General features: G+C 73.1%; 50 protein-coding genes (2 of these 50 cut by a window edge). 22 read left to right on the top strand and 28 right to left on the bottom strand.

The features are described 5' to 3' along the window. The 4 genes from AMK27_RS30325 to AMK27_RS30340 form a co-directional block, all read right to left on the bottom strand. Nucleotides 1–234, bottom strand: the start of a protein-coding gene (locus tag AMK27_RS30325; RefSeq protein ID WP_073915256.1) for a TetR/AcrR family transcriptional regulator. Its footprint begins 396 nt before the window's first position; only the first 234 of its 630 coding nucleotides appear in the window; its start codon is at nt 232–234; the stop codon falls past the left edge of the window. Nucleotides 235–483: 249 nt separating this feature from the next. Then, entirely contained in the window at nt 484–1,833 is a 1,350-nt protein-coding gene (locus tag AMK27_RS30330) for a hypothetical protein (protein ID WP_241847646.1), read from the bottom strand. After that, complete coding sequence (locus tag AMK27_RS30335; protein WP_073915259.1) at nt 1,830–2,642, bottom strand: hypothetical protein; 813 nt, start codon at nt 2,640–2,642, stop codon at nt 1,830–1,832. Before AMK27_RS30335 ends, AMK27_RS30330 begins: the two co-directional genes overlap by 4 nt. Then, nucleotides 2,639–5,029: a right-handed parallel beta-helix repeat-containing protein gene (locus AMK27_RS30340; protein WP_241847647.1), complete on the bottom strand. Its 2,391-nt coding sequence runs from the start codon at nt 5,027–5,029 to the stop codon at nt 2,639–2,641. Before AMK27_RS30340 ends, AMK27_RS30335 begins: the two co-directional genes overlap by 4 nt. A 245-nt stretch (nt 5,030–5,274) precedes the next feature. On the opposite strand from AMK27_RS30340, the gene hmgA reads away from it, so the two are divergent. From hmgA to AMK27_RS30355, 3 genes are all read left to right on the top strand, one after another. Further along, entirely contained in the window at nt 5,275–6,606 is a 1,332-nt protein-coding gene (gene hmgA, locus AMK27_RS30345; RefSeq protein WP_073915262.1) for a homogentisate 1,2-dioxygenase, read from the top strand. Nucleotides 6,607–6,646: 40 nt separating this feature from the next. Beyond that, on the top strand, nt 6,647–7,396 hold the full coding sequence (locus tag AMK27_RS30350) for a GntR family transcriptional regulator (RefSeq protein WP_073915265.1): 750 nt from the start codon (nt 6,647–6,649) through the stop codon (nt 7,394–7,396). Between the two features lie 211 nt (nt 7,397–7,607). After that, nucleotides 7,608–8,882, top strand: coding sequence for a type ISP restriction/modification enzyme (locus AMK27_RS30355; protein ID WP_158076935.1), 1,275 nt, complete (start codon nt 7,608–7,610; stop codon nt 8,880–8,882). Here the strand turns inward: AMK27_RS30355 and AMK27_RS30360 are convergent. Beyond that, nucleotides 8,869–9,606 carry a TetR/AcrR family transcriptional regulator gene (locus tag AMK27_RS30360; protein ID WP_073915268.1) on the bottom strand — a complete coding sequence of 246 codons (738 nt, stop codon included), beginning with the start codon at nt 9,604–9,606 and terminating at the stop codon, nt 8,869–8,871. The two genes, AMK27_RS30355 and AMK27_RS30360, sit on opposite strands and share 14 nt — an antisense overlap. Nucleotides 9,607–9,668: 62 nt before the next feature. Between AMK27_RS30360 and AMK27_RS30365 the strand changes: the two genes are divergently transcribed. The 3 genes from AMK27_RS30365 to AMK27_RS30375 all read left to right on the top strand — a co-directional run bounded on the left by AMK27_RS30365 (nt 9,669) and on the right by AMK27_RS30375 (nt 12,744). After that, entirely contained in the window at nt 9,669–10,607 is a 939-nt protein-coding gene (locus tag AMK27_RS30365; RefSeq protein WP_073915271.1) for an ATP-binding cassette domain-containing protein, read from the top strand. Next, the gene (locus AMK27_RS30370; RefSeq protein ID WP_073915274.1) at nt 10,604–11,422 is read left to right on the top strand and encodes an ABC transporter permease; all 819 of its coding nucleotides are present in this window, start codon (nt 10,604–10,606) and stop codon (nt 11,420–11,422) included. Before AMK27_RS30365 ends, AMK27_RS30370 begins: the two co-directional genes overlap by 4 nt. Nucleotides 11,423–11,547: 125 nt before the next feature. Further along, a complete protein-coding gene (locus AMK27_RS30375; RefSeq protein ID WP_143204888.1) occupies nt 11,548–12,744 on the top strand; it encodes a CaiB/BaiF CoA transferase family protein in 1,197 nt (398 codons plus the stop codon). A gap of 231 nt (nt 12,745–12,975) precedes the next feature. Here the strand turns inward: AMK27_RS30375 and AMK27_RS30380 are convergent, their stop codons facing one another. Continuing rightward, nucleotides 12,976–13,248 carry a hypothetical protein gene (locus tag AMK27_RS30380; protein WP_073915280.1) on the bottom strand — a complete coding sequence of 91 codons (273 nt, stop codon included), beginning with the start codon at nt 13,246–13,248 and terminating at the stop codon, nt 12,976–12,978. 335 nt (nt 13,249–13,583) lie between these two features. On the opposite strand from AMK27_RS30380, the gene AMK27_RS30385 reads away from it, so the two are divergent. Next, the gene (locus AMK27_RS30385; protein WP_073915499.1) at nt 13,584–14,675 is read left to right on the top strand and encodes a protein kinase domain-containing protein; all 1,092 of its coding nucleotides are present in this window, start codon (nt 13,584–13,586) and stop codon (nt 14,673–14,675) included. Here AMK27_RS30385 and AMK27_RS30390 read toward each other — a convergent pair. Continuing rightward, complete coding sequence (locus AMK27_RS30390; RefSeq protein WP_073915283.1) at nt 14,659–15,465, bottom strand: SGNH/GDSL hydrolase family protein; 807 nt, start codon at nt 15,463–15,465, stop codon at nt 14,659–14,661. The genes AMK27_RS30385 and AMK27_RS30390 overlap by 17 nt on opposite strands. Nucleotides 15,466–16,133: 668 nt before the next feature. On the opposite strand from AMK27_RS30390, the gene AMK27_RS30395 reads away from it, so the two are divergent. The 4 genes from AMK27_RS30395 (at nt 16,134) to AMK27_RS30410 (ending at nt 20,162) form a co-directional block, all read left to right on the top strand. Continuing rightward, nucleotides 16,134–16,964, top strand: coding sequence for a glycosyltransferase family 2 protein (locus tag AMK27_RS30395; protein WP_073915286.1), 831 nt, complete (start codon nt 16,134–16,136; stop codon nt 16,962–16,964). After that, nucleotides 16,961–18,079 carry a glycosyltransferase family 2 protein gene (locus AMK27_RS30400; RefSeq protein ID WP_073915289.1) on the top strand — a complete coding sequence of 373 codons (1,119 nt, stop codon included), beginning with the start codon at nt 16,961–16,963 and terminating at the stop codon, nt 18,077–18,079. Before AMK27_RS30395 ends, AMK27_RS30400 begins: the two co-directional genes overlap by 4 nt. 116 nt (nt 18,080–18,195) lie before the next feature. Continuing rightward, nucleotides 18,196–18,960 (top strand): polysaccharide deacetylase family protein, encoded by a 765-nt coding sequence (locus AMK27_RS30405; protein ID WP_073915502.1) that lies wholly within the window; start codon nt 18,196–18,198, stop codon nt 18,958–18,960. Between the two features lie 92 nt (nt 18,961–19,052). Then, nucleotides 19,053–20,162 carry a DUF5925 domain-containing protein gene (locus AMK27_RS30410; RefSeq protein ID WP_073915292.1) on the top strand — a complete coding sequence of 370 codons (1,110 nt, stop codon included), beginning with the start codon at nt 19,053–19,055 and terminating at the stop codon, nt 20,160–20,162. A gap of 76 nt (nt 20,163–20,238) precedes the next feature. Here the strand turns inward: AMK27_RS30410 and AMK27_RS30415 are convergent, their stop codons facing one another. Continuing rightward, the gene (locus AMK27_RS30415) at nt 20,239–20,613 is read right to left on the bottom strand and encodes a GntR family transcriptional regulator (protein WP_055599231.1); all 375 of its coding nucleotides are present in this window, start codon (nt 20,611–20,613) and stop codon (nt 20,239–20,241) included. Nucleotides 20,614–20,687: 74 nt separating this feature from the next. On the opposite strand from AMK27_RS30415, the gene AMK27_RS30420 reads away from it, so the two are divergent. Together AMK27_RS30420 and AMK27_RS30425 are read left to right on the top strand one after the other, a co-directional pair. Continuing rightward, nucleotides 20,688–21,611, top strand: coding sequence for a GNAT family N-acetyltransferase (locus AMK27_RS30420; protein WP_073915295.1), 924 nt, complete (start codon nt 20,688–20,690; stop codon nt 21,609–21,611). After that, nucleotides 21,592–22,071, top strand: a complete 480-nt coding sequence (locus AMK27_RS30425; protein ID WP_073915298.1) for a DUF402 domain-containing protein — start codon at nt 21,592–21,594, stop codon at nt 22,069–22,071. Before AMK27_RS30420 ends, AMK27_RS30425 begins: the two co-directional genes overlap by 20 nt. A 132-nt stretch (nt 22,072–22,203) precedes the next feature. Here the strand turns inward: AMK27_RS30425 and AMK27_RS30430 are convergent, their stop codons facing one another. The 5 genes from AMK27_RS30430 to AMK27_RS30450 form a co-directional block, all read right to left on the bottom strand. Next, the gene (locus AMK27_RS30430) at nt 22,204–22,761 is read right to left on the bottom strand and encodes a DUF6299 family protein (RefSeq protein WP_073915301.1); all 558 of its coding nucleotides are present in this window, start codon (nt 22,759–22,761) and stop codon (nt 22,204–22,206) included. 76 nt (nt 22,762–22,837) lie between these two features. Beyond that, on the bottom strand, nt 22,838–23,299 hold the full coding sequence (locus AMK27_RS30435; protein ID WP_073915304.1) for a GNAT family N-acetyltransferase: 462 nt from the start codon (nt 23,297–23,299) through the stop codon (nt 22,838–22,840). Continuing rightward, nucleotides 23,296–24,792, bottom strand: coding sequence for a tripartite tricarboxylate transporter permease (locus AMK27_RS30440; RefSeq protein ID WP_073915307.1), 1,497 nt, complete (start codon nt 24,790–24,792; stop codon nt 23,296–23,298). Before AMK27_RS30440 ends, AMK27_RS30435 begins: the two co-directional genes overlap by 4 nt. 3 nt (nt 24,793–24,795) lie before the next feature. Next, entirely contained in the window at nt 24,796–25,341 is a 546-nt protein-coding gene (locus tag AMK27_RS30445) for a tripartite tricarboxylate transporter TctB family protein (protein WP_073915310.1), read from the bottom strand. Continuing rightward, entirely contained in the window at nt 25,338–26,321 is a 984-nt protein-coding gene (locus AMK27_RS30450) for a Bug family tripartite tricarboxylate transporter substrate binding protein (protein WP_073915313.1), read from the bottom strand. The genes AMK27_RS30445 and AMK27_RS30450 overlap by 4 nt, the downstream gene beginning before the upstream one ends. 135 nt (nt 26,322–26,456) lie before the next feature. Between AMK27_RS30450 and AMK27_RS30455 the strand changes: the two genes are divergently transcribed. Further along, a complete protein-coding gene (locus AMK27_RS30455; protein ID WP_030315770.1) occupies nt 26,457–27,125 on the top strand; it encodes a response regulator in 669 nt (222 codons plus the stop codon). A gap of 159 nt (nt 27,126–27,284) precedes the next feature. Then, nucleotides 27,285–28,304 (top strand): lytic polysaccharide monooxygenase, encoded by a 1,020-nt coding sequence (locus tag AMK27_RS30460; RefSeq protein ID WP_073915316.1) that lies wholly within the window; start codon nt 27,285–27,287, stop codon nt 28,302–28,304. Nucleotides 28,305–28,309: 5 nt separating this feature from the next. On the opposite strand, the gene AMK27_RS30465 is transcribed toward AMK27_RS30460, so the two are convergent. Together AMK27_RS30465 and AMK27_RS30470 are read right to left on the bottom strand one after the other, a co-directional pair. Further along, complete coding sequence (locus AMK27_RS30465; protein WP_073915319.1) at nt 28,310–29,188, bottom strand: esterase/lipase family protein; 879 nt, start codon at nt 29,186–29,188, stop codon at nt 28,310–28,312. Nucleotides 29,189–29,368: 180 nt separating this feature from the next. Further along, complete coding sequence (locus AMK27_RS30470) at nt 29,369–30,391, bottom strand: DNA polymerase Y family protein (protein ID WP_241847648.1); 1,023 nt, start codon at nt 30,389–30,391, stop codon at nt 29,369–29,371. Nucleotides 30,392–30,551: 160 nt separating this feature from the next. Here AMK27_RS30470 and AMK27_RS30475 point away from each other — a divergent pair, with 160 nt between their 5' ends. Together AMK27_RS30475 and AMK27_RS30480 are read left to right on the top strand one after the other, a co-directional pair. Then, nucleotides 30,552–30,761 carry a helix-turn-helix domain-containing protein gene (locus tag AMK27_RS30475; protein ID WP_030315760.1) on the top strand — a complete coding sequence of 70 codons (210 nt, stop codon included), beginning with the start codon at nt 30,552–30,554 and terminating at the stop codon, nt 30,759–30,761. Then, entirely contained in the window at nt 30,761–31,315 is a 555-nt protein-coding gene (locus tag AMK27_RS30480; RefSeq protein ID WP_073915325.1) for a Clp protease N-terminal domain-containing protein, read from the top strand. Before AMK27_RS30475 ends, AMK27_RS30480 begins: the two co-directional genes overlap by 1 nt. Nucleotides 31,316–31,334: 19 nt before the next feature. Here the strand turns inward: AMK27_RS30480 and AMK27_RS30485 are convergent, their stop codons facing one another. Continuing rightward, nucleotides 31,335–34,910, bottom strand: coding sequence for a DNA polymerase III subunit alpha (locus tag AMK27_RS30485; protein ID WP_073915328.1), 3,576 nt, complete (start codon nt 34,908–34,910; stop codon nt 31,335–31,337). A 170-nt stretch (nt 34,911–35,080) separates the two neighbouring features. Between AMK27_RS30485 and AMK27_RS30490 the strand changes: the two genes are divergently transcribed. Then, nucleotides 35,081–36,130, top strand: a complete 1,050-nt coding sequence (locus AMK27_RS30490) for a DUF3533 domain-containing protein (RefSeq protein WP_073915331.1) — start codon at nt 35,081–35,083, stop codon at nt 36,128–36,130. Between the two features lie 105 nt (nt 36,131–36,235). After that, nucleotides 36,236–37,216, top strand: coding sequence for a GNAT family N-acetyltransferase (locus AMK27_RS30495; RefSeq protein WP_073915334.1), 981 nt, complete (start codon nt 36,236–36,238; stop codon nt 37,214–37,216). A 158-nt stretch (nt 37,217–37,374) separates the two neighbouring features. Here AMK27_RS30495 and adhE read toward each other — a convergent pair whose 3' ends face one another. From adhE to AMK27_RS30545, 10 genes are all read right to left on the bottom strand, one after another. After that, nucleotides 37,375–39,969 carry a bifunctional acetaldehyde-CoA/alcohol dehydrogenase gene (gene adhE, locus AMK27_RS30500; protein ID WP_073915337.1) on the bottom strand — a complete coding sequence of 865 codons (2,595 nt, stop codon included), beginning with the start codon at nt 39,967–39,969 and terminating at the stop codon, nt 37,375–37,377. Nucleotides 39,970–40,125: 156 nt separating this feature from the next. Further along, nucleotides 40,126–41,034, bottom strand: coding sequence for a S1 family peptidase (locus tag AMK27_RS30505; RefSeq protein ID WP_073915341.1), 909 nt, complete (start codon nt 41,032–41,034; stop codon nt 40,126–40,128). Nucleotides 41,035–41,220: 186 nt separating this feature from the next. Further along, nucleotides 41,221–42,045 (bottom strand): DUF1684 domain-containing protein, encoded by an 825-nt coding sequence (locus AMK27_RS30510; RefSeq protein WP_073915344.1) that lies wholly within the window; start codon nt 42,043–42,045, stop codon nt 41,221–41,223. Between the two features lie 5 nt (nt 42,046–42,050). Next, nucleotides 42,051–43,358 carry an NtaA/DmoA family FMN-dependent monooxygenase gene (locus AMK27_RS30515; protein ID WP_073915347.1) on the bottom strand — a complete coding sequence of 436 codons (1,308 nt, stop codon included), beginning with the start codon at nt 43,356–43,358 and terminating at the stop codon, nt 42,051–42,053. Continuing rightward, nucleotides 43,355–44,425, bottom strand: coding sequence for an LLM class flavin-dependent oxidoreductase (locus AMK27_RS30520; protein WP_073915350.1), 1,071 nt, complete (start codon nt 44,423–44,425; stop codon nt 43,355–43,357). The genes AMK27_RS30515 and AMK27_RS30520 overlap by 4 nt, the downstream gene beginning before the upstream one ends. Before the next feature lie 45 nt (nt 44,426–44,470). After that, on the bottom strand, nt 44,471–45,448 hold the full coding sequence (locus tag AMK27_RS30525) for an ABC transporter substrate-binding protein (protein ID WP_073915353.1): 978 nt from the start codon (nt 45,446–45,448) through the stop codon (nt 44,471–44,473). 77 nt (nt 45,449–45,525) lie between these two features. After that, entirely contained in the window at nt 45,526–46,332 is an 807-nt protein-coding gene (locus tag AMK27_RS30530; RefSeq protein WP_073915356.1) for an amino acid ABC transporter ATP-binding protein, read from the bottom strand. Continuing rightward, nucleotides 46,329–47,213 (bottom strand): amino acid ABC transporter permease, encoded by an 885-nt coding sequence (locus AMK27_RS30535; RefSeq protein WP_073915359.1) that lies wholly within the window; start codon nt 47,211–47,213, stop codon nt 46,329–46,331. The genes AMK27_RS30530 and AMK27_RS30535 overlap by 4 nt, the downstream gene beginning before the upstream one ends. A gap of 49 nt (nt 47,214–47,262) precedes the next feature. After that, a complete protein-coding gene (locus AMK27_RS30540; RefSeq protein WP_073915362.1) occupies nt 47,263–49,065 on the bottom strand; it encodes an FAD/NAD(P)-binding protein in 1,803 nt (600 codons plus the stop codon). Next, nucleotides 49,062–49,910, bottom strand: coding sequence for an amino acid ABC transporter permease (locus tag AMK27_RS30545; RefSeq protein WP_073915365.1), 849 nt, complete (start codon nt 49,908–49,910; stop codon nt 49,062–49,064). The genes AMK27_RS30540 and AMK27_RS30545 overlap by 4 nt, the downstream gene beginning before the upstream one ends. Before the next feature lie 444 nt (nt 49,911–50,354). Between AMK27_RS30545 and AMK27_RS30550 the strand changes: the two genes are divergently transcribed. Together AMK27_RS30550 and AMK27_RS30555 are read left to right on the top strand one after the other, a co-directional pair. Next, a complete protein-coding gene (locus tag AMK27_RS30550) occupies nt 50,355–50,834 on the top strand; it encodes a GNAT family N-acetyltransferase (RefSeq protein WP_073915368.1) in 480 nt (159 codons plus the stop codon). Further along, nucleotides 50,831–51,808 carry an ABC transporter substrate-binding protein gene (locus AMK27_RS30555; RefSeq protein WP_073915371.1) on the top strand — a complete coding sequence of 326 codons (978 nt, stop codon included), beginning with the start codon at nt 50,831–50,833 and terminating at the stop codon, nt 51,806–51,808. The genes AMK27_RS30550 and AMK27_RS30555 overlap by 4 nt, the downstream gene beginning before the upstream one ends. 70 nt (nt 51,809–51,878) lie before the next feature. Here the strand turns inward: AMK27_RS30555 and AMK27_RS30560 are convergent, their stop codons facing one another. Next, nucleotides 51,879–53,177, bottom strand: a complete 1,299-nt coding sequence (locus AMK27_RS30560; protein ID WP_198955962.1) for a DUF5685 family protein — start codon at nt 53,175–53,177, stop codon at nt 51,879–51,881. Nucleotides 53,178–53,500: 323 nt separating this feature from the next. Between AMK27_RS30560 and AMK27_RS30565 the strand changes: the two genes are divergently transcribed. Next, the gene (locus AMK27_RS30565; RefSeq protein ID WP_030315727.1) at nt 53,501–53,935 is read left to right on the top strand and encodes a cell division protein SepF; all 435 of its coding nucleotides are present in this window, start codon (nt 53,501–53,503) and stop codon (nt 53,933–53,935) included. A 40-nt stretch (nt 53,936–53,975) separates the two neighbouring features. Here AMK27_RS30565 and AMK27_RS30570 read toward each other — a convergent pair whose 3' ends face one another. Continuing rightward, nucleotides 53,976–55,401, bottom strand: the 3' portion of a protein-coding gene (locus tag AMK27_RS30570; protein WP_073915374.1) for an MFS transporter. 377 nt of this gene lie beyond the right edge of the window; 1,426 of the gene's 1,803 nt are visible here — the last part of the coding sequence; its start codon lies off the right edge, out of view; it ends in the stop codon at nt 53,976–53,978.

Genomic DNA, 55,401 nt, shown 5'->3' on the forward strand with positions numbered 1-55,401 from the left:
GGCGAGCGCGGAGACCATGGCCCGCTTGTTGTCGAAGAAGCGGTAGACGGAGCCGATGGGGACTCCGGCACGGGCTGCGACGGCACGGGTGCTCAGCTGCTCGTAGCCGGTCTCGTCGAGCAGGTCGGCGCACGTGTCGAGGATCCGGGCGAGCCGCTCGGCACTCCGCTGCTGCACGGGGGCCCGGCGCAGCGTGGACGGGGTCTGGGCGTGGGACTGGGGCACGGAGTCCATGATGCCGCTCCCCGGGCGGGTTCCACGGCCCGGGCGACCGCGAAAGCGGCCGGGCGGCGGCCCGTCGACGGGCCGAACCGCCCCTGGAACCGGCCAGGACGGCGCCGAGGCCCCGCCCACACCTGCCGCGGGCCTGCCTCCCGATCCACCGCGGGCGCCCCTTGCCCGAGGGGCGAAGGGAGCACGGGCGGACGCCCCGGGCCGCGGCGGGGACGGCGAAGACGGCGAAGACGGCGAGGACGCGCCTGGTCAGGCGATCAGCAGGCCGATTCCGCCGAGGGTGTACGCGATCATGAGCGCGAACAGCGGGAGTTGGCCGGCGACCGCGCGGTCGGGCGGGAAGAGGCGTACGGACCGGTCGTGGGCGGCGACGACACCGAGGACGTGGCCGGTGACGATAGCGGTGACCTGAAGGGTCGCGAGGCCGCCGGGGCCCAGGAACGGGGCGGGTGCGAGGGCGTTGTCAGTGCCCCCTGCCATCATGACTGTACGTAGTCCTTCGGTGACGAAGAGCGAGAAGTAGTGGGCGGTGAGGTAGCCGAGGGCGATGGGCAGGAGCGAGTGGGCGAAGGAGGTGAGCGGGGTGGTGAGGGTGCGGTTCATCAGGCGGAGGGCGCCCGCGCAGAGTCCGTAGCAGGCGGCGACGAGGGCGACGGCGGCGAGCAGGCCGAGTGTGGCGGTGGGGACGGGGCCGAGGGGTGAGGTCTGGAGGGTGGTGATCCAGCGGGGGCTGTCGGAGAGGCCGTCGTAGGCGGTGGAGCCGAGGAGGACACAGACGGCGGCGACGAGACCGGGGGTCTGCGGGGTGGAGTCGAGGCCGTGGAAGGGGGAGCGGAGGACGAGTCGGCCGTCGACGCGGCGGCCGAGCGGGGAGAGCCGGGCGAGAAGGGAGGAGTACACCTCGAAGGGGTCGGCGTGGGCGAACCACCGGTCGCCGTAGCGGGCGGCGCCGCCGAGCTGGACGGCGGCGTGGAGGGCGAAGGCCGCCAGGAGGGTGGTGGTGGAGGTGTTGTCGGGGGCGACGAGTTCGAGCCAGGTGAAGAGGAGGAGCCCGAGGGCGGCCGGGCGGATGCCGACGGCGGCGGGCAGCGGACGGGGTTTCCGCGGCGGGTGCAGGGAGTGGGCGGCGCGCAGGGGGTTGAGGAGGCGCCAGACGGGGCCGAGGAGGAGGGAGGCGGGGACGAGGCCGACCCAGAGCAGGACGTAGACGGCGCCGGGCGCGGGGTTGCGGTCGGGGTCGTCGGGCCCGAGAAGGAGGTGGAGGAGGAACACGAGGGCGGCGACGGCGCCGAGGAACCGGAGGGCGGTACGGGTGGCGGGGGCGTCGGCGACCCGCTGGAGGGCCGCGGGGAGCGGGCGTCCCGACAGGTCGCCGCGGAAGCGGGAGGAGGACCAGAGCAGCCCGAGGGCGAGGAAGGAGACGAGCAGCGCGGTGAACGCGCCGGCGTAGGCGTAGAAGGGCGAGAGGGGGAGGTCGTGCCGGGAGCCCACGCCGTGGGCGAGCGGAAGGCCGAGACCGGGGCCGGGCTCGGGGGTGAGGGCATGGACCTGGGCGTGGGCCTGGGCGAGTGGGGCGGTCTGGGTGAGCGTGCCGGTCATCGGACGACGAGTTGGGTCAGCAGGAGTCCGGACTCGTGGGTCTCGACCTCGAAGAGGCCGGTGCGGTCGGCGGTGAGGGTGAGGGTGGCGGGCGTGCCGGGAGAGAGGGGGAGTTCGCGGTCGTAGCCGTGCACATGGAGGGTGTCGGCTCGGTCGCTGGTGACACGGAGGGTGAGGCGCTCGCCCTTCTTCAACTCGACGCGGGAGGGCAGCGGCTGGACGGTCGATCCGGAGACGGTGATGTCGACGGTGCGTCCGGTGGCGGTCGGCGGGGGTTTCGGTGCCGGGCTGCTCGGGGGCGCGGCGCCGTCCAGGCGGACTGTCGCCTGCACGGGGGCGCCCGCGACGGCCCAGGCGGTGTGGTCGTCGGCATGCAGGCGGACGGTGAGGGTACGGGTGCCGGCCGGTACGTATCCCCACGGGCTGTAGAGGCGGCCGGCCTCGCGGCCGTCGACCAGGAGGCGGGCGTGGCCGCGGCCCGGGAGGGCCGCGCCGCCGGTGCTGTCGGGGGTGAAGCGGAACCTCTCCACCGTGAGGTGGACGTTCCAGCCGCCCTCGGCGTCGGGGCGGGTCTCGACGCGGACGGTGGGCGCTTCCGCCGCGGGGAGCTCCCGGAGCCGGTGCCCGCTCTCATCCCGGGCGGTGAGCAGGGTGCCGGTGCCGCCGGTGGCCTCCTCGTGGCTGGTGCCGGGCTTGTGGTGGGTGGTGGCCCGGCCGCCGCAGCCGGTCAGGAGCAGGGCGGCGGCCAGGAGTGCGGCCAGGGCCGCGACGAGGGGCGGGCGGGTGACGCCGCCGACGGGCCGCCTCATGCCGTGGCCTCGCCGTGCGGCCGGGGCTCGGCCGGGGTGCCGCCCGCGCCGGGGGCCGCGCCGGGATTCGAGCCGGGGGCGGCGCCGGATGCCCCGCCGGGGGTCGCCGCCCCGGACGCCGTGCCGGGGGCGGCACTCGGGCCCGTCCCTGCCCGTGGGCCCGCCCCGGGGTCGGGGGCCGGTGTCGCGCCCGCCTGGGCGTGGGCCGGGGCCGGGTCCGAGGCCGCGTCCGGCTGGGCGTGGGCAGAGGCCGGGTCCGATGCCGCGTCCGCCTGGGCGTGGGCCAGAGCCGGGTCCGATGCCGCGTCCGCCTGGGCCGGGTCCTGGGCGTGGGCCGGGGCCGACGTCCCGTCCGCCGGGGCCACGTCCGGATCCGTCGGGGCCGGGCCGCGGGATCCTGCGGCTACGACCGCCCACAGCACCCAGATGACGCCCAGGAGCAGGCGGAGCCAGGCGGGGCTGAGGGGGATGCCGGGGACCATGAGGATCGCCTTGTCGAAGGCGTCGAGGAGGGTGAGGGCGCCGAGGACCACGGTGGTCCAGGCCAGGACGGGGCGGGTGGGGCGCAGGGCGAGGCCGAGGAGGGTCCACCAGACGCCGGTGAGGAGCAGCGCGAGGGCCGGGACGGCGGTCGGCGTGAGGGCGAGGGTCGAGCCGGCGACGTCGAGGGCGAGGCCCGCGAGGCCGATGAGGGTGGCGACGCCCGCGAGGCGGTTGCCGCGCAGTCGGCGCCACCAGAGGGCGAAGCCGGCGAGGGCGAGGACGAGGGAGCTGCCGAGGGCGAGTTGGGTCTCGACGCGCTGGAGGCCGCGGGCGCCGTACCAGTCGCAGCCTGCCGGGAGGCGGCGCGCCTGGACGTTGTAGTCGGCGCAGACGAGGAGTTGGGCGAGTTTGACGGGTTCGCCGACGAGCCGGTCGGTGCCGCCGGAGACGTCGCCGCGGCGCGCCCCGCAGTGAGGCAGGGCGCCGGGGCTGGCGGCGCCGGTGTCGGGCTGCCAGCAGTTGCCGCTGCCCTGGCCGTCCCACCAGACGTCGGTGCGGTTGGGGCGGGCCGTGCCGGACTTGTCGACGCCGAGGTGGTTGTCGGCGTAGCGGTTGTGGTGGGAGGTGTCGGCCTGCTTGCCCCAGGCGGACTCGCCGCGGATGAAGGCGGGGACGGCGTTGAGGTAGAAGGCGGCGCGCTGGTGGCCGTAGACCCAGTTGTTCTCGTAGAGGTTCCAGTTGCCGCCGGCGGTGATGATGCCGGTGCCGGGGGGCATGGAGATCTGGGGGCAGACGACGCCCTGTTCGTAGCCGCGCTCGACGGGCGGTTTGGCGCAGGTGCCGTCGGCGACGTACGGGTAGTAGTTCTCGTTGTTGTCGTGGATCAGGTTGCGTTCGAAGCGGGCGTGGTTCTGCGGCAGTCCGGGGTGGCCGGGGAAGGCGGAGTCCATGGAGGCGCCGCCCATGTTGTGGTCGAACTCGTTGTCGTGGACCCAGACGGAGTCTCCGGCGGTGCCGGAGTAGCCGACCATGTTGTGGTGGCTGCGGCAGCCGGTGATCTCGATGGAGTAGCGGGGGACGTCGTAGCCCCGGCCGTCGTTGATGTTGGATGCCGAGCCGGGGTAGATGCCGGAGTCGCCGTTGCCGTAGGACTCGCAGTTCTTGTAGAGCCCGTGGTCGGAGGCGAAGGTGAGGAAGCCGTACTCGTCGTTCCAGCGGGTGAGGACGTCGTCGATGACGAAGCCGTCGGCGGCGAGGACGTACAGCGAGTTGAACGTGGTGCGCTGGGCGGTGAAGTTGCGGAAGTAGACGCCGTCGCTGCCGTCGGCCCGCAGTGCGTTGAGCTTCCGGTACTTGGCGTCGATGACGACGTCGAGGCGGGATGCTCCGGTGCCCTCGATCTGCAGGTTCTTCTTGCCGAGGATCGCGACGAGGTTCTGGTTGTGCGGGCACTGCCGCTGCTGCTCGTAGCTGAGGATCTGGTAGCCGAGCGAGGACTTGGGCGCGTCGAGGGTGGCGCAGGCTCCGGTGGGCGAGGGCAGGGAGGGCTCCTCCTCGTACAGGCCGGGGAGGATCGCGATGGTCAGGCCGGGCCGGTCGACGGCGTCGACGGCCTGCTGGAGGTGGCGGTAGCCCTCGCGGGCGCAGCGCTCGTAGAGGGTGCGGTTGCGGGTCTTGAGGGTCTCCGGGAACCGGGAAATCCGGCTTTCGAACGCGGTCCGGTCGGTCTTGCAGACGAGGAGGTCGGGTTCTCCGGTGCGGAGCTTCGGCACGGTGCCGGAGCCGTCGGGGAAGGTGACGGGCCGCTCCTCGTGGGCCTGGGCCCCGGGGGCGGTGAGCAGGGCCGCGGCGAGCGTCGCCAGCACGGCCGAGAGCGCGAGGACGAACCTTCGGGTCCAGGACATGCGCGTGAGAGTAGAGGATTGTTCATCTTTTTGGACCCCCTCGCGCAGCACCTGATTTCCGGGGCCGCTACCGCCCGCGCCCCGACGCCGGAAGCCGGGCCGCCGCCCCGATTCGGTCGCCGGCCCCCGGCACAGCCCCCGACGCGACCCCCGCCGCCCCGTTGACGTGAGCCGCGCGGAATCCTACGGTCATGCATAGGATTCCCTTGTGGGCTTCCCTTGTGGGCTCAGGACAGGAGCGGGCGATGACCACGGAGCAGGCCGAGAAGCGCGAGCAGGCCAGGAAGACGGCCGAGACGCTCGGCTACAGCACCGGTTTCGGCAACGAGCACAGCTCGGAGGCGATCCCCGGCGCACTGCCGCACGGCCGCAACTCGCCGCAGCGGGCACCCCTCGGCCTGTACGCCGAGCAGCTCAGCGGCAGTGCGTTCACCGAGCCGCGGGCGCACAACCGCCGCTCCTGGCTCTACCGGATCCGCCCCTCCGCGGCGCACCCGCCGTTCACCCGGATCGACAACGGCGCCGTGCGCTCCGCGCCCTTCGACCAGACCGTGCCCGACCCGAACCGGCTGCGCTGGAACCCGCTGCCCGACCCGGCCCCCGGCACCGACTGGCTGGCCGGACTGTGGACCCTCGGCGGCAACGGCGACGCGACCCAGCGAAGCGGCATGGCCGTGCACCTGTACCACGCGAACGCCTCCATGGAACGGGTCTTCGGCAACGCGGACGGCGAGCTGCTGATCGTGCCGGAGCGCGGCGGCCTCCTCCTCCGCACCGAGCTGGGCCTGCTCGCCGTCCACCCCGGCGAGACGGCGCTGATCCCGCGCGGGGTCCGCTTCCGCGTGGACCTGCTGGAGGAGACCGCCCGGGGATACGTCTGCGAGAACTACGGGGCGCCTTTCCAGCTCCCCGACCTCGGCCCGATCGGCGCCAACGGCCTCGCCAACGCCCGGGACTTCCGGGCGCCCGTCGCCGCCTACGAGGACGTCGAGGGCCCGGTCGAGGTGGTCAACAAGTACTGCGGCAACCTCTGGTCGGCGACGTACGGCCACTCGCCGCTCGATGTCGTCGCCTGGCACGGCAACCACACCCCGTACGTCTACGACCTGCACCGCTTCAACGTCATCGGGACGATCTCGTACGACCACCCCGACCCGTCGATCTTCACGGTCCTCACCTCGCCCTCCGACACCCCGGGGCTCGCGAGCGTGGACTTCGTCGTCTTCGCCCCGCGCTGGCTGGTCGGCGAGGACACCTTCCGGCCGCCGTACTTCCACCGCAACGTGATGAGCGAGTACATGGGCCTCATCGAGGGCGCGTACGACGCGAAGGCGGAGGGCTTCGTGCCGGGCGGCGGCTCGCTGCACAACATGATGTCCGCGCACGGCCCCGACCGTGAGACCTTCGACCGGGCGAGCGCCGCCGAGCTGAAGCCGCAGAAGATCGACGACGGTCTTGCCTTCATGTTCGAGACCCGCTGGCCGGTGACCGCGACCCCGCAGGCCGCGGGCGCCGACCACCTGCAGAAGGGCTACGACGACGTATGGCAGGGTCTGGAGCGCCACTTTCGGCCGTAGTGTCTCGGCCGTAAGCCCGTAGCCTTCGTACGGAGAACCCGTGACCGCCTTCGCACCCGACTCGCTGGTCCTGAACCGCAAGCTGCCGCTCTGGTATCAGGTCTCGCAGTCGCTGCGCGCCTCGATACTGGGCCGCGCGCCCGACGCCTCGCTGCGGCTGCCCACCGAGGAGCAGCTCGCGGCGCACTACGGCGTCAGCGTGCTCACCATGCGCCAGGCCCTCAAGGAACTCGAGGAGGAGGGCCTGATCAGCCGGCACCGGCGGCGCGGGACCTTCATCGAGCCCGGCGCCCGGCGTTCCACCCCGCGCCGGCTGCTCGGCTCGATCGACGCGATCGTGGCCCAGCAGTCGGGCGAGCGGACGACGGTCCTGGGGCACGGCAGCGAGGCGGTGCCGGGTGAGCTCTCCGAACACTTCCCCGACCTGGCCGAGATCGTGGCGTACCGGCGGCTGCGCCGCGACGGGGAGAGCGGCGAGCCGACCAACTGGGCGGAGAACGCGGTGCGTCCCGAGCTCGCCGCCGCGATCGACCCGGCCGATCTGGAGCGCTGGCCGATGACGAAGGTGCTGCGGGACGTGGTCGGGGTGCGAATCAGCCGCATCACGGACACGGTCGAGGCGCGTCTCGCCGACCCGGAGACGGCGGCGCTCCTGGAGGTCCCGCTCCTGTCGCCGATCCTGCACTACACCGGCGTGACGTACGACGAGGCGGGCAGGGTCGTCGACGTGGCGCGCATCCGGTACCGGGGCGACCGCTTCTCCTTCACGGTCACGGTCGAGGCCCAGTGAGGGTCACGGTCGAGGCGCAGTGAGGGCGACGGCCGAGGCCCAGTGAGGGCGACGGCCGAGGCCCTGTGACGGTCGCGGCGGGAGCCCGGCGGCCGACACCGTCACCGCCAGCACCGCCGCCGTCACCGCCCCGCCGTCGTCGCCGCCGAAGCCCGCCCGTCGACGGCCGGGGCCTCCGGACGGTGGAGACCCGTGGACGGCGGTCGTTAGCATGCGGGGCGTGACGGAAGCCCCCGGAGCGAACAACGCCGATCTGCCGCCCCTCGCCGACGCGCCGCCCGTCGCCGACCTCCCCCTCCTCGACGACCTCATGCCGTGGTCCGTCGCGCCGCTGCGCTTCGGCCGCTCCTGGATCGTGGCGCCGGACGCCCGGACGCTGCGATCCCGCTGGGACCGCCTGGCGGCCGCCGAAGGGGCCGAGCGCGAGGCCCTGTTCCACCCCAGCCGGGCGCGCACCCCGTCGAGCGCCGTCGCCGCGCTGCCGGGCCAGCGGACCGGGACCGCGCGCTGGGCCCGTGAGCCGGGTCCGTGCCCGGAGCCGGTACGGGTCGCGCGGGGGCCGTTCGACGAGCAGCTCCTGCTGCCCGACCACCGGCTGATCGACACCGCCCGGCCGGAGCTGTGGCGGGTCGTCGGCGAGCCGCAGCTCTTCGCGGTCGAGCAGGGATACGTGCCCGGGGCGGCCGGCCCCGCGCTCCTGGTGACGTCGGCGCTGCCCGAGGGCCGCTCCCCCGCGGGCCGACCGGGCCGGATCCGCCCGCTGTTCCGGCGCCCCGGAGGGCGGGAGCCGAACCTCGCCCCCGGCCTCCTCGGCTTCCTCGGCGAGCGGTACGGGCACGAGGTCGACGCCCTGGAGTGGCTCGCGTGGACGGTGGCTGCGGCCCGCCCCTCCCCCGCCGGATGCCGGGTGCCGCTCCCCGCGGACCCGGAGGTCTGGGCGGCGGGTGTGGCGCTCGGCCGGGACCTCGTCGACGTCCAGGTGCGGGGTGCGCTGAGCGGGGCGAAGCCGCGGCTGCCCGGCGGGCGCCGTCCGTATGTGCGCGCGGCGGTCCCCCCGCGCCCCGGGGCGTTGACGTACGACCCGGCCGACGAGGCGCTGTGCCTCGACGAGGGCCGCATCTCGCCCGTACCGGCGGAGGCCTGGGAGTTCAGCGTCGGCGGGGCGCGGGTCCTCGAGCAGTGGTTCGCGCACCGGACCGCCCCGGCGGAGCCCGGGTCGCTCGACGCGATCGGACCGGCGGCCTGGCCGCAGGAGTGGACCTCGGAGCTGCTCGACCTGGTCACGGTGCTCGCGCTGCTCGGCGCGCGGGAGCCGGAGCGGGCGGCCCTGGCCTCGGAGGCCCTCGCCCCGGCGCGGGCCGGGTCCGCGGGCCGTGAGGAGCTGCGGGCGGCGGGCGTCCTGCCGCCGCCGGCCGGGTCCCGCCGTCCCGCCTCCGTGCTCGACCATCAGGAGGAGGGCCCGGAGGGCCAGTTCATGCTGCTGTGACGGGGCCCTCCGGCGGCGCGAACGAGTCGAGGAGGCGCCCGATGGTCAGGGCGAAGATCTCGTCCGGGTCGACGGGGGCGGCGGGGGCCTCGGCGAGCAGCCCGGCGAGGTGCGGGTACCGCCCGCTCGCGACCTGCCCCATGAGGTAGGCGCCGCGCACCGCCTGCTCCTCCTCCTCGGACCAGGGCAGTCCGCGGGCCCGTTCGGCGATGGCCTGTTCGTTGGCGACGGTCGCCATCACCGTGCCGTTGACCATGGCGATCAGCTGCATCTTGAGCCCCGGGGGGACGTCGAGCGGGGCGAGGCAGCCGAGGCACCACTCCAGGAAGCGCAGGGCGTTGGGACTGAATCCGTAGGCGGTGGTCATCACCCGGGCCAGCCAGGGGTGCCGGTACATGATCGCGCGGCTCTGGTGGGCGATCCCGGTCATGTCCGCGCGCCAGTCTCCACTGGGTTCCTCGGGGAGCACGTACTCGCCGCTGACCGCGTCGACCATCAGCTCGTACAGGTCCTCCTTGCGGGGGACGTAGTTGTAGAGCGACATGGTGCCGCAGCCGATCTCGGCGGCGATCCGCCGCATGGAGACCGCGTCGATGCCGTCCGTGTCGGCGACGCGCACGGCGGCGTCCACGATGTCCCGCCGGCTGTACGCCGGTTTCGGGCCGCGGCCCGCGCGCTCGGGCCGCGCCCAGATCACTTCCGGTTCGGCCGCTCGGCCCGCCATGGATCATCACCTCGCTCCCATCGTAGTTACGTACGCCGTACGTAGTGCGGTATGGTCGCGCCATGACGACTACGTACGCTGTACTTAGTGAGGGTCTGCGGAAGCGGTACGGCGATGTCCACGCCCTCCGCGGCCTCGATCTCGCCGTCCCCGAGGGCTCGGTCTGCGGTGTCCTCGGCCCCAACGGCGCCGGCAAGACCACCGCCGTCCGCGTCCTGACGACCCTGGCGAGACCCGACGCGGGCAGCGCGCTGGTGGCCGGCCGCGACGTGGTGCGCGATCCGGCGGGGGTGCGGCAGCGGATCGCGGTCACCGGGCAGAACACCTCCGTCGACGGGGACCTGACCGGCGCCGAGAACCTGCAGCTCTTCGCCCGGCTGCTGCGCGCCCCGCGCAGCCGCGCCGACGCGCTCCTGGAGCAGTTCGGCCTCACGGCGGCCTCCGGGCGCCCCGCCCGCACCTACTCCGGCGGCATGCGCCGCCGGCTCGACCTGGCGGCGAGCCTGATCGTCCCGCCGCGGGTCCTCTTCCTCGACGAACCGACGACCGGGCTCGACCCGCACAGTCGCAACGGGATCTGGGACGCCGTACGGGGGTTGGCGTCCCTGGGCACGACGGTGCTGCTGACCACGCAGTACCTGGAGGAGGCCGACCAGCTCGCCGACGACATCGTCCTGATCGACGAGGGCCGGGTGGCGCAGCGCGGCACCCCGGCCGCGCTCAAGGCCCTCGTCGGCAGCTACGCCGAGGTCGTCGTCGCCGACCCTTCGGCGCTCACGGCGGCCGCGGCCGTCCTCGACCGGCTGACCGGCTCGGCCCCGGTCCTGGACGCCGAGCGCCGCACGGTCGGCGCGGTGACGACGGACGGCACGCTCACCCTCCCCCGGATCGTCCGCGAGGTCGACGCGGCGGGGGTCCTCGTCGTCGACGCGTCGCTGCGCCCGCCGACCCTCGACGAGGTGTTCCTTCGCCTCACCGACCGGAAGGAACTCGCCGCATGAGCACCGCTCTCGTCCCGGAGCAGGGAACCCGCCCGGTGAGCACCGCTCTCGTCCGCGACGGAACGGCCGTCCTCTGCCGTCATCTCCTGCGCATCCGGCACGCGCCCGCGATCACCGTGATGACCCAGACGATGCCGATCGTGTTCCTGCTGTTCTTCGGGTACGTCTTCGGCAGCGCGCTCGCCGTGCCGGGCGCCGAGTACCGGTCCCAGCTGGTGCCGGGCCTGCTCGTCGCGACGGCGGCCGGAGGCCTGATGACCGGCATGTTCCAGGCCGCCCAGGACTCCCACCGAGGTGTCATGGACCGCTTCCGGACCATGCCCGTGAGCCGCGCCGCCGTCCCGCTCGGGCAGGCGCTCGCCGACCTCGTGGCCTGCGCCCTCGGCACCGTGCCACTCGTCCTGGTCGGGCTCGCGATGGGCTGGCGGATCGAGGGCGGCGCGGCGGAGGCCCTGGGCGCCTTCGGTCTGCTGCTGCTCTTCCGCTTCGCGGCGACCTGGGTGGGCATCCTGCTCGGCCTCGCCTCGAAGAGCGAGGAGGCCGCGGGCCAGCTCGGCAGCGCCACCTTCATGCTGCCGCTGCTCTCCAACGCGTACATCCCCACCGACGGCCTGCCCGGCTGGCTGCGCACGGTCGCCGAGTGGAACCCGATCTCGGCGGTCACGACAGCGGTGCGGCTCCTCTTCGGCAACGCGCCCGTCCCGGTGGACGCAGCCTGGCCGGTGGCCCACCCGGTCGCCGGGGCCCTGCTCTGGTCGCTCGGCCTGATCGCCCTCTTCGCACCCCTGGCGGTCCGCCGCCACACCCGCGGCTGACAGCGGCGCCTGCCCCACCCCAGGGTGACGGCCCCACCCCGCCCCGGGGTGACGGGCCCGCACCACCCCGGGGTGACATGTCCCCTGGTGACAAGGACCGGCCCCGCAGGGTAGGCAGGGCTGTCATGAGCACTCAGCCACTCCCCCTCGAAGGCATCACGGTCCTCGCCGTCGAGCAGGCCGTCGCCGCCCCCTTCGCCACCCGGCAACTCGCCGACCTCGGCGCCCGCGTCGTCAAGATCGAGCGCCCCGACGGCGGGGACTTCGCCCGGGGGTACGACACGGCCGCGCGGGGCCTCGCCTCCCACTTCGTGTGGTGCAACCGGGGCAAGGAGTCCGTGGCCGTCGACCTCAAGGACCCGCGCGGCCTCGCCCTCGCCCGGCGGCTGGTGGCCGGCGCGGACGTCTTCGTGCAGAACCTCGCGCAGGGGGCGGCGGCCCGGCTCGGTCTCGACGCCGCCACGCTGTGCGCCGCGCACCCACGGCTGATCGCCGTGGACGTCTCCGGGTACGGGGCGACCGGACCGTACGCGCACCGACGGGCGTACGACATGCTCGTCCAGTGCGAGGCGGGTCTCGTGTCGGTGACCGGGACGCCGGAGCAGCCGGTCAAGTCCGGGATCCCGGCGGCGGACATCGCCGCCGGGATGTACGCCTTCTCCGGCGTCCTCGCCGCCCTCGTACGGCGCGGCACGACCGGCCGGGGCGGCCCGGTGGAGGTGTCCCTGCTGGACTCGCTCGCCGAGTGGATGGGGCACCCGTTGCACTACGGCACCCATGGGGGTACGCCCCCGGCGCGAACGGGGCTCGCGCACGCGGTGATCGCTCCGTACGACGCCTATCCGACGGCGGACGGCGGTCTGGTGCTGCTCTCCGTGCAGAACGACCGGGAGTGGCGGCGGCTCGCCGAGCAGGTCCTCGGCCGGCCGGACCTCGCCGATGCCCCGGAGTTCGCGACGAACACGGCGCGGGTGGCGGGCCGGGCGGCGACGGACGCGGCGGTCGGGGCGGCGCTGGCCCCGCTGACGGCGCCCGAGGCGCTGGCCCGCCTCGATGCGGCGGGCATCGCCTGTGCCCGGCTCAACTCGGTCGCGGAGCTCGCGGACCATCCTCAGCTGACGGCCCGTGACCGCTGGCGGGAGGTCGCGTCGCAGGTCGGGCCGCTGCGCTCGCTGCTGCCGCCGATCGTGTTCCCGGACGCGCCGGAGCCGCGGATGGACCGGATCCCGGCCCTCGGGCAGGACACGGACGAGGTCCTCGGCGAGATCGGAGTGCCGGAGGCCGAGGTGAAGGAGCTGAGGCGGGCGGGGGTGATCGCCTGAGACCGCGCGACGGGCGGAGGCCCTCTCGCGCGGGCCGGGCGCCTCAGCGCAGGCCGGGCGCCTCGCGCGGGCCGGGGCCGCGGCAGGGTACGACTGAGCGCCGGACGGGCGGGGACACGTCCGGCGATGTCGCAGTCGTGCGGTCATGCAGTCGTGCGGTCGGAATCGTCAGGGCGACCGGGCGGAAGCGGGCGGGAACCTCGGGGTTGCTCGGCCCGGTGCGCCCGGCTCCTAGTGGCGCGTCCCGAAGAGGGAGCGGCGCAGGCGGCGGAGCGGGGCGAAGAGCGAGACCCGCGCGCTGCGGCTGCGGTGACCGTGCACCGAGACCTCGGGCGTACGCGACGTCAGTTCACGCATCAGCAGCGTCGCCTCGGCCACCTCACGCTGGGGCACGGCGGGACCGCCGAGCACCGCGAGATGACGGTCGAGCCGCGAACTCGTCGCGCTGCTCCCGCAGGTGATGGCAGGCACTCGCGGCCTGCTGCGCATTGCTATCTGTTCCATGTCACTCCCCACCCGTACAAGGGCACCCGACCCAGGGCAGGTTAACCCTATCGCCCCGCGGTGACACCCGTGTATCCCGGCGACGGGATGCACGGCACTCGTACGGGGGTTGACGGTCACCGTCCGAATCCGTCTGATTCCAGGGCGAGTTGGACAGGATTCGAACACCTGCCGAACCGTCACGAACCATCCTGCCCTCCGGACCCCCGTGCCCGCGCACCCGGATCGGTGTGATCTCCACCACCAAGATCGTCCCCGCCGGACGGCGTGCGGAGCGGGCACCCCGCCGCCGACGGACCGGGGCGGGCGGGACACCCCTCGGCTACCGTGGATCCATGACGGTGATCGCGGGTCGTTACCGGCTTCTGGACGTGCTCGCCGAAGGGGCGACGGGCACCGTCTGGCGCGCCCTGGACGAGACGGACCGCCACGAGGTGGCCCTCAAGGAACTCCGGGCCCCGGACGGGCTCCCGGCGGACGAGGTGCCCCTTCTGTACGCGCGGCGCGAGCGCGAGGCCCGGGCGGCCGCCCGGATCTCCCATCCCGCGGTCGCACGGGTCCTCGGCGTCGCCACGGAGGACGGCCGGCCCTGGGTGGTCATGGAGCTGGTCCGAGGCCTCAGCCTGGCCGAGACCGTCGACGCGGCCGGGCCGCTGCCGCCGCGCGAGGCCGCCCGGGTCGGGGCGGAGGTCCTGGCCGGACTGCGGGCGGCTCGCGAGGCCGGCGCCCCGCACCGGGAGGTGGACCCGGAGCACGTCCTCCTCGCCAACGACGGACGGGTCGTCGTGACCGGCTTCGGCACGGCCCCCGGGGACGATCCGGGTCCGGCGGCGGAGCTGCGCGCCCTGGGAAGGCTCCTCGACGCGGCGGCGTCGGCGCGGCCGTCGCCGCTGCCCGCGAGGGACGACCGGGCCGGGGAACTCCGCGCTCTCGTCGAGAGGCTCTCCGGTGGAGGGCTGTCCGACGGAGGGCCGTCCGACGGGAGCCCTGAGCACTCCCTGACGGCGGACCAGGTCGAGCGGGAGCTGCGGCGGGTGGCGACGGGCGGGGCGCGGCCCGCACGGGCGACGCCGAACCCGCCGGACTCCGGCCGGGCCCCGGCGGAACCGTCCGCCGGACGCTCCGCCGCTCAGGCGGAAGACGGGCCGGGCGGGCGGATCGGCGGCTCTCGCGCCGGCACCCCGGCGGCACCCGCGGGTGCCGCACCGGAATCACCCCGGCCGAAGCCACCCCGGCCGAGGTCGCCCCGTCGCGCCCACGTCCTGCTCGCCGGACTGGTCGGCGCGCTGCTCATCGCGGGAGCCCTGGCGTATCACCTGGTCCGGGACGACGAGCGTGGCGCCGGGCCCGGGCCTGGCGGTGTCACGAGCACCGCTCCGGCCCGCCCCGGCGCCACGGACGGCGGTCCGGTTACACCGCGTTCCTGAAGCTGGGCAGGTAGCCGCCGGACTGGCCGGCGGCCGTCGGGTGGTAGGACTCCCCGATGTTGAGCCAGTTGACGCTGTGGAGCCAGGCGGAGCCGGAGCAGATCTCGTGTCCGGTGAACGCCGGGACGACGCTGGAGAAGGTGTAGCCGTGGTCGGCCGCGCGCTTGGCCACGGCGGCGTTGAGGTAGTCGGAGGCTCCGTTGATGGCGCGGCGCTCGTTCTCGCTCAGGCCCGCGACGCAGCTGCCGCCCAGCTGGTAGAAGCGCGGGTAGCCGAGGACGACGACGCGGGCGGCGGGCGCCTTGTTCCTGATCGCGGTGTAGACGGAGTCGAGTTTGCCGGGCAGCGTCGTGTCGACGTAGCCCTTGGCCTGATTCACCCGGCTGATACAGGTGGCTTCGGACTGCAGCACACAGGTCGTCATGACGTCGGCGAAACCGGCATCATTTCCCCCGATCGTGATCGAGACCAGGTCGGTGGCGGACGAGAGCGGACCGAGCTGATTCGCGGTCACATCACCCGTTCGGGCGCCCGAGCAGGCGGTGAACGCGAACGAGGAGGGGGCGTTCGCGTTCTTCCACAGCACCGGGTACGCCTTCGTGGAGCGCTTGCAGTCGCCGCTGGCGCTGTCGTAACTCCCCGAGCCGACACCGGAGGAGTACGAGTCACCAAGGGCCACATAGTCGACTGCGGCGGCCTCGGCGGCCTGGGCGGCGCCCGCCCCGGTGAGGGCGAGGACGGCACCTAGGAGGAGCGAGGACGAAACGGCGGCAAAACGGGACAGTCTCATGGAACCTCCCTTTAGCAGGATCTCTGCGCTACCAGGTAGTAGCATCGGATCCGCCGCGCCGGAAGTGTTCATGTCAAAACTGTGGACGAACGTCACCCGATCCTCCGTCAGCGTCCGCCTCTTTCCAGCCATGAGCGCCCGGTCGCCATGAGCGATCGAAACCAGACAGGAAGCGGAGCCTCCGGTCCCGCCGAATGATCGAGCGAGAACACGACACATTCGCACAACAAAGCACAGACGCCTGATGCCGCATCACTGTTCCCTGCATGCAAACGGATTGACCGGATCCGACCGGGAAGGTTGCACATCTGACCGTCGAAGCTTCGCCAAACTGCGGAAAAGCGGGCCACAGATCCGGGACTTGCCATACAGTCCCATTCATCAATACCGTCGTACATCTCACCCGCACCGGTCCATCACGCACAGCGGCTCAGGGGAGGGCTCTAGCGTCGCTGATGGAACCGGGGCGGGGCGCGGTAGGGGGGTGCCGTGCTCGGTGTTCGAACGTGCGCCGAGTCGCGGGTACCGCGCGGCCAGACATGCCAACTCGCCGATCCCGCAAGGTGATCGTTCTGCGCGGGATGGCGAGAACCCCCCTTTCGAACCGGACACACCATCGGACCGCCCAAGGGGTGGGCGGCCCACCGGACGAGAGGGAAACCAGACCCATGAGCTCGTTCCTGCGCCCATCCGTCTCGGGCCAAGAAATCACCGAGCCGAGTCGAATAGCCGCCCAGTACCGGGCGATCACCTCACATCTGGCGATCACTCCGCCGGTGAGTGTTGTCATTCCCGCGATGAACGAAGCCGAAAATCTTCCGTATGTGTTCAAGACACTGCCGGAATGGATTCACGAAGTCGTCCTCGTCGACGGAAATTCCACGGACAACACGGTGAACGTCGCCCGCGAACTCCGGCCGGACGTCAAGGTGGTCAAACAGGTCGGCAAGGGCAAGGGCGACGCGCTGATCAGCGGATTCGCGGCCTGCACCGGCGACATCATCGTCATGGTCGACGCGGACGGCTCGGCCGACGGCCAGGAGATCGTCTCGTACGTCTCCGCCCTCGTCGGTGGTGCCGATTTCGCCAAGGGCTCCCGTTTCGCCAACGGCGGCGGCACCGACGACATGACGACCATTCGCCGACTGGGCAACTGGGCTCTCTGCTCGCTCGTCAACCGCAAGTTCGGCGCCCGGTACACCGACCTCTGCTACGGATACAACGCCTTCTGGCGGCACTGCCTCGACAAGATCACCCTCGACTGCACCGGGTTCGAGATAGAGACCCTCATCAACATCAGGGTCGTCACGGCCGGCCTCAAGGTGCAGGAGGTGCCGAGCCACGAGTACAACCGGATCCACGGCGTCAGCAACCTCAACGCCGTACGCGACGGCATCCGGGTCCTGAAGGTCATCCTCAAGGAGAAGGCCGTCAGCAAGGCAGCCCGGCGCCGGCCGGCCCCGTTCTCGGTGAGCGTTCCCCGGGGAGAGGCGTCTTGAACGACCGCACGACCCCGCACGGCTTCTCGGTGGTGATCTGCGTCTACACGGAGGAGCGGTGGGAGGACATCCTCGCCGCCGTCGACTCCGTACGGAAGCAGTCGCTGCCCGCCCTGGAGACACTGCTCGTGGTCGACCACAACGAGCGGCTCCTCACCCGGCTGACCGAGGAGTACGCGGAACAGCGGCACACCGAGGAGGTGCGGGTGCTCGCCAACGCGGGCCCCCGCGGCCTCTCCGCCGGCCGCAACACCGGAATCGCCGCCGCCCGCGGCGAGTTCGTGGCCTTCCTCGACGACGACGCCGTCGCCGAGCGGGACTGGCTCCACCACTTCTCGGCGGCCTACGACGAGCCGCGCGTCATGGCCGTCGGCGGCCGCACGCTGCCCGCCTGGGCCTCCGGCCGCCGCCCGGCCTGGTTCCCCGAGGAGTTCGACTGGGTCGTGGGCTGCACGTACTTGGGACTGCCCCCGGGCCGCGTCCCGGTGCGCAACGTGCTCGGCGGCAACGCCTCCTTCCGCCGTACGGCCTTCGACGCGGCCGGAGGATTCGCCACCGGCATCGGGCGGGACGGCGACCGGCGCCCGCTCGGCGGCGAGGAGACCGAGCTGTGCATCCGGCTCTCCAAGGCCATGCCCGAGGCGATCCTGCTCATCGACGACCGGGCCGTCATCCACCACAAGGTGCCCGCCGTGCGCGAGCGCTTCGGCTACTTCCGCACCCGGGTCTACGCCGAGGGGCTCTCGAAGGCACTCGTCGCCCGCAGCGTCGGCGCGCAGAAGGGCCTGGAGTCGGAACGGCGGTACACGACCCGGGTGCTGCCCGCCGGAGTCCTGCGCGGGATGCGCGACGCGCTGCGCGGACGCTCCGGCGGCGCGGGCCGTGCCGGGGCCATCGTCACCGGGGTGACGGTCGCGGCCGGCGGCTACGCGCTGGGGACGCTGCGGGCCCGGAGGAACGGGACGACGTTCTCCTGGGGGCCGATCGAGCGACACGACGCCATGGCGACCGGGACCGTGGGCGGGGCCGAGGACACGGCCGGTGCCGGCACCGGCACCGGTGAGGCGGTACGGGCCGAGGCCGTGTCCGTGGCCTCCGAGGGAGGGCTCCGGTGACCGGCCGTACCGACCGCGCCCCCGACGACACCCTCGACGACGCCCTCGACCGCACCCCCGACAGCACCGGGACCACGGAGGACACCGACAGCGCCGGCGTGCCCGTCCCCATCCTCATGTACCACGCCGTCGACGCCGACCCCGCTCCCGCGACCCTCGGTCTGTCCGTCACCCCCGAGGCCTTCGCCGCGCAGATGGACGTGGTCGCCGAGCGGGGATTCACCCCGCTGACCACCGCCGCGCTCGCCGCCGCCTGGCGGACCGGCGGCCCGCTGCCCGCGCGGCCGCTCCTCGTCACCTTCGACGACGGCTACGAGGGCGTCCACCGGCACGCCCTCCCCGTGCTCGCCGAGCACTCCTTCGCGAGCACCGTCTTCGTCTCCACCGGCTGGCTCCGCGGCAGGCACGAGACGGGCGGCGCGCTCGACACGATGCTCGACTGGGCGCAGGTGCGGGAACTCGCCGACGCGGGCGCGGAGATCGGCGGGCACAGCCACACCCACCCCCAGCTCGACCAGCTCGACGCGGGACGGCTCCGGTTCGAGACGCTGCGCTGCCGGGAGATCGTCGGCGAGGAGCTCGGGACGGCGCCGGTCTCCTTCGCGTACCCGTACGGATACTCCAGCCGCCGGGTCCGCCGTACGGTCCGGGAGGCCGGCTTCACGCAGGCGCTCGCCGTCGGCAACGCGCTGGCCAGACGCCGCCAGGGGCCGTACGCCCTGGAGCGGGTGACCGTGCGCCGGTCCACCGGCGCCGAGGAGTTCACCCGGCTCGTGGAAGGCCGGGCGATCGCCCGTGCGTTCGCGGTGGACCGGGCCATGACGAAGGGGTACGCGCTCGCGCGGCGCGCCCGGGGCGCGGCACGGGGTCACTGGATCTGAGCCCCAGGTCCGGCTCCGGGAGCCGGGCGTCCGCGGAATCGTCCCGTTCAAAACCCGGTGCACGGAATGCCCGGTTGCCCGATCATGGGCCCATGGCTGACACCCCACCGGAACCGTCCGAGCCGCAGCGGTCGCTGCCGATCCGGCTCACTCTCGACGACAGCGACTCGCCCGCGGACGTCGTGGACGCGCTGTTCCTCGGCCGCTTCGCGACCGGGGAGCAGCCCCACTCGCACAGCACCACCGTGGACCGGGTCAGGCCCGAGGCGACCCTCCTTCCCGCCGGCGCCACCGTGCTGCGGGCCGCGAAGGACGACGACCGCAGCGCCGTGCTCGCCGAGGGCGAGGGGTGGACCCTGCTGATCTCCCGCTGGAACCGGGGCGCCGACGTCACCGTCACGGCCGCCGACCCCGACCTCGCCGAGCGGATCCTGAAGGAGGCGACCGACGGGGCCAAGGACGACCCGGAGCCCCAGCCGGAGAACGTGACGATGGGGTTCTGGTACGTGTCCCCGCGGCGCGGCCCGCACCGGACGACCCGGCAGATCAGCGCCGGGACCTGGGACGAGGTCCGGCCCAACTACTCGGCGCCGGTGGCCGAGTCGATGGACCGGCTGATGCAGGTGACGCCCGAGTCGATCGCGGGCCGCCTCCTGCTGCTGCACGGCCCGCCCGGCACGGGCAAGACGTCCGCGCTGCGCACCCTGGCCCGGTCGTGGCGGGACTGGTGCCAGGTGGACTGCGTCCTCGATCCGGAGCGGCTCTTCAACGACGTCGGCTATCTGATGGACATCGCCATCGGGGAGGACGAGGGCACGGCGAAGGGGCGCTGGCGGCTGCTCCTCCTGGAGGACTGCGACGAGCTGATCCGGGGCGAGGCGAAGCACACGGCGGGTCAGGCCCTCTCCCGGCTGCTCAACCTGACGGACGGTCTGCTCGGCCAGGGGCGCAACGTCCTCGTCGGCGTCACCACCAACGAGGACCTGGAGCGGCTCCACCCCGCCGTGGTCCGGCCCGGCCGCTGCCTGGCCCGGATCGAGGTCGGGCCGCTGAGCCGGGCCGAGTCCGTGGAGTGGCTCGGGCGCACGGAGGACGTACCGCGCGAGGGCGCGACGCTGGCGGAGCTGTTCGCCCTGCGGCGCGGCACGCCCCCGGCGGAGTTCCCGGAACCCCGCACGGCGGGGGCGGGCCTGTATCTGTAGGGCCTGTACCTGTGGAGCCCGTAGCTGTGGGGCCCGTACCTGTAGGGCCCGTACCTGTGGAGCCCGCGCCCGGGCGTCAGCTGTCGTAGGCCGCGCGCAGGGCCTCGTTCATCGCGGCCTCGGCCGCCTCGCGGCTGAGACCGAGGCGGCGGGCCTCCTCCGCGTACTGGGCGGCGGCGGTCGCGGCCCGGCGGGTGGCCGCGTCGCCCGCGGCGGCGACGAAGGTGCCGTGACGCCCGCGCGTCTCGATCACCCCGTCCGCCTCCAGCGCCTTGTACGCCTTGGCGACCGTGTTCGCGGCGAGGCCCAGCTGCTCCGCGAGTCCTCGTACCGTCGGCAGCTTGTACCCGACCGGCAGTCGGCCCGACCTGGCCCGCTCCGAGATCTGGGCACGCAGTTGTTCGTACGGAGCGGTGGTGGATTCGTGGTCCACGGCGATGGTGAGTGTCACCCCGCCGATTCTGCCCCCACCCCACCCGAAAATGGGAGGCGGCGGTGCGCTCCCTGCCCGTAGCGTGCGGCCCCATGACTGTGATCGTCCGTGATGTACACGCCGAGGACGCCGAGGGTTTCGCCCGGGTGCGCCGGGCGGCCCTCCCCTACATGCTCGCCACGGCCGAGCAGCTCGTCTTCGACTGGGCGCGCGCCCACCCCGACAGCCACTACCGGCCGCTCGTGGCCGTGACCGGGACCGGCGGGATCGTCGGGACCGCCCAGGTCGGGATCGCGCACGACGCGGCGGAGCCCGGCATCGGCTACGCCAACGTGTACGTCGACCCCGAGCACCTGGGTCGCGGTGCCGGGACGCTGCTGCTGCGCGCCGCCGAGGAGCACCTGGCCGAGCGGGGGGCGCGGACCCTGTACAGCTGGGTCCTGGACGCGCCGGAGAACCTCGCCTGGGCCGCGCGGCGGGGGTACTCCTCCAGCCGTTCCGCCTACTTCCTCCGGCTCGACCTCACCACCGCCGAGCTGCCGCCGCTGCAGGCGCCGCCGGCCGGTGTCGAGCTGCTCACGGCCGAGGACTTCGCGGCCGACCCCCGGCCGCTCTTCGAGCTGGACGCGCTGACGTCGGCCGACGAGCCGGGCGACGTGGGAGTGGAGCTCGACGACTTCGCGCACTGGCGGGCGACCACCTGGGAGCACCCGCTCTTCGACCGGGCGTTGACGACGGTCGCGGTGGTGGACGGCGTGCCGGCGGCGTTCAGCGCGGCTCAGACGGACGGTCTGGGCCGGTACAACTCGGGGATGACCGGCACCGCGCCGGCGTTCCGCGGGCGCGGGCTCGCGAAGCTCGCCAAGAACACGTCGCTGCACCGGGCCAGGGCGGCCGGCTGCACGGAGGCGTTCACCGGGAACGACACCGGGAACGAGCCGATGCTGGCGATCAACAAGTGGTTCGGTTACGAGGTCGGGGCGCGGGAGGTACGGCATGTCCGGACGATCGGTTGAGGTCACCCTGACGAAGGCGGGCCGGACGAAGATCCGCTACCCGGCGGAGGTGCTGACGGAGGACGGCGCCCGGCTCTCGGTGCGTGCCCCGTGGGCGGCCGACGGGGTACGGGACTTCGGCTTCGTGCGGTTCGAGCCGGGTGATGTCTTCGTGGAGCACTACTGGAGCGACCGCTGGTTCACGGTCAAGGAGGTGTGGTCCGCGGACGGCGCGCTCAAGGGCTGGTACTGCGACATCACCCGGCCGGCCGTGATCGACGGCTCCGGGGTGGTGATCGAGGACCTGGACCTGGACCTGTGGGTGTCGGCGGACGGCAGCGAGGTGCTGCGGCTCGACGAGGACGAGTTCGCGGCGAGCGGGCTCACCGCCTCCGATCCGGAGGCGGCGGCGTGTGCCGTGGTCGCCCTCGACGAGCTGGAGGTCCTGGGGCGCGAGGGCCTGATCGAGCTGCTGCGGTAGCGGGCGGCACGGCCCGGCCAGAGCTGCTGCCCTAGCGTCGCGGCCCGGCCCGAGCTGCTGCGCCGGCGGCCCCGGCGGCCGGAGCCCGCCCGCCCTCGACGGCGGGCCCGGCGGCCGTACGCCCGGGTGGCGTCAGCGGAGTACGACGGCCGCGTCCTCGGCGGCGAGGAAGCCGGGCGTCGGCAGTCCCTCCTCGTCGGCCGTGAGCTGCATCAGGGTGGCGCGCACCCGGGCGGAGCCCGGTCGGTACGCGGGGTCCTTCACGACGGAGGTGTTGACCCACTCGTGGAGGTGTCCGTCGCAGACGGCCTGGGTGCCGCCGATCCCGGCGGAACGGTTCCCCTGGACGAGCGTCGAGCTGACGAAGACGGGACCGGCGCTGTCGTCGAGGCAGCGGTACATGCCGGAGAGCGTCACCGTGCTGTCGTCGCCGACGGTTCCGTATCCGTAGACGGTGAGGTCGTCGGCCGCGCGGCTGCCGGGCGCCCGGTCGTCGAGGGCGGATCCGTCAAGGACGTGTCCGTCGCGGACGGGCCCGTTCAGGGCGGATCCGTTCAGGAGAGGTCCGTTGAGCACGGGGCCGTCGAGGGCCGGTCCCGCGGAGAGGCCGCCGGCCCCTCCCGCGTGGGCGAGGGGGGCGGCGGCGGAGGCCAGCAGGACGCCTGCGGCAAGGACGAGTCGGACGCGCATGAGCGGGGTCCCTTCGGGGTGGGGGGAAGGTGCTGCCCGCCAGGGATACCGGATCCGGCCGCCCTACCGTCGAAACTCACCCATTGGGGGGCGAGTTGAGCAGTTTTCGGTAGTGAATACGGTCGTACGGTCCGTCCGCGCGCCGCTCGACGACCTCATAGCCGTACCGCTCGTACAGCTTCTGGTTCTCCCACATCATCGCGTTGGTCAACAGCCTGACCTCCGGAAGCCCGAGCTCGCGCGCCCGGGACTCCACGAAGCCCAGGAGCAGCCGCCCCAGGCCGGTGCCCTGGGCGTCGGGGTGGACGGCGATGTTGTCGAGGTAGAGGTGGTCGGCCTCGGTCCTGAGGACCACGAGGCCGACCACCGGATCGCCGGCGACGAACACCCTCCCGGCGGCCACGTCCGCCGCGTGGTCCGCCTCCATCGGGGCCGGTACGAGACCGATGCGGTCGATGTAGTGGTGGTAGGCCGCGTCGGTCACGGCCTTCACCCTCGGCACGTCGCCGCTCACCGCGAGCCGCATGTCCTGTGTCATGCCGCCACGTTACGGCGCCGGACCACCGCCTTCCGCAGCAGCGGCCAGGTGAGCAGGAGGGCGACGACCGCGTACACGGTGATCGAGAACGGCGTGTTCACCAGACCGGTCACCGAGCCGTCGCTGATCTGCAGGGCGCGGCGCAGCTGCTGCTCGGCGGCCGGGCCGAGGATGACCCCGATCACGGCCGGCAGGACCGGCAGTCCGTACCTCCGCATGCCGAGTCCGATCAGGCCGACGACCAGCAGGATGACCAGGTCGAGTGCCTCGCCGCCCACCGCGTACGCACCGACGGCGGCGAAGAAGAGGATGCCGGCGTAGAGGTACGGGCGCGGGATGCGCAGCAGCTTGGCCCAGACGGGGGCGAGCGGCAGGTTGAGCGCCAGCAGGAGCACCATGCCGACGAACAGCGACGCGATCAGCCCCCACACCAGCTCGGGCTCCCGCTCGAAGAGCAGCGGGCCGGGCTGGATGCCGTACTGCTGGAACGCGGCCAGCATCACGGCGGCGACGGCCGTCGTCGGCAGGCCGAGGGTCAGCATCGAGACGAGCGTCCCGGCCGCCGAGGCCGAGGCCGCCGACTCGGGTCCCGCCACGCCCTCGATGGCGCCCTTGCCGAACTGCTCCTTGTGCTTCGAGAGGCGCTTCTCCGTGACGTACGACAGGAAGGTCGGGATCTCCGCGCCGCCGGCCGGGATCGCGCCGAACGGGAAGCCGATGAACGGGCCGCGCAGCCAGGACTTCCAGGTGCGCCTCACATCGTCCCCGCCCAGCCAGGGGCGGCCGACCGGGATGGCCTCCCCCGCCGTGCGGCGCAGGTGCGCCGCGACCCAGAGGGCCTCGCCGATGGCGAAGAGTCCGACCGCGACGATGACGACGTCGACGCCGTCGGCGAGCTGGAGCGAACCGAAGGTGAGGCGCTGCTGCCCGGTCATCTGGTCGAGGCCGACCAGACCGATCGTGAGGCCGACGAGGAGCGAGGCGAGACCGCGGATGCGGGAGGAGCCGAGGACCGAGGTGACCGCGATGAAGGCGAGGACCATCAGGGCGAGGTAGTCGGGGGCGCCGATGTCGACGGCGAGCGCGGCGACCGTCGGAGCGAGGACGACGAGCAGGATCGTGCCGATCATGCCGCCGGCGAAGTGACCGATGGCCGCCGCGGCGAGCGCCTGCGCGCCCCGGCCCGCCTTGGCCATCGGGTTGCCCTCGATGGCGGCGACGACGGCCGCGCTCTCCCCGGGGGTGTTGAGGAGGATCGAGGTCGTGGAGCCGCCGAACATCGCGCCGTAGTAGATGCCGGCGAACATGATGAACGCGCCGGTCGGTTCGAGGCCGTACGTCACCGGGAGCAGCAGGGCCACGGCCATGGCGGGGCCGATGCCGGGCAGGACGCCGATGGCGGTGCCGAGGAGCACGCCGACGGCGGCCCACAGCAGGTTCATCGGGGTCAGGGCAGTGCCGAAGCCGTCGATGAGGGAGTTCAGGGAATCCATGGGTCAGATCACTCCCATCAGCGGACCGCCGGGCAGCGGAACGCCGAGCAGCGTGTCGAAGACGACGTAGGTCAGGAGCGAGAGGGCGGCCGCGATCAGCGGGTCGCGGTGGAAGTGGCGGCTGCCGAGGGCGTACGCCGCGCCCCAGAAGAGGAGCGCTCCGGCGACGGGGAAGCCGACGGGGCCGATGAGGACGGCGAAGGCGAGGAAGACACCCGCGAGGAGCAGGACCGTGCGCCAGTCGGCGGGCTCCGTCAGGTCGACGTCCTCACCGGCCTCGGCCTCGCCGCGGCCGCCGCGCAGGACGTCGACGGAGAGGAGGACGGCGACGACGAGCAGTCCGCAGCCGACGACGAGGGGGACGGTGGCGGGGCCGACGGGGCCGCGGCCGGCGAGGTCGGCGTCGAGGGTGAGGGCGTCGGTGAGGACGAGCACACCGAGGACGAACAGCAGAACGCCCACGCCGAGTTCGGACCGCTCGCGCCACCAGGAGGCGAGGTTTCCGCTCTTGCCGTCAACCGTCGGGGTGGTCTCGGATTCGGTGCTCACAGTCCGAGCTCCTTCAGTACGGAGCCGACGCGGCGGTCCTGCTCGGCGAGGAAGGTGCCGAACTCGTCGCCGGGCAGGAAGGCGTCGTTCCAGCCGTGGGTCTTGAGCGACTCGCGCCACTGCGGGGAGTCGTGCAGCTCGGTCACCAGGGTGACGAGCTTCTCGCGCTCGGCGTCGGAGAGTCCGGGCGGGGCGACGATGCCGCGCCAGTTGGTGAACTCGGTGTCGAGACCGGCCTCGCGGAGGGTGGGCGCGTCGAGGCCGGGGACGCGCTTCGGGCCGGTCACGGCGAGGAGCCGCAGCTCACCGGCCTTGATCTGGTCGAGGTACTCGCCGACGCCCGAGACGCCGAAGGCGACCTTGTCGCCGAGGATGGAGGCGAGGAGCTCGCCGCCGCCGTCGAAGGGGACGTAGTTGACCTCCTTGGGGGCGATGCCGGCGGCCTGGGCCATCAGCATCGGGGCGAGGTGGTCGGGGCCGCCGGGCGAGGAGCCGCCGCCGACGGGGAGCTTGCCGGGGTTCGCCTTCCAGGCGGTGAGCAGCTCGCCGATGGTCTTGTACGGGGAGTCTTTGCCGACCACGACGATGTCCTGCTCCTCGGTGAGCCGGGCGATCGGGGTCGTGTCGCCGAGGGTCCTGGGGGTCTCGTTGGTGTGGACGGCGCCGACGACGCCGAGGCCCATGGACATGGCGAGGCGGCCGTTGCCGCGCTCCCCCACGAGCCGGGTGAGGCCGACGGTGCCGCCCGCGCCGGGCAGGTTGAAGACCTCGATGTCGCCGGTGAGGTCCGCCTCCTCGGCGTTCTTGGCGGCGGTGCGGGCGGTGATGTCGTAACCGCCGCCGGGGGTGTTGGGGACCATGAAACGCAGGCCGGGTATCCGGGTGCCGGTGTCGGAGCCGCTGCCGGGAGTGAGCAGCGGCGGACCCACCAGCACCAGGAGACCGGCCCCGAGGAGGGCGAAGGGGGTGCGCAACCGCACGTGTGCCGCCTCTCAGCTGTAGGGGAACGGGGGATGTGAAGTGGCCCACATGTTGCCCGCGCGTTAAGAAGCTGTCTCTCTTCCGCAACCAACGGACGTTGTGGTCGTTGTGGTCGGGACCTAGCGTGGGTCGTCGTGACGAACGTGCTGGTGGTGGACGACGACTTCATGGTCGCCAAGCTGCACTGCCGCTATGTGTCGGCGGTGGCGGGCTTCACGGTGTCCGGGGTCGCGCACAACGGCGCCGACGCCCTGCGCGCGGCCGAGCGGCTCAGGCCCGACCTGGTGCTCCTCGACGTGTTCCTGCCGGACATGGACGGCATCCAGGTACTGCGGGAGCTGCGCGCGGCGGGCCTGGGCATGGACGCGCTCTTCATCACGGCGGCCCGGGACGTGGGCACGATCCGCGAGGCGCTGCGGGCGGGGGCGCTGCACTATCTGATCAAGCCGTTCAGCCAGGCGGCGCTGCACGAGCAGCTCCGCCACGTGGCCTCGCTGCGCAGCCGCCTCGACGAACTCGACGAGGCCCGCCAGGAGGACGTCGACCAGATCTTCGGCACCCGCCCCCGAGGCTCCCGCGAACTCCCGAAGGGCCTGGCGGCCCACACGGCCGACCTGGTCGACTCCGTCCTCCGCGCCCACCCGGAGGGCCTCTCGGCCACGGAATGCGCGGAAGCCGGCTCCCTGTCCCGCGTGAGCGCCCGCCGCTACCTGGAGTACTTCGCGGAAACGGGCCGAGCGGAGATCACCCTCCGCTACGGCGGCACGGGCCGGCCGGAGCGAAGGTACCGACGGCTGGGGTGAGCCTGTCGGCCCGGGAGGTTCCTCAGGCGCTTCTTTCCTCTGCCTTAAAGCGGTCCTAAGGATCACCATTTCCCGGTCTCCGGCGGCTTTTTCGCGGTTCGGGGCGGCTAGTTTTCTGGGCATTCCCCCACCTCGTCCTCGTGAAGGAGCTGTCCACCCATGACTTCTCGCCGTACCGCCGCCGTCACCGCCACCGCGGTTCTGGCTCTTTCCGGGCTCGCCTCCGGGCCCGCGTTCGCGCATGGGTCGATGACCGATCCGGTGAGCCGGGTCTCGGCCTGTTACGCGGAGGGGCCCGAGTCGCCGAAGTCGGCGGCGTGCAAGGCGGCCGTGGCGGCGAGTGGGACGCAGGCGTTCTACGACTGGAACGCGGTGAACATCGCCAACGCCGCCGGGAAGCACCGTGACCTGATCCCGGACGGCAAGCTCTGCAGCGCCGGGAACGACAAGTACAAGGGGCTCGACCTCGCGCGGGCCGACTGGCCCGCCAGCAAGCTGGACTCGGGTGCGCACACCTTCCGTTACAAGGGGACCGCGCCGCACCGGGGCTCGTTCGAGCTGTACGTGACGAAGGACGGGTACGACCCGTCGAAGCCGCTGAAGTGGTCGGACCTGGAGGCCGAGCCGTTCGCCACGGTGACCGACCCGCGGATGGAGAGCGGCGACTACGTGTTCCAGGGCACGGTGCCGAAGAAGTCCGGCCGCCACCTGATCTACTCGATCTGGCAGCGCTCCGACTCCCCCGAGGCCTTCTACACCTGCTCGGACGTGGTGTTCGGGAAGGACAGCGGCGGTACGGCCCCGGCGCCGACGGCCTCCGCGCCGAGTGACGAGCAGATCGAGGACGGTCAGGACGAGTCCTCGGTCGAGCACGGCGGGCACGGGGACGGCGACGCCTCCACGGGTCCGGAGAAGACCGCGGCCGCCCCCGAGCCGAGCCAGGAGGCGGACCACGGGGCGGGGCACGCTACGGAGACGGCGCCGGCCGGCGAGGCCTCCTCCGCCGCGCCCAACGCGCCTGCCCCCGCCGCCGCTTCGGACGCCGGCTCCGGCGAGGTGCTCGCCGAGACCGGTGGCGACGCCACCACCCCGTATCTCGCGGTAGGTGGCGCCGCCGTGCTCGCGATCGGTGCGGCCGTGCTCTTCGGGTCGACGCGCCGGCGGCGTACCCAGGGCTAGAAGGGTTAGCCGATCACCGAGAGGCAGGTGGTCGGGGTCGCGCGGGCCGGGTCCAGGGCGTTCTCCACCTCGTGGAAGGTGACCCGGTCCACCGTGCCGATCGCCACGTGCTCGGACAGGTCGAGCGCGCACTTGTCCTGGATCAGGACGTTGGTGACGTTCGGGCCGCTCAGGAACTGCGAGCGGTACGGGGTGACCACTTCGTCGTACTGGGTCGCGATGACGTGGTAGCGGACCCCGGGCACGGTGTCGCCGCCCTGGTTGAGCTTGGTGAGGAACGGCGAGCCGGCGATCTGGTCGGCGAGCCCCGGGGTGTTGGCCTTGATCAGGCCCTCGGCTCCGGGGAAGTACGGCAGGAGCTTGGTGAGGCCGAGCAGGGTGGTGCCGTGGTTGTCGGGGGCGATCCCGATGAGCGCGTTCACCTTCTCGGCCCCGCCGAGGAACTTGAGGTACCAGCGCGGCATCATGCCGCCCTGCGAGTGTCCGACGATGTCCACCTCGGGGGCGCCGGTGGCGGCGAGGACGCGGTCGACGTAGGTGTCGAGCTGTCCCGCGGAGGCCTCGATGGAGCCGAGTCCGTGGAAGAACGGCACGTTGGGCAGTTGGCCGTAGTCGAGCGAGAAGACGCAGTATCCGCGGTTGACCAGGTACGGCGCGAGGACGAGCCAGTTGTCGACGGAGTTCCCGAGGGTTCCGTGGACGAGGACGACGGGCCGCGGGTGCGCGGCGGAGGGCTTGCAGGAGTAGTCGTTCCAGCCCCGACTGCTCGTGGCGGTGGTGGCGATCTCGGCCTGTGCCGAGGCGGCGGTGGTGGGCGCGAGGGTGGCGGCGGCGGCCAGCAGCAGGACGGACAGTGCTCTGACGGCGTGTTTCCAGGGCAGCATCGGGCGATCTCCTTGCGGCTCAAGGGGATGGTGGGGGTGCTACGCCCTGCGGTCCGGACCACAAGTGGGGATGCGCGGTGGGGATGCGCTTCAGCCAAGCTACGCACGGGTAGCCATGGCTGGGAAGTTACGCGTCGGTAAAAAGTGATGTGTCGTCACCAGAGCCCGCCGGAAGGGCTCTCAGGCCGCCAGTGATCCCGGCAGGACCGCCCTCGGGCCGAATTTCGCCCGTGCCTTGTCCGCCACCGCCTCGATCCGCCGGGCCTTCTCGTCCGTCGGGTCCAGGGACAGCTGGTGTGCCGCGCCCTCCGCTCCCGCGAGCCCCTCGGCGCGCAGGGCGATGCCCCGCACCCGGGCCCGCTGGAGGCCGAAGGAGTCGTGGACGGCGTACGCGAGGGCGGTGAGCGCGGCCGAGTGGGCGGTGGGTTCGGGCAGCGTACGGCTCCGGGTGGTCGTGCTGCGGTCCGCGTACCGCACGGTGACGGCGAGCGCGCGGCACACCTGCCCCTCCGTGCGCAGCCGGGTGCCCAGTTCCTCGGTGAGCGAGAGGAGGGCCAGGCGCTGCCGCGTCCGGTCGGTCTCGTCGCGCGGGAAGGAGCGCTCGGCCGCGACGGACCGGGAGGCCGCGTTCGGAACGACGGGGGTGCGGTCGATGCCCCGGGCCCGTTCCCACAGTTCGCGGCCGGTCTTCGCGCCGACGAGCCGCTGGAGGACGGCGAGCGGGGCGTCCGCGACGCGGCCGACGGAGTCGAGTCCGTAGCCGCAGAGGGTGCGGGCGGTGGCGCGGCCGACGCCGTCGAGCGCCGCGACCGGCCGGTCACGCAGGAAGGCCGCGGGGTCGTCGACGACCAGGGTGACGCCCGGACGGGCCTCGCTCGCGGCCATCCGGGCCAGCATCGGGTTGGGGCCGGCTCCGATGACGCAGTCGACGCCGTACAGGGCGAGGGCCCTGACCCGGATCACCGAGGCGAGCTCGGCCGGGCTCCGGTCGAAGTAGCGCAGCGCACCCCGCACGTCGGCGAGTGCCTCGTGGGGCGGGGCGGCCTCGACGACGGGGGTGAACTCGGCGAGCAGGTCGATCAGCGGGGGGAGCAGGGTCTCCGCCCCGCCCCTCACGACAGCGCCGGAAGCGTGGGAAGCGCCGACAGTGCCGACAGCGTGGGAAGCGGGTGGCTCAAGCCGGAACCGTACACAGAGGATCATCTCGCTCTCCTCCGTCTCTTGTCCCTGTTACCTCTGAGCGGTCTATCCCGTAAAGCCCCCTCCCGTCTCCTCAGCCTAGAGCATGTTCGAATGTTTGTGCGAGTCGTTTGAGTGTCAACCATGGTTGACATACGAGTGGCTGTCAACGTAAGTTGACGGCATGACCGATGCGACCGATCTCGCCGCACGGGCCGGCGACCGCGACCCACGGGTCGGACTGCGGGCCGTCTCCGCCCTGCGGCGACTGCTCGAACAGCTGGAAGCCGTCCAGGTGCGCAGCGCGCGCAACCAGGGGTGGTCGTGGCAGGAGATCGCGACCGAACTGGGTGTCAGCCGACAGGCCGTCCACAAGAAGTACGGGAGGCAGTGATGTTCGAACGGTTCACGAAGGCCGCGCGCACCGTTGTGAAGGGCGCGGTCGAGCACGCGGAGCGGGGCGGCGCGGCCGTCGTCACCCCGGAGCATCTGCTCCTCGCCCTGCTCGACGAGGAGGGCACCCGGGCGGCGGGCGCGCTGCGCACGCTGTGCCCGCCGGACCGCCGGCCGTCCCTGGTGGCCGCGCTGACCGACGCCCGGCGCCGGGCGGGGCTCTCCCGCGCGGACCAGGAGGCGCTGGCGGACCTCGGCATCGACGTCGGCGCGATCGTGGCACGGGTGGAGGAGACCCACGGCGAGGGTGCGCTGGCGGGCGACCGCAAGGACTCCGGGTGGTGGTCGGGTCGCCGGTCCTTCTCGCGGGAGGCCAAGACCGTCCTGGAGAAGTCCCTCCGGGTGGCACTGGCCCGCAAGGACCGGGAGATCGGCGACGAGCACATCCTGCTCGCGCTCACCACGACCGGCGGGGTCGTCGCGGAGGTGCTGGCCGACCACGGGGTGACGTACGCGTCCGTCGACACGGCGGTCTCCGGAGCCGCGACCGCCTGAACCCGGCCGCCCGGGCCGCTCAGCCCGCCGAACCCGGGCTGCTGTGCCACAGCTTCCGTCCACTCGGAGTCCCTTCACCCGCCGGCTTGAGGTCGGCCCAGGGGTTCATCTCGTACCCCGTGGGCATCGTGATGCGCCGGCCGGAGTCGCCGCGGCCGCCGGCGGGCGCGGCGACTCCGTTCCCGTCGGCCGCGTCGGGCGCGGTCGCCGGTCCGGTGGGTTCGGCGAGGCGCTCCCCCACCGCGTCCAGGCCGCCGGACGACCGGAGTTCGACGAGTTCGGCGAGGTTCCAGGCGGCGGAGCCGACCACGCTGACGCTGCGCGGGCCGCGCCGCTGCACCACTCCCCTGACCAGCAGCAGCCAGGAGTGGAAGACGGTGTGGGCGCAGCGCTCGTGGGCGTCGTCGAAGAAGGCGAGGTCGACCAGGCCGGTGCCGTCGTCGAGGGTGGTGAAGATGACGCGCTTGCCGGAGCGGATCGGCGGGGTCTGGGTGGCGGCCTTGGCGCCCGCGACCAGGACGGTCCTGCCGTGCGGGGTCTCGCGGAGGCGCTGGGCGGAGACGACGCCGAGTTCGCGGAGGAAGGCGTGGTGGTCGCCCATGAGGTGTCGGGAGGCGTCCATGCCGAGGATGCCGAGCTCGGCGCTGAGGCGTTCCGTCTCGTCGAGGTCGGGCAGGCCGACGGGGGCGGTCTTCCCGCCCTGGGCGAGCGGGAGTTGACCGCCGTGCGAGGCGGCTCCCCGCTGGATGCGCCGGAGTTCGGTGAGGTGGAGGAGGAGGTCGCGGCGGTTGGCGCCGAAGGCGTCCAACGCGCCGACCTGGGCGAGCCGTTCGGCGACGGGGGTGCGGGGGCGGGCCCGTTCCCAGAAGTCGAGGAGGGAGGCGTACGGCTGGCCGGCCTCGATCCGCGCGCCCTCGGCCTCACTGATGCCGTGGACGTCGGTGAGGCCCAGCCGGAGCCCCCACCGCACCGTTGATTCAGACACCAGTTCGATACGGTGGGCGACCGCCGAGTGGTTCACGTCCAGCGGCAGCACCGGCACCCCGCGCCGCCGCGCGTCCGCGAGGAGCAGCCGCTTGGGGTACATGCCGGGGTCGTGGGTGAGCAGCCCGGCATAGAAGGCGGCCGGGTGGTGCGCCTTGAGCCAGGCGGACTGGTACGTCGGTACGGCGAAGGCCACCGCGTGCGCCTTGCAGAAGCCGTACGAGCCGAAGGCGGCCACGATCTCCCAGGTGCGGGCCACGACCTCGTCCGCGTATCCGCGCGCCGAGGCCTCCCGGGCGAACCAGAGCCTGATCCGGCCCTGCGCCTCCGGGTCCGAGAGCCCGCGCCGCACCTGGTCGGCCTCGTCGCGGCCGCAGCCGGTCATGATCCGTACGATCTCGATGATCTGCTCGTGGAAGACGACCACGCCGTACGTCTCCCGCAGCGTCTCCTCCAGGTCGGGGTGCGGGTAGCGGACGGGCGCGCGGCCGTGCCGGGCCTCGATGAAGGGGCGGACCATGTCGGCGGCGACCGGGCCCGGCCGGAAGAGCGAGATGTCGACGACGAGGTCGTGGAAGGTGGCGGGCTGGAGCCGGCCGACCAGGTCGCGCTGGCCCGGCGACTCGATCTGGAAGCAGCCGAGGGTCTCGGTGGAGCGGATGAGCCGGTAGGTCTCGGGGTCGCCCTCCGGGACCGCGTCGATGTCCGGGCGGGTGCCGGTGGCCCGCTCGACCTCGGCGACGGCGTGGGCCATCGCGGACTGCATGCGGACCCCGAGGACGTCGAGCTTGAGCAGCCCGAGGTCCTCCACGTCCTCCTTGTCGAACTGGGACATGGGGAACCCCTCGCCGCTGGTGGGCACCACGGGGGTGCGGGCGAGCAGCGAGGCGTCCGAGAGCAGGACCCCGCAGGGGTGCATGGCGGTGCCGCGCGGCAGCGCGTCAAGGGCCTCGACCAGCTCCCAGAGCTTTCCGAACCTCTGCCGCTCGCCGGCGAGTTCCCGCAGTTCGGGCAGTTCGTCGAGGGCGGCGAGGGCGTCGCGGGCGCGGATGTGCGGGAAGGCCTTCGCGACCCGGTCGATCTCGGCCGGGTCCATGGAGAGGGCCGCGCCCACGTCCCGTACCGCGTGGCGGACCCGGTAGGTCTCGGGCATGGAGACGGTGGCGACGCGCGCGGTGCCGAAGCGGTCGATGATCGCCCGGTAGACCTCGAGCCGGCGGGCGGACTCCACGTCGATGTCGATGTCGGGCAGGGCGGTGCGGCGCTTGGAGAGGAAGCGTTCCATCAGGAGGCCGTGCTCGACCGGGTCGGCGTGGGCGATGCCGAGGAGGTGGTTGACGAGGGAGCCGGCGCCGGAGCCCCGGGCGGCGACCCGGATGCCCATCCGCCGGACGTCGTCGACGACCTGGGCGACCGTCAGGAAGTAGGGGGCGAAGCGGTGGTGGGCGATGACGTCCAGCTCGCGGTGCATCCGGTCCCAGTAGGCGCCCCGTTTCTCGTACCCCTTGAGGATCATGCCGGCGGCGGCTCGGGAGGTGAGGACGCGCTGGGCGGTGCGGTGCTCGGCGCCGACGAGGTGCGGTTCGGGGAAGTGCGCGGAGCCGATGCCGAGGTCGTCCTCGGGGTCGACCAGGCAGGCGGCGGCGACCGTCGCGGTCTGTTCGAGGAGCCGGTGGGCGGTGTCCCGCCGGAAGCCGGCGGCCTCGACGATCCGCTCGGCGGCGGCCAGCATGTCGCCGGCCCCCTTGAGCCAGGCGGCACCGCTGTCGAGCTCCTTGCGGGGGTCGACGGGGACGAGGCGGCGGGCGGAGTCGAGGACGTCGGCCACCGGGCCCTGGCCGGGGTCGGCGTACCGGACGGCGTTGCTGAGGACCGGCCGGACGCCCTGCTCGGCGGCGAAGCCGACGGTACGGGCGGCCAGCCGCAGGGAGCCGGGGCCCGTGCCGGAGCGCCCGTGGTCGACGGCCGTGAGGCGCAGTGCCTCGCCGTACCGGTCGCGCCAGGGCGCGAGCAGCCGGACGGCCCGGTCGGGGCGGCCGGCGGCGAGGGCCTGTCCGACGTCGGAGCCGGGGCCGAGGAGGACGAGGACGTCGTCGTCGCGCAGGGCGGACCAGGGCAGCAGGGGCCGCTCCCCGCCTCCGGCGTGGGCGGCGGTGATCATCGCGCAGAGCGAGGCCCAGCCGGTGCGGGAGCGGGCGAGGAAGAGGGCGCGGGGCGCGGACTCGTCGACGAAGGCTCCGCCGCGGACGGGGACCCGCCGGATGTCCTGCGGGCCGCGGTCGCCCGCCCGCCCGGCGCCCCGGGGGCCGCCGCCGGACGCGGACGCCCGCCCCGTGCCCTCCCCGGCCCGTCCGGCACTCCCTCCGGGCCGCCCCGGTCCCGGCCCGGGCGTCGTCGCCTCGTAGGCGAGGTCTACGCCGAACAGGGGGCGGACCCCCTCCTTCGCGCAGGCCTTCGCGAAGCGGATCGTGCCCGCGAGGGTGTCCCGGTCGGTCAGGGCGAGCGCGTCCATGCCGCGTTCGGCGGCGCGTGCGGCCAGTCGTTCGGGGTGGGAGGCGCCGTAGCGCAGGGAGTAGCCCGACGCGGTGTGCAGATGCGTGAACCCCGGCATGGCGCGCCTCCCGGCTCCCGCATCGAAATCGTACGTACGTTCCCACCCCCTCGTTCCTCACCTTAACCCATTTCGAACGTCCGTACGATAAGCGTGCCGGGTCGTCCTCCGGTCCACCATTCGGGCGCATCCCACCTGCGGAAACGCCCTCCGCCCCGGAGCGTGGGGGCATGAGCCTCGTCGACGAACTGAAAAGCGCCGTGACCCCCCGAGCCGCCCTCCTCGTCGTCGGCGTCTTCGCCCTCCAGCTGCTGTTCATCACCTCGTACGTCGGAGCCCTGCACCACCCCAAGCCGCGGGACGTCCCCTTCGGCGTCGTCGCACCGCAACAGGTCTCCGCACAGCTCGTCGGACAGCTGGACCGGCTCCCCGGCGCCCCGCTCGACCCCCGTGCGGTCGCCGGCGAGGCCGCGGCACGGAACCAGATCCTGAACCGGGAGATCGACGGCGCCCTGATCGTCGACCCCGGCGGCCGCACCGACACCCTGCTCGTGGCCTCGGGCGGCGGCACCGTGCTCTCCTCGGCCCTGGAGACGATCCTCACCCGGGTGGAGGCGACCCAGCAGCGCACCGTACGGACCGTCGACGTGGCCCCCGCCTCGTCGGAGGACTTCGACGGGCTCTCGGCCTTCTACCTCGTCGTCGGCTGGTGCGTCGGCGGCTACATCTGCGCCGCGATCCTGGCCATCAGCGCGGGCTCCCGGCCCGCGAACCGGGAACGCGCGATCATCCGCCTCGGGGTCCTCGCGGTCTACTCGGTCCTCGGCGGGCTCGGCGGCGCCGTCATCGTCGGCCCGGTCCTGGGCGCCCTGCCCGGCAGCGTCGCCGCCCTGTGGGGACTCGGGACCCTGGTCGTCTTCGCCGTCGGCGCCGCCACCCTCGCCCTGCAGTCGGTCTTCGGGATCGTCGGCATCGGCCTGGCGATCCTGCTCATCGTGGTCGCGGGCAACCCCAGCGCGGGCGGCGCCTTCCCGCTGCCGATGCTGCCCCCGTTCTGGAACGCGATCGGCCCCGCCCTGCCACCGGGCGCCGGCACCTGGGCGGCACGCTCGATCGCGTACTTCAAGGGCAACGACATGACCGGCTCGATGCTGGTCCTCTCGGCCTGGGCGGTCGTCGGCACGGTCGTCACCCTGGTGATGTCCTCCCTGAAGCGCGGGCCCGAGTCGGAGCCGATCGCGGACGAGGTCGACGCCGCGAGCGGCGCGCGGGCCCGCTGACCGCCGCGCGGGCCCGCCGACGCCCAAAACCCCTGGCCCACCGGCCCCTTGGCCGCTACGTTCGCGGGGCAGCACCGACCCTTCCCCGAACCGACAAGGCCCTCCGTGACTTCTGTCCGCCCCGCCCGTCCCGACGAACTCCCCGCCCTGGTCGAGCACCCCGGCGACCCCGAGCGCAACGCCGCCACCCACGCGTACCTCGCCCAGCTCCTCGACAGCGGGTGCACCCGGCCCGAGTGGTGCCTGGTCGCCGAGGACGGCGACGGCCGGCTCACCGGCAGCGTCGTGCTGTGGACCGTCCCGGGGCACGAGGTCCCGCTCGCGCTGGTGCTGTTCGAGGCTCCGGAGGACGCCCCGGAGACCGCCGCCGCGCTGCTCGACGCGGCCGCCGTCACGGCCAGGGAGCTGGGCGCGACCGACCTGGAGCACGTCGTCGACTCCCCCGCGCAGGCCCCGCAGTTCCAGCGGAACCCGGAGCACCGCGGCGAGCTGCTGCGGGCGTCCGGGTACGCCGTGCTCCGCGACGGCCGCAGGTTCGGCCTCCGGCTCCCCGCCGCGACCGGAGCGGACGGCGCCGGACCGGAGCCGTCCGGCGTACCGGACGGGCTGCCCGCCGACGACCCCCGGCTGACCTTCCGCTCGCTCGCCGAACTCGGCCCCGAGCCGTTCGTCGCGGTCCTCGCCGAGCTGCTCGCCGACACCGCGGACGCCCGCCTCGCGGCCGACGTACGGCAGCACGGCGCCCGGCGCGCGGCCGAGCTGCTCTTCGAGGAGACGGCCGAGCTGAAGCACGAGCCCGCGTGGTGGGAGCTCGGCTACGACGCGGACGGCAGCGTCGCCGTGATCAGCCTGCCCGCCGAGAACCCCAGCGTTCCGGTCATCGGTTTCGTCGGCGTCGCCCCCGCCCACCGGGGCAAGGGGTACGCCACCTCGGTCGTGGTCCGGGGCACGCGCGTCCTGGCCGGGGCAGGGGCCACCGAGATCCGCGGGGACTGCGACGCCGCGAACGTGGCGATGGCCAAGGCCTTCGAGCGCGCCGGGTACGTGAACTTCGCCGACCGGCTGGAGTTCGGCCGCGCCCTCTGACCCCGCGCCCTCCGGCTCCGCGTCCCCCGCCTGCGCGTCCTCCCGGCCCGCCTCCTCCGACCCCGCCCCCTCCGGCTCCGCGCCCTGACGCGCCCGCGCACGAGGCGGTGCCGCCCCGTGCTTCCTCGCACGGGGCGGCACCGTCGTACGGCGGCGGACTACCGGCCGTAGTACGCCCGGGTCATCAGTTCCTTCATCTCGTCGATCATCGGCATCCGGGGGTTGGCCGGCGCGCACTGGTCGGCGTACGCGTTCATCGCCTGCTGCGGCAGGGCCGCGAGGAAGGCCGCCTCGTCGACGCCCTCCTCACGGAACGAGGCGGGGATGCCGCACCGGGTCCGCAGCTCCTCGACCGCCCGCGCGTAGGACTCCACGCCCTCCGCCGGGGTCGCGGCCGGCAGGCCGAGCGTCCGCGCGATCTCCTGGAAGCGCTCCGGGGCCCGGTAGACCTCGGCCTTCGGCCACGGCACGGCCTTGTGGGTGACGGTGCCGTTGTGGCGGATCACGTGCGGGAGCAGCAGCGCGTTGGCGCGGCCGTGGGCGACGTGGAAGGTGTTGCCGAGCGTGTGGGCCATGGCGTGGACCAGGCCGAGGAAGGCGTTGGCGAAGGCCATGCCGGCGATGGTGGACGCGTTGTGCATCCTCTCGCGGGCCTCGGGCGCCCTCGCGCCCTCCGTCACACAGGTCTCCAGGTTCTGGAAGATCAGCTTGATCGCCTGGAGGCACTGGCCGTCGGTGAAGTCGTTCGCGTAGGCGGAGACGTACGCCTCGGTGGCGTGGGTCAGGGCGTCGAAGCCGGAGTCGGCGGTGACCGTGGGCGGCAGGTGCAGCGGCAGGGCCGGGTCGACGATGGCCACGTCCGGGGTGAGGGCGTAGTCGGCGAGCGGGTACTTCTGCGCAGCCTCCGGGTCGGAGATGACGGCGAAGGGGGTGACCTCGCTGCCGGTGCCCGAGGTGGTCGGGATCGCGACGAGCCGGGCCTTCTCGCCGAGCTTCGGGAAGCGGTAGGCGCGCTTGCGGATGTCGAAGAACTTCTCCTTGGTGTCCGCGAACTCGACCTCGGGCCGCTCGTACATCAGCCACATGATCTTCGCCGCGTCCATCGGGGAGCCGCCGCCGAGGGCGATGATCGTGTCCGGGCGGAACGCGCGCATGGCAGCGGCGCCGTCCCGGACGGTGGAGAGCTCGGGGTTGGGCTCGACGGAGTCGATGACCTGGAGGGCGACCGGCTCCTCGCGTCCGTTGAGGATGTCGGTGACCTTCTGGACGAAGCCGATCTCGCCCATGGTCCGGTCGGTGACGAGCGTGACCCGCTTCAGGCCCTCCATCTCGCCGAGGTAACGGAGGGCGCCGCGCTCGAAGTAGATCTTCGGCGGGACCTTGTACCACTGCATGTTGGTGGTGCGCCGTCCGATCCGCTTGACGTTGATCAGGTTGACCGCGGTGACGTTGTCCGAGACGGAGTTGTGTCCGTACGAGCCGCAGCCGAGCGTGAGGGAGGGCAGGAAGGAGTTGTAGACGTCGCCGATGCCGCCGAAGGTGGAGGGGGCGTTGACGATGACCCGGACCGCCTTGACGCGCCGGCCGAACTCCTCGGCGAGTTCCTCGTCCTCGGTGTGGATGGCGGCGCTGTGGCCGAGGCCGTGGAACTCGACCATCCGCGCGGCCAGTTCGAGGCCGTGCTCGGTGGAGTCGGCCTTGAGGGCGGCCAGGACCGGGGAGAGCTTCTCGCGGGTGAGGGGCTCGCCCTCGCCGACCTCGGCGCATTCGGCGAGGAGGATCGAGGTGTTCTCGGGGACCTCGAAGCCGGCCTGCTCGGCGATCCAGTGCGGCGACCTGCCGACGACGTCGGCGTTCAGCTTCGCGCCGCCGCAGCCGGTGGCGTAGGCGGTGGTGCCGAAGACGTACTCCTCCAGCTTGGTCTTCTCGGCGGCGGTGACGACGTACGCGCCGAGGCGCTCGAACTCGGCGATGCCCTCCTCGTACACCTCCGCGTCGAGGATGACGGCCTGCTCGGAGGCGCAGATCATGCCGTTGTCGAAGGCCTTGGAGAGCACGATGTCGTGGATCGCGCGCGGGAGCCTGCCACTGCGGGTGACATAGGCGGGGACGTTGCCCGCGCCGACGCCGAGGGCGGGCTTGCCGCACGAGTAGGCGGCCTTGACCATGGCGTTTCCGCCGGTGGCGAGGATGGTGGAGACGCCGTCGTGGTGCATCAGGAGGCCGGTGGCGGCCATGGAGGGCTCTTCGATCCACTGCACGCAGCCGGCGGGGGCGCCGGCGGCGACGGCGGCGTCCCGGACGATCCGGGCGGCCTCGGCCGAGCACCGCTGCGCGGAGGGGTGGAAGGCGAAGACGATCGGGTTGCGGGTCTTGAGGGCGATGAGCGCCTTGAAGACCGTGGTCGAGGTGGGGTTGGTGACGGGGGTCATCGCGCAGATCACGCCGACGGGTTCGGCGATCTCGGTGATGCCGCTCAGCTCGTCGCGGCGGATGACTCCGGCGGTCTTGAGGCCGGCCATCGAGTGGGTGACGTGTTCGCAGGCGAAGAGGTTCTTGACGGCCTTGTCCTCGAAGAGGCCGCGCCCGGTCTCCTCGACGGCGAGCTTCGCCAGGTCGCCGTGGGCGCTCAGCGCCGCGAGCGAGGCCTTCTTGACGATGTGGTCGACCTGCTCCTGGTCGAAGGTCTCGAACCGGTCGAGCGCCCCGAGGGCCTCCCGCACCAGTCCGTCCACCATCTCCTCGGTCTCCATGGCAGGCACTCCTTCGTGGGTCCCTTTTCGCTGATGTCTCCATTCGACACCCGATGACCTGCGAAAAGGGGCGGTGAAGGGCCCGCGTGAAGGGGCCGGAAGTCCCTTTGTGAAGGGATTCACAAAGGGACTTCCGGTGGCTGCGCCCCGGGTCGGCTAGAAGACGCTGACCCCGTACGCGCTCAGCGCCTCCGTCACGGGCTGGAAGAAGGTCGTCCCGCCTGTGGAGCAGTTGCCGCTGCCGCCCGAGGTGAGGCCGATGGCACGGCTGCCCGAGTAGAGCGGGCCGCCGGAGTCGCCGGGCTCGGCGCAGACGTTGGTGCGGATCAGGCCGGAGACGATGTCGCCGCCGCCGTAGTTCACGGTGGCGTTGAGGCCCGTCACGGAGCCGCTGTGGGTGCCGGTGGTGGAGCCGCGGCGGGTGACGGACATGCCGACGGTGGCGTTGGCGGCGCTCGTGATGTCCACGTTGCCGACCGTGCCGGACTTGGTGACGGAGGTGTTCGTGTAGCGCACCAGGCCGTAGTCGTTGCCCGGGAAGCTGGACCCCGCGGTGCTGCCGAGGACCGTGGTCCGGGAGGAGTTGGAGTACCAGGTGCCCGCGCCGTCGGTGCAGTGGCCGGCGGTCAGGAAGTAGTAGTTGCCCGAGCCGTCCCGGACGTTGAAGCCCAGCGAGCAGCGCCAGCTGGTGGCGTAGATCGCGTCGCCGCCGGATATCAGCTTGCTGAACTTCCCGGGGGTGCGCTCGACCCGGATGGCGTCCGCGTGGGCGCCGGCCTGCCGCTTGATCCTCGCGAGCTCGGCCTGGCTGACGGTGGAGTCGGCGGTGACGACCAGCTTGCCGGTGGCGGTGTCGGCGTACCAGGCGGTTCCGGCCACGTCCGCGGCGCGGACGGCGTCGCCGGTCGCCGAGAGGGCGGCGGCGTCGAAGGTGCGGGTGCTCTCTGCGGTGTCGGCGGTGCCCGCGCTCGCGGTGGGGGCGGCGAGCGCGGCCGCGGCGGCGAGGCCGGCCGCGACGGCGAGCAGCCGGACGGTTCTCGTGGGGGTGGTGCGCAAGGTCCTCACTTCTGTTCCTCCCGAGGGGAATCGGGGGCCCGCCGTGGGGTGCCGGGCCCGTGAGGCGCGGCCCGGGGCCGGCGCTGTGGGGGAGTCTCGGGCCGTACGACTTCACGCCGCAAGGGCGCGAATCGGCCGTACGGCCCTCGACTTCCCACCGACTCGGCTTGCCTCCGGTTCCCCCGAGTCGAGGAGTCAGACCTCGTTCAGCCGCCGCTCCCCCGCAGCGACGGCGGTGTCGAGCGTGTTCCCCGGCGGCGGGAACGGGCAGATGAAGTGGTCGGCGAAGGCGCACGGCGGCAGCAGCGCGCGGTTGAGGTCCACCGTCACCGAGCCGTCCGCCGCCGGGGCCGGCGGCCGCAGGAAGCGGAAGCGGTAGCTGTCCCGGCCGCTGGTGGCGTCCGCGAAGACCGCCCACAGGGTGCCGTCGTCCTCGACGGCGACCTGGAGGGTGTGCTCGCCGCCGTGCAGTTCGAAGGCCAGCTCCCCGGAGAGCCCGAGACCGCGCTCGCGGCCGTCGGCGTTCTCCACCCTTACGCTGCGCGTCCGCTCGTACGGCCGGAAGACTCCGGGCACCACCCAGCGCTCGTCGTACGGGGTGGCCTCGATGCCCCGGAAGGCGGTACGGGCCTGGGAGCCGGGGTCGAAGTCCCGTACGGCCCAGAGCCCTTCGCGCCGCAGCACCACGAGCCGCCGGCCCGCCGACTCGACGCGGGACTCGTGGATCGGACCGTGGTCGGCGGCGAGCCGGACCGTGCCGGCGAAGGGCTTGTCGTCGACGGTGATCCCGTCCTCGGCCCGGGCGCTGAGGAGCACCTCGTCGCCGTCCTCCCGCCACTCCCCCGGAACGGCCGGAATTCGCCCCTCCGGGAAGTCCGAGAGCCAATGGGTGCCCGTGAGGGAGAGCGGACCGTACGAGGAGGAGACCGCGGCCTCCCGCTGCTCGTGCCAGCGCTGCCACTCCTGCCGCGCGTCGGCCCCCGCGTCCGTACCCGTGCCGCTGTCGTCATCCGTGCTCATGGTGCTCAACCCTTCCATACGGGCTCGGGAAGCCCGAGGTGCGAGCGGAGCGTCGTGCCGGAGTACTCCGTACGGAAGACGCCCCGTTCCTGCAGCAGCGGGACGACCCGGTCGACGAACTCGTCCAGGCCGCCGGGGGTCAGGTGGGGGACGAGGATGAAGCCGTCGGCGGCGTCCGTGGACACGAACTCCTCCAGGGCCGCCGCGACCGTCGCCGGGCTGCCGACGAAGGACTGCCGGCCGGTGGACTCGACGACCGTCTGACGGATCGACAGGCCCTTGGCCTCGGAGAGCGCCCGCCACTTCCGGGCCACCCCGACCGGGTCGGCGACCCTCACCCGCCCCTGCACCAGGGTCGAGTCGGGATCGGGATCGACGTCCGGGAGCGGTCCGTCCGGGTCGTAACCGGACAGGTCGCGGCCCCAGATCTGCTCCAGGGCGAGGATCGCGTTCTGCGGGGAGACCTGCTGGCGGCGGATCTCCCCGGCGCGCTCCTGCGCCTCGCCGTCGGTGTCCCCGAGGACGTACGTCACCCCGGGCATGATCTTCAGGTCGCCGGGCTCCCTGCCGTACCGGGCGAGCCGCCCCTTGACGTCGGCGTAGAACTCCCGGCCCGCCTCCAGGGTCGAGTGCCGGGTGAAGACCACGTCGGCGCCCGAGGCCGCGAACTCCCGTCCCTCGGCGGAGTCCCCGGCCTGGATGACGACCGGGTGGCCCTGCGGGGAGCGCGGGACGGTGAACTCGCCCTCGATGCCGAACTGCGGCCCGCTGTGGACGAAGGGCCGCTGCCGGCCCTCGGGGGTCCAGGAGTCCCACAGCTCCCGGGCCGTGGCGAGGAACTCGGCGGCCCGGGTGTACCGGTCGGCCCGGTCCAGGTAGCCGCCGCGCCGGAAGTTCTCGCCGGTGAAGGCGTCCGACGAGGTGACGACGTTCCAGGCGGCCCGGCCGGCGCTGAGGTGGTCCAGCGAGGCGAGCCGGCGGGCCAGTTCGTACGGCTCGTTGAAGGTGGCGTTGACCGTGCCGGCCAGGCCGAGCCGGTCGGTGACGGCGGCGAGCGCGTTCAGGACGGTGATCGACTCGGGCCGGCCGACGACGTCGAGGTCGTGGATGCGGCCGTTGTGCTCGCGCAGCCGCAGCCCCTCGGCCAGGAAGAAGAAGTCGAAGAGGCCGCGCTCGGCGGTCCTGGCGAGATGTTCGAAGGAGGAGAAGTCGATCTGCGAGCCGGAGCGCGGATCGGCCCAGACGGTGGTGGAGTTGACGCCGGGGAAGTGCGCGGCGAGATGGATCTGCTTCCGGCCCGGAGGCGTGCTCATGCGCGTGCTCCCGTCGTCACCCGTGCCTCGGTGGCGTACTGGCTGACGGGGCGGGCGAGCCCCAGGTGGTCGCGGAGGGTGGTGCCCTCGTAGGCCGTGCGGAAGAGACCGCGGTCGCGCAGCCGGGCGACGGTGCCGGCGGTGAACCGCTCCAGGTCCCGCTCGGGCACGGCCGGCACGAGGTGGAAGCCGTCGACGGCGCCGCCGCCGTGCCAGCCCGCGATCAGCTCGGCGAGGGCACCGGGCCCGCCCTCGTACGCGTCGAGGTCGACGGTCGCCGAGAGCAGGACGCGCAGCTGCTCGGGGTCCCGGCCGTGGGCGCGGGCCCCCTGCCGCAGTTCGGCGCGGAGGGCGGCGGCCTCCTCGGCGGAGGAGGCCCGGATCAGGGCCACGTCGGCGTGGTGGGCCGCGGTGTCGCGGGCGGCGGGGCGGGTGGCGTCGACGACGGTCACCGGGTTGCCCTGCGGGGGCCGGGGGACGATCGAGGGGCCGGTGACCGAGAAGGTGGCGCCCTGGAAGTTCACGTGGTGCAGCTTGCGGCGGTCCACGAACCGGCCGGTCACCACGTCCCGTATCTCGGCGTCGTCCTCCCAGCTGTCCCACAGTTTGCGGGAGACCTCGGCGACCTCGCCCGCCTCCTGCCAGAGCTCGGCGGTGGGCGGGGCCGTCCGGCGGCCGAAGAGCCTGGCCTCGGTGCCGGTCGGGGAGACGGCGATCCGCCAGCCGGCCCGGCCCCTGCTCACCCAGTCGAGGGTGGCGACGGCGGCCTGGACGTGGAAGGGCTCGGTGTGGGTGGTGGTCACGGTCGGCACGAGGCCGATGGAGCGGGTCTCGGGGGCGACCCGGGCCAGGACGGCGAGCGCGTCCAGGCCGGGCCGGGTGAAGGAGTCGTCGTGGGTGAGGAGGTCGAGGCCGGCGGCCTCGGCGAGCCGGGCGAGCGCGACGGTACGGGCGCCGGTCCCGGCGACGGCGGGTGCGGCGGTGCGGGCGGAGGCGAGGGCGCCCGGGGAGTCGGCGGCGCCCGGGGCGAGTTCGGCGGCGAGGTGGAGCGTTCGGCTGCTGGTCATGCGGGGTCTCTCTCGGAAGGGCGGGGTGCGGGCGACGGAGCGCGGTCAGTTCTTGGTGCGGGGCAGCCCGGGCGGGTTGATCTCCGACTTCGTCACGGCCTCGCTGTCGAGGCCCCAGCGCTTGAGGACCTGGGCGTAGGTGCCGTTCTCGACGATGTGGTCGATCGCGGCGGCGTAGGCGGCGACGAGTCCGCTGTCCTTCTTCGTGGTGGCCGCGATCTTGCCCTGGAGTCCGGCGCCCGCGCCGGAGAACTTGCCGACGATCTCGGTCTGTCCGGCGGAGAGCACGTGGTAGGCGGCGACGGGGTTGGGGCCCAGGTAGCCGTCGATCCGGCCGGACTGGAGCGCCAGGTAGTAGTCCGAGGTGTTCTGGTAGTACTTGATGTCGACCGGCTTGCGGCCTGCCTTCTCGTTCTGCGCGGACCAGTCGACGAGGATCTTCTCCTGGTTGGTGCCGGAGCCGACGGCGATCGCCTTGCCCGCCACGTCCTCGGGGCCCTTGACCGTCCAGCCGGAGCCCTTCTTCGCCTCGAAGGCGAGGTCGTCGAGGCGGTAGGTGGCGAAGTCGTACTTGTCCTTGCGCTCCTCGGTGACGGTGACGTTGGAGAAGACGGCGTCGTACTTGCCGCTGTCCAGGCCGACGAAGAGGTTCTCCCAGGAGACCGGGTTGAACTCGGGCTTCAGACCGAGGGCGTCGGCGACCAGGGTCGCGAGGTCGACCTCGACGCCGATCAGCGTCTTGTCGTCGGTGGCGTGGAAGGCGAGCGGCGGGTTGCTCGTCGCGGAGACGCCGAGGACCAGGGTGCCTCTCTTGCGGACGGCCTCGGGGAGCTTCGCGGCGAGTGCGTCGACCTTGGGGGTGTGGACGCGGTTCTGCTCAGGGCTGAGGTTGATGCCGTCGGCGGCCTTCTTCGCCTCGGGCTTGGCCGCGTCGAGGGCGGCGTCACCCGAGCCGCAGGCGGTGAGGACGCCGAGGGCGGTGAGCGAGGCGAGGGCGGCGAGGACGGTGCGGCGGGTCTTCATGGCAGTACTCCTGAGAGGGATGGGGCGGGTGGGTGGGTGGTCGGAGGACCTTGGAGAGGGATGGGGCCGGGGGGTGGTCAGAGGACCTTGGAGAGGAAGGCGCGGGTGCGTTCGTGGCGGGGGCTGTCGAGCACCTCGGCCGGCGGACCCTGTTCGACGATCCGGCCCTCGTCCATGAAGACCACGGTGTCGGCGACCTCGCGGGCGAAGCCGATCTCGTGGGTGACGACGATCATGGTGGTGCCGGAGGCGGCCAGGTCCTTGATGACGTCGAGGACCTCGCCGACCAGCTCGGGGTCGAGCGCGGAGGTCGGCTCGTCGAAGAGGAGCAGGCCGGGTTCGAGGGCGAGCGCGCGGGCGATGGCGACCCGCTGCTGCTGCCCGCCGGAGAGCTGCTTGGGGTACGCCTCCGCCTTGTCGGCGAGTCCGACGCGTTCGAGCAGCGTCCGCGCCGCGGCCTCGGCCTCCTTGCGGGGGCGCTTCAGGGCCGAGACGGGGGCCTCGACGATGTTCTCCAGGACGGTGAGGTGCGGGAAGAGGTGGAAGTTCTGGAAGACGAAGCCGATCCGGGTGCGCTGCTTGAGGATGTCCCGCTCGCGCAGCTCGTAGAGCTTGTTGCCGGAGCGGCGGTAGCCGACGAGGGTGCCGTCGACGCTGACGGTGCCGCTGTCGACCTTCTCCAGGTGGTTGATGGTCCGCAGCAGGGTGGACTTGCCGGAGCCCGAGGGGCCGAGGACGACGGTGACCTCGCCGGCGCGGACGTCGAGGTCGATGCCGCGCAGGACGTGGAGGGGGCCGAAGTTCTTGTGGACGGCCCGGATCTCGACCTTGGCGGTGGTGACGGGCGCGGCATCGGCGGGCGGGTCGACGGTGACGGAGCTCATCGGACGCTCCCCTTCGCGTAGTGGCGTTCGACGTAGTGCTGGACGACGGAGAGCGCGGTGGTGAGCAGGACGTACCAGGCGGTGGCGACCATCAGGAGCGGGACGACCCGTCCGTTGCGGCCGTAGACGACCTGGACCTGGTAGAAGAGCTCGCCGATCGCCATGACGGAGACGATCGAGGTGCCCTTGAAGAGCGAGATGATCTCGTTGGCGGCGTTGGGCAGGATCGAGCGCATCGCCTGCGGCAGGACGATCCGCCGCACCTGCCGGAGCCGCGGGATGCCGAGCGAGGCCGCGGCCTGCAACTGGCCCTCGTCCACGGCGAGTACACCGCCGCGGACGATCTCCGCCGCGTAGGCCGCCTGGTGCAGGGCGAGTCCGAGGACGGCGGCGCTCATCTCGCCGACCAGGCCCATCGTGTCGAAGGAGAGGAAGCTCGGCCCGAACGGGATGCCGATGCTCAGCTCCTTGTAGAGATAGGCGAGGTTGAACCAGAAGAGCAGCTGGACGATGAGCGGGATCGAGCGGAAGGCCCAGATGTAGCCGAACGCGACGGACCGCAGGAACGGGCTGTCCGACAGGCGCATGAAGGCGAGCACGATGCCGATCGCGAAGCCGAGGGCGGTGCCGTAGAAGGTGAGCTGGAGGGTGACCCAGACGGCCCGGAGGACCGTCTCGGTGGTGAAGAAGGCGGCGAAGACGTCCCACTCCCAGCCGGGGTTGGTGACGAGCCCGTGGACGAACTGGACGAGCAGGACGGCGGTGACGACGACGGCCGCCCAGCGCCAGGGGTGCCGCACGGGGACGACCACGAGCTCGGGGCCCGCCGCGGGTTCCTTCTGGACGGCTCTGGTGACGGGCGGATCGCTGGTGAGAGACATGGCGGTTCCTCGGAAAGGGGTCGGGCGGCGGGAGGGTGCGGAGAAGGGGTCAGGCGCTCAGCGGCGCCGGGAGACACGCCCGGTCGCGCAGGAACGTCAGGGCCGCCCGCGCGGTGACGTCGTTCTGCCGGAAGGCGACCCCGCCGGTACGGGGCCGGGTGAAGGCGCTGTCGGTCCGCGCCGTGGTGTGCGGACCGAGCGCGAAGCGGCGCGGGTGCGGGCGTCCGTCGGCGTCGAGGACCCGGCCGTCGACGGGGTCGACGACGAGGAGGCCGCTGACGGTGGCCCTGGCACCCTCCTCGTGCAGGGCGCGCAGGAGGGGGCTGCTGGTGAGTTCGAGGGTGGGGTCGGGGAGCCGGGCCTCGACCAGGGCGCGTGCCTCGGTCCACTCCCCCGGTACGGCGGCGGACGCGGCCCGGAAGACCCCGCGCTCCTCGTCGGCCTCGACGGTGACCTGCGGGCCGAGGAAGCGGACGACGCCGGCCCGGGAGAGGGCCAGGAGCTGGCGCAGCCGGGGGCCGGGCGGCCCGGAGGCGAGGTAGCTGAAGAAGCCGTGCCACCAGTCGCCGGTGTCGACGCGGTTTCCGAGCCGGAGGAGCTGCCCGTAGACGGAGAGCAGGCCGGCGAAGACGGCGGCGTCGGAGCTGTGGGAGGGGTCGTGCCGGCGGGTGAGGTCGTCGGTGATGTAGGCGCGCAGACCGTGCTGGAGGGCCTCCTTCGAGGCGAAGCGGACGCCGTCCAGGGGGTGGTCGAGGGCGTCCAGGTCGAGCCGGTCGGCCGGGTCGGGGACGGCCGCGGCGACGGCGGCGGCGAGTTCGGGGCCGCGCGGCGGGGCGGCCGCGTAGGCCCGCTCGAAGTCGTCCAGGGCTTGCGCGGTGCGCTCGGGGTGGGTGGAGAAGAGCCGGTGGTAGTGGGCCCAGCCGAGCTCCTTGTCGACCAGCGGCCAGACGTCGCGCCGGAAGTCGATCGGCCCGGTCCCGCGCAGCAGGGCGTCGGTCTGCTCGGGTCCGAAGAACCGGGGCAGCGGGGGCCGTTCGCCTTCGAGGGCGTAGCCGAGCTTGGAGTGGTACGGGACGCCCCGGCGCGATCCGACGTGCAGCACGGGTTCCTTGCCGGAGGGTACGTAGACCAGCGCGTCGCCCTCGCCCTCGTACCGTCCGCCGCGGCCCTCGGTGAGCAGCACCATCAGGTCGACGAAGGCGAGCCCGAAGCCGCGGACGAGGACGGCCTCGCCGGCGGGCAGGGCGGTCAGGTCGGTGTCGGCGGTGAAGTCGGGCGGCAGGTGGACGAGGTCGTGGCGGGCGGCGAAGCCGGCGAGGGCCCGCTGCTCCGGGTCGGGTTCGGCGTCCAGGTGGCCGACGGTGAGGACGACGAGGTCGGCGAGGAGCGGTTCGGCGGAGCCCTCGAGCCAGACGCGCTGGCGCCCCTCCCGGGGGCCCGCGATCCGCAGGGCGCTGGTGCGGTGCTCGTGGACGGTCACGGAGGCGGGCAGCGCGGCCCGGGCCCGCTCGAACACCCAGCGCAGATAGGCGCCCTGCTGGGGTCGGGTGGGGAAGGACCGGCCCTCGATGCCGGCCCATTCGGCGATGGTGGGGCCGGGGCGGACGGGGCCGGTCAGGTCGACGGTCTCGTCGGTGAACATGGTGACGTCCTCGGCCCGGGAGTTCATCCAGAGCAGCGGGGACTGTGCGGTGCGCCAGATGCGGCCGGGGCCCGGCGGGTGCGGGTCGACGAGGTGGAGGTCGAGCGGGCGGTCGCCGTACAGCTCGGGCAGGTTGGCGGCGAGCCGTTCGAGGAAGCCGGTCCCCCGCGGACCGGCGCCCACGATCACGATCGAGGCGTGGGTGCTCATCGCGCACCCGCCGTACCGCGGGCGTAGTGGCGCTCGACGTAGTGCTGGCCGAGGCTGAGGACGGAGGTGACGGCGACGTACCAGAGCGTGGCCACGAGCAGCAGCGGGATGACCTCGTACGTGCGGTGGTAGATGAGCTGGGTCGAGTACAGCAGGTCCTGGACGGCGATCACGGAGACGATCGAGGTGCCCTTGAGGGTGCCGATGAGCATGTTCCCGGCCGGCGGGACGATCGCCTTCATGGCCTGCGGCAGCACGATCCGGGAGAGCCGGCGCCAGCGGCCGAGGCCGAGGGACTGGGCGGCCTCGAGCTGGCCGCGGTCGACGGAGAGGATGCCGCCGCGCACCACCTCGGCGGCGTAGGCGGCCTCGTGCAGGGTGAGGCCGATGACGGCGACGGACACGGGGCCGAGGAGGTTGACCGTGCTGACGCCGAGGATCTGCGGGTAGAGCGCGCCGATGTTGAACCAGAAGAGCAGCTGGACCAGGATCGGGGTGGACCTGAAGAACCACACGTATCCCCAGCTCACCGCGCGCAGGACGGGGTTGGCGGAGAGCCTGAGGACCGCGAGCAGGGTGCCGAGGACGAAGCCGAGCGCCATGACGAGGGCGGTCAGCCACAGGGTGAGGCCGAGCCCGCGCAGGACGGACGCGGAGGTGAAGTACTCGGCGACCACGTCCCACTGGAAGGCCTTGTTGCGGACGACCGAGACCAGGCCGAGGGCGAGCAGGACGAGCACGAGGGCCGCGGCGGTCCACTGCCCGGCGCGGCGGGCGGGGACGATGCGGGGCGGTGGTTCGGCCGGTGGGGCCGTGGAGGGGGTTTTGACCAGGGTCGCGGACATACGAAGACTCCGTGGATGCCAGAGGCGGATCGAACACGGGGTGCGCCTTCACACGCGGTGAGCACGGAACCGGGCCCCTCAGCACCGATCCGCCCTTCGAGGCTATGCGGTCAACAGGCCCCGTTGTCAAGGGTGTCCGCACTGTGAGCCGTACGTCTCATCGCGGTTGACGCGGGAACGGATGCCTGTTCCACTGTGGCCATGCATTCGCCGCAGCTGGTCACGCGCTCCCACATCGACTTCGGTCGCGTGTGGTCCTCCTCCTGTTGAGCCGACCCTCTGCACGGTGAGCCGGCCGCCGGCTCCGCCCCGTCCGCGTGCTGTCTCCCGCGGCGCCTTCACATCCAGGCCCTTCGTGGTGCCTGGGCTCTCCCCTCCCCTCGCTCCGCCGCGCCGCCCTCCCTCGTCCTGAAGGGCCGCTCTCCTTCGTCCTGAAGGGCCGTCATGACCTTCGCGTTGTCCGTGCACCGGACCACGACCACCGACCCTCTGGCGCGCCCGCTCCTCGACGAGCTGGCGTACGAGTACACGACCCGGTACGGCTCCGCGCACGATCTGAGCCGCTACCCGGCGGAGGAGTTCACCCCGCCCCACGGCGCCTTCCTGCTCCTCCTCGAGCAGGGCCGGCCGGTGGCGGGCGGCGCCTACCGCCGCTACGACGACGACACCGCCGAACTGAAGCGGATCTGGACCCACTCGGCGCACCGCAGGCGCGGACTCGCCCGCCGGGTCCTGACCGTGCTCGAACGGGAGGCCGCCGCCCGCGGCTACTCCCGCCTCTACCTCACGACCGGACCGCGTCAGCCGGAGGCCAGGGGCCTCTATCTGGCGAGCGGCTACCGCCCGCTCTTCGACGTGTCCGCCGATCCCGAGTCGATCGGCCCGCTGCCGTTCGAGAAACTCCTGGAGAACCCGAAGCCATGACCACGCGCACGCGTCCCGGCACCGCACGCACCGCCCTCGTCTTCGCCCTGATCACCGGCGCCGCCCTCGGCCTGACCGCCTGCGCGGGCGGCGATCCCGCGACGGCCCCGGCCGGTGCCTCGGGGGCGCCGGGGGCCGCGAAGGGCGCGCTCCCGACGGAGGACGTGGTGTCGGCGGTGAAGAGGAACGAGGCGGCGGCGAAGCTGCTGCCCGCCGACGTACGGCAGCGGGGCAGCTTCACGATCGCCTCGTCCGTCGCCACCCCGCCGAGCTCGGCGTACCTGCCCGACGGGAAGACGGTCGTGGGGGTCGACGCCGACTTCGCCGCCGCCGTGGCGAAGGCCCTCGGTCTGGAGCTCAAGCGCGAGGTGGTCGGGTTCGAGGCGATCCTGCCGGCGCTCGGCAGCGGCAAGTACGACGTCGGCACCGGCAACTTCGGCGTGACCGAGGAGCGGCGCAAGGCCATCGACTTCGTGACGTACATCAACGACGGCCAGGGCTTCGCGAGCCGCGCGGACAGCCCGCTGAAGGCGGTCACCGACCTCACGCAGCTGTGCGGTCTGAAGGTGGCCGTGAACGCGGGCACCACCTTCGAGCGGACCCTGGAGCAGAACAAGGGCCGGTGCGCGGAGGCGGGCAGGAAGCCCTACGAGGTGAACGTCTACAGCGAGACCGGGGCGATCTGGATGTCGCTCCAGCAGGGCCGCAGCGATGTCGTGATGAACACGATCAACGGGGTGCGGTACGCGGTGACGCAGCAGAAGAACGTGAAGTTCCTCAACGAGTACCGGCGGCTCGACGTCGGCTTCGCCTTCAAGAAGGGCACGCCGCTCGCGCCCGCCTTCCAGGCCGCGGTGAACGGCCTGAAGGCGGACGGGACGTACGACAGGATCCTGCGGAAGTGGGGTGTGACGGGGTCGGGCATCGCCACGTCGCAGATCTCCCCGCCGGAGATCCCGGCGCCGAAGAAGTAGCGGCGGCGCCCCCGGACGCCCGGGCGCCCGGACGCCTGGACGCCCGGTCGTCCGGGCGTCCGACGGGGTGTCAGCAGTCGCAGCCGCAGCTGCAGTCCCCGCAGCAGCCGTCCCCCTCGCAGCAGGAGGAGCAGTTGCTGCAGCAGTCGCAGCAGTCGCAGCAGCTGCCGGGGTCGCACTGCTGGCAGAGGCCCTCGCGCCGCTGGCGGCTCCAGGGGTCCTCGAACGTCCCGCAGCACATCTGGCAGGTGCAGGCGAGGCCCACCCACAGGGCGCATCCGGCGATCAGACCGCGCCGGTTCGGCGGCCCGGGCGGGAACGGCCCGCCGGGGCCGCCGGGACCGCCGGGGCCGGGGGCGTAGGGACCGCCCGGGCCGCCGGGTCCGGGCGCGTACGGGTTGCCGGGCACCGGACCGTGGGCGCCGTGGGCGTGACCGGCGGGTCCGTGGGCATGGCCCTGACCCTGGCCGCCCGGTATGCCCTGTCCCGCCCCAGGTGCCCCGTGCGCGCAGGTCGTCGTGCCGAAGGCGCGGTCCACCGAGGTGCGCAGCTCGTGGGCGAGCAGGACGTGGGCCAGCTTGCCGTCGGCGAACTCGGCGTCCTTCAGCGCGAGGCGGATGCCGTGCAGGGCGTCGTCGGCGAGCCGGCGGGCCTCCTCTCGGGAGGTGCCGGTCGCGGTGAGCGGGTTCCAGGCGCCCTTCTCCGCGTCGGCGGTCTGGTCCTCGACGGCGTCGAGGAGGTGCGCGAGGCGCCCGAAGAGCCGGCCCGCCTCGGCGAGCGGCTCGGCGTTCCCTGGCCGTCCGGCGAGGACGGCGGTGTGCGCGAAGGCGGCCGCGGTGGCGGTCTCGGTCGGTTCGGTGACGGTGAGCAGGGGGGTGCCGGGTCCGGCGAGGGCCTCGATCCCGGTCTGGCGGTCGACGGCGTCGACGAGGACGGCGGTGTCGAAGCCGAGGGACCGGCCCGTCCTGGCTCCCGCCCTGTCCCAGGAACGGGCGACGCGGCGGGCCGCCGCGGCGGCGGGCCGGCGGGCCAACAGCCCGTCCCGGTCGGCGACGTGGTCGCGTACCTTCGCCGAGGCGAGGACGAGCGAGACGGCGGCGGCGAGCCGGGCGCCCTCGCCCCGGGCCACGGGGGCGGTCCGCATGGCGCGCAGCGCGCAGGGCCCGGCCGTGCGGCGGCCCGCCTCCGTGACGCCGGTCTGAGCCTCCGTCAGGACCGAGACGATGAGCCCGTCGTAGTTGGTGACGACCCGGGCGAACTGGCCGTGGTCGGCGCGAAGTGCCAGGCAGAGGCCGCAGAGATGGGCCATCCACTCGGTCTTGAGCCTGTCGGTGAGCCGGTGGGTGCAGGGTCTGACGATTCCGAACATGGACTCCCCCGTGAGTCGTGAATCTGGGCCGGGCTATGGACCGCCGGACGGCCTCGCGGCATCGTAGCGACCGGGCCCGTTCACCCGTACGCGCCCACCGTCACCCTTGTGGCCCGACTTTCATATTTTCAGCTGCATGGCCCTCCCCCAGGCCCCGCATACCGCAAGTTTCCTGACGAATCGCCAGGAAACGGTGCTCACGTTCTGCACCAGTACCGTCACGAATCCCCTGCGCGCCGACTATCCACTTGGCGCGCGATCCGCATCATGAAGGACGATAGGGAAATGCGGAACCACAAGTGACCGCGTGAAAGGAGGCGTCCATGGGATCGGTGCGCAAGGCGAGTGCCTGGCTGGGCCTCGTCGAGGACAACGACGAGCGTTACTACGACGACGAGTACGCCGACGGTGCCGAGGGCGGCGACGCCTGGGTGACGGACCCCCGGGTCCGGGTGGCCACGGACACCGCCGAGGACCGGGGCCGGCGGATCGCCACCGTCTCCCCCGACGGCTTCCGGGACGCCAGGGGCATCGGCGAGCTCTTCCGGGACGGCGTTCCGGTCATCGTGAACCTGACCGCCATGGAGCCGAACGACGCCAAGCGCGTCGTCGACTTCGCCGCCGGTCTCGCCTTCGGTCTGCGCGGTTCGATCGAGCGCGTGGCGACGCGGGTCTTCCTGCTGACCCCGGCCGACACCCAGATCGTCACCGGCGAGACGGGCCGCCGCCAGCAGGACGGTTTCTTCAACCAGAGCTGAGCGAGTCCGCCGGCCGGCCGGGCACCCCCGAGGGATCGGGTCAGTGCGCCTGACGCCCCGAGCCGGCGGGCTCGATCGCTTCCCGGGTCGCGGGCACCCGCGGCCCGGACGGGTCGGCGTGCTCCCGCGCCTCGGACGGCTCCGGGGACCGCACGGCCCCCACCGGCCTCGACGGCACCGGCGCGGGCCGGACCGGCTCGGACCCGGCCGCCTCCGACGGAGCCGGCTTCGGCAGCACCGCCTCAGGGACGGCCTCGGACACGGCCTCGGACACGGCCTCGGACACCGCCTCCTCCGGATCCACCGGGCACTCCATCACCCGGGGCAGGCGCCGGGCCATCGCCGCGCCGATCAGCAGCAGTCCCGCGCTCACGAAGAGCGTGATGTGCAGCCCGTCCACGAAGGCGTGCCGGGCGGCCCGGTACAGCGCGTCGCCGGCCGCCCCGCCGAGCGAGTCGGCGACCTGGTAGGCCTCGCCGAGCGAGTTCGCGGCGGCCCGGCCGGCCTCCGCGGGCACCCCGGGGACGGCCGCGAGCCCGGGGGCGTACGCCGCGTTCATCACGCTGCCGAGCAGGGCCGTGCCCATGCCGGCGCCGAGCTGGTACGAGGTCTCGCCGATCGAGGCCGCGGCTCCCGCGCTCCGCTGCGGGGCCTCGCTCAGCATCGACTCGTACGCCGAGAAGAGCGTGGTCTGCAGGCCGAAGCCGAGCAGCACGAAGCCCACCGTGAGCAGCAGCGGCCGGTCGTGCTGCCCCATGAAGGTGAGCAGCAGCACGGCCGCCGCGGTGAGGACGAAGCCCCAGCAGACCATCCGGCGCGGTCCGATCCTGCGCAGGGTGTACGAGCCGGTGGCGCCGGCGGCCATGGCGGCGAAGGTGAGCGGCAGCAGCCGCAGCCCGGTCTCCAGCGGACTGAGGCCGATGACCAGCTGGAGGTACTGGACGGCGATGAGCTGCAGGCCGACCAGGGCCAGCATCGCGAGCACGATGCAGCCGACCGAGGTCGTGAAGGCGGCCCGGGAGAACAGCCCCATGTCGATCAGCGGGTGGGGCCGTCGCCGCTGGCGCCGGACGAAGAGGACGAGGAGCGCGGCGCCGAGCAGCAGGGGCCCGGCGGTCGGGAGCGCGAGGAGCGGTTCGCCGGCACCGGCGCGCTTGACCCCGAGGACGCAGCCGAGCACACCGGCGGCGGCCATGAGCGCGCCGAGCACGTCCCAGGGTCCGTCGGCGGCTCCCCGGGACTCGGGGAGGAGGCGGCGGCCGAGCGGCAGGATCAGCGCCATCAGCGGAATGTTGATGAGGAAGACGGAGCCCCACCAGTAGTGCTCGACGAGGAAGCCGCCGAGCACCGGCCCGGTGGCGGCGCCTATCGCGGCGACCGCCGTCCAGATGCCGATGGCGGTGGCGCGCTCCCGCCGGTCGGGGAAGACCGCCCGGAGGATGGAGAGCGTGGCGGGCATGATCATG

Origin of the sequence: Streptomyces sp. CB02009 (genome assembly GCF_001905825.1) — a bacterium.
Lineage (GTDB): Bacteria > Actinomycetota > Actinomycetes > Streptomycetales > Streptomycetaceae > Streptomyces.

Bases quoted from the DNA above. Each gene is read 5' to 3' on its own strand.
- AMK27_RS30330 (WP_241847646.1), bottom strand. From the start codon at position 1,833: ATGACCGGCACGCTCACCCAGACCGCCCCACTCGCCCAGGCCCACGCC.
- AMK27_RS30335 (WP_073915259.1), bottom strand. From the start codon at position 2,642: ATGAGGCGGCCCGTCGGCGGCGTCACCCGCCCGCCCCTCGTCGCGGCC.
- AMK27_RS30340 (WP_241847647.1), bottom strand. From the start codon at position 5,029: ATGTCCTGGACCCGAAGGTTCGTCCTCGCGCTCTCGGCCGTGCTGGCG.
- hmgA (WP_073915262.1), top strand. From the start codon at position 5,275: ATGACCACGGAGCAGGCCGAGAAGCGCGAGCAGGCCAGGAAGACGGCC.
- AMK27_RS30355 (WP_158076935.1), top strand. From the start codon at position 7,608: ATGCGGGGCGTGACGGAAGCCCCCGGAGCGAACAACGCCGATCTGCCG.
- AMK27_RS30360 (WP_073915268.1), bottom strand. From the start codon at position 9,606: ATGGCGGGCCGAGCGGCCGAACCGGAAGTGATCTGGGCGCGGCCCGAG.
- AMK27_RS30365 (WP_073915271.1), top strand. From the start codon at position 9,669: ATGACGACTACGTACGCTGTACTTAGTGAGGGTCTGCGGAAGCGGTAC.
- AMK27_RS30370 (WP_073915274.1), top strand. From the start codon at position 10,604: ATGAGCACCGCTCTCGTCCCGGAGCAGGGAACCCGCCCGGTGAGCACC.
- AMK27_RS30375 (WP_143204888.1), top strand. From the start codon at position 11,548: ATGAGCACTCAGCCACTCCCCCTCGAAGGCATCACGGTCCTCGCCGTC.
- AMK27_RS30380 (WP_073915280.1), bottom strand. From the start codon at position 13,248: ATGGAACAGATAGCAATGCGCAGCAGGCCGCGAGTGCCTGCCATCACC.
- AMK27_RS30385 (WP_073915499.1), top strand. From the start codon at position 13,584: ATGACGGTGATCGCGGGTCGTTACCGGCTTCTGGACGTGCTCGCCGAA.
- AMK27_RS30390 (WP_073915283.1), bottom strand. From the start codon at position 15,465: ATGAGACTGTCCCGTTTTGCCGCCGTTTCGTCCTCGCTCCTCCTAGGT.
- AMK27_RS30395 (WP_073915286.1), top strand. From the start codon at position 16,134: ATGAGCTCGTTCCTGCGCCCATCCGTCTCGGGCCAAGAAATCACCGAG.
- AMK27_RS30405 (WP_073915502.1), top strand. From the start codon at position 18,196: ATGTACCACGCCGTCGACGCCGACCCCGCTCCCGCGACCCTCGGTCTG.
- AMK27_RS30410 (WP_073915292.1), top strand. From the start codon at position 19,053: ATGGCTGACACCCCACCGGAACCGTCCGAGCCGCAGCGGTCGCTGCCG.
- AMK27_RS30420 (WP_073915295.1), top strand. From the start codon at position 20,688: ATGACTGTGATCGTCCGTGATGTACACGCCGAGGACGCCGAGGGTTTC.
- AMK27_RS30425 (WP_073915298.1), top strand. From the start codon at position 21,592: ATGTCCGGACGATCGGTTGAGGTCACCCTGACGAAGGCGGGCCGGACG.
- AMK27_RS30430 (WP_073915301.1), bottom strand. From the start codon at position 22,761: ATGCGCGTCCGACTCGTCCTTGCCGCAGGCGTCCTGCTGGCCTCCGCC.
- AMK27_RS30435 (WP_073915304.1), bottom strand. From the start codon at position 23,299: ATGACACAGGACATGCGGCTCGCGGTGAGCGGCGACGTGCCGAGGGTG.
- AMK27_RS30440 (WP_073915307.1), bottom strand. From the start codon at position 24,792: ATGGATTCCCTGAACTCCCTCATCGACGGCTTCGGCACTGCCCTGACC.
- AMK27_RS30460 (WP_073915316.1), top strand. From the start codon at position 27,285: ATGACTTCTCGCCGTACCGCCGCCGTCACCGCCACCGCGGTTCTGGCT.
- AMK27_RS30465 (WP_073915319.1), bottom strand. From the start codon at position 29,188: ATGCTGCCCTGGAAACACGCCGTCAGAGCACTGTCCGTCCTGCTGCTG.
- AMK27_RS30470 (WP_241847648.1), bottom strand. From the start codon at position 30,391: ATGATCCTCTGTGTACGGTTCCGGCTTGAGCCACCCGCTTCCCACGCT.
- AMK27_RS30475 (WP_030315760.1), top strand. From the start codon at position 30,552: ATGACCGATGCGACCGATCTCGCCGCACGGGCCGGCGACCGCGACCCA.
- AMK27_RS30480 (WP_073915325.1), top strand. From the start codon at position 30,761: ATGTTCGAACGGTTCACGAAGGCCGCGCGCACCGTTGTGAAGGGCGCG.
- AMK27_RS30485 (WP_073915328.1), bottom strand. From the start codon at position 34,910: ATGCCGGGGTTCACGCATCTGCACACCGCGTCGGGCTACTCCCTGCGC.
- AMK27_RS30490 (WP_073915331.1), top strand. From the start codon at position 35,081: ATGAGCCTCGTCGACGAACTGAAAAGCGCCGTGACCCCCCGAGCCGCC.
- adhE (WP_073915337.1), bottom strand. From the start codon at position 39,969: ATGGAGACCGAGGAGATGGTGGACGGACTGGTGCGGGAGGCCCTCGGG.
- AMK27_RS30510 (WP_073915344.1), bottom strand. From the start codon at position 42,045: ATGAGCACGGATGACGACAGCGGCACGGGTACGGACGCGGGGGCCGAC.
- AMK27_RS30515 (WP_073915347.1), bottom strand. From the start codon at position 43,358: ATGAGCACGCCTCCGGGCCGGAAGCAGATCCATCTCGCCGCGCACTTC.
- AMK27_RS30520 (WP_073915350.1), bottom strand. From the start codon at position 44,425: ATGACCAGCAGCCGAACGCTCCACCTCGCCGCCGAACTCGCCCCGGGC.
- AMK27_RS30525 (WP_073915353.1), bottom strand. From the start codon at position 45,448: ATGAAGACCCGCCGCACCGTCCTCGCCGCCCTCGCCTCGCTCACCGCC.
- AMK27_RS30530 (WP_073915356.1), bottom strand. From the start codon at position 46,332: ATGAGCTCCGTCACCGTCGACCCGCCCGCCGATGCCGCGCCCGTCACC.
- AMK27_RS30535 (WP_073915359.1), bottom strand. From the start codon at position 47,213: ATGTCTCTCACCAGCGATCCGCCCGTCACCAGAGCCGTCCAGAAGGAA.
- AMK27_RS30540 (WP_073915362.1), bottom strand. From the start codon at position 49,065: ATGAGCACCCACGCCTCGATCGTGATCGTGGGCGCCGGTCCGCGGGGG.
- AMK27_RS30545 (WP_073915365.1), bottom strand. From the start codon at position 49,910: ATGTCCGCGACCCTGGTCAAAACCCCCTCCACGGCCCCACCGGCCGAA.
- AMK27_RS30550 (WP_073915368.1), top strand. From the start codon at position 50,355: ATGACCTTCGCGTTGTCCGTGCACCGGACCACGACCACCGACCCTCTG.
- AMK27_RS30555 (WP_073915371.1), top strand. From the start codon at position 50,831: ATGACCACGCGCACGCGTCCCGGCACCGCACGCACCGCCCTCGTCTTC.
- AMK27_RS30560 (WP_198955962.1), bottom strand. From the start codon at position 53,177: ATGTTCGGAATCGTCAGACCCTGCACCCACCGGCTCACCGACAGGCTC.
- AMK27_RS30565 (WP_030315727.1), top strand. From the start codon at position 53,501: ATGGGATCGGTGCGCAAGGCGAGTGCCTGGCTGGGCCTCGTCGAGGAC.